We start from the raw sequence: 56,012 nt of genomic DNA, 5'->3' as shown, positions 1-56,012 counted from the left end.
GCGTGCCGATACGGCCCCAACGTTCGATGAGCACCGTGCCCATTGCCATCGACAGCGCAGCGGCCAGCGCCGCTGCCACGCCAATCGCATCCAGCTTGGCCGCCGGCCCAAGAATCAGCAGCCCCACCCCCACCGAGCCGGCCAGCGCCGCCGCCAGTTGTGCCGGACGCGGCTTACGTGCGAGCAGCGGCCACGCCAGCAACGCCACCACCAGGGGCTGCGCAGACATGATCGTCGCCGCCACGCCACCCGGCAGGCGCTGCGCCGCTACGAACAGCAGCGCGAAAAACACCCCGATGTTGGCCAGCCCGAGAAACAGCAGCGGCAGCAGCTTGTTGCGCGGTGGTAGGCCAGGGCCGAGCAGCATCAGCAGCACGCCAGCCGGCAGCGCACGCAGCGCGCCCACCAGCAGCGGATGGTCAACCGGCAGCGTCTGCGTGAAGACGAGGTAGGTCGTGCCCCACAACATGGGGGCCACAGCGGTGGCCAGCATTGCGGTCAAGCGGTTGAACGGCATGATAAATCTCCACGTCGCGTAATTTGATATCGAATTAAATGAGCCAAAACAAGTCAACCTGGAAAGCGCCCACTGAACGCCAGTTCGCTGATCGGCTTGCGTGGTGTGGGGCCTTCTACCGACTGCAGCGGTGTCGGCAGTGACGCCACATAGCCGCGGCGGCCAACGGCCACCGCAATCTCGATACGGAAGCGCTCCGGCACGTGCAGCACGGCACGCGCCCGGTCGTAGTCCACGCCCGCCATGCCGCGTGCGTGGTAGCCGAGGCTGACTGCCTGCAGCCCCAACTGCGCCCATGCGGCACCGGCATCGAAGCTGTGCGTATGCGACGGCACAGCACTGGCCGGGTCGTCTCGGTGGATGCGCGTGTCAGACAGCACAAAGATCAGCGCCGAGGCGTGTTGCGCCCAATCACGGTTCATGGGTACGAGCAGGCTGACGAACTCGGTCCAGTGCGCATCGTCGCGGCGGGCGTAGAGAAAGCGCCACGGCTGGTAGTTGTAGGCCGATGGTGCCCAGCGTGCCGCCTCCAGAATGCGCAGCAGATCGGCCTCTGGCATGGACTGGCCATCGTAGGCACGCGGCGACCAGCGCGCCAGGAACAGCGGATCGATCGGATGATCGGCAAGTCGTTCGGTCATGAGGGGTCTCGTGAAAAGATGCGGCGGGATGCCCGATTGCCTCGCACCGGCAAACCCGATACGATCTCAAGCATCTTGACGTCAAGTAGTTTGACGTCGAAATACTAGAACGAGGTTTTCGATGGGTCAAGGTGATCCCACACCCACGCAAGGGGGACCGATGGACGGCATCCTCGCGCAATGGCGGCGCGAGCGCCCGGACGTCGACGCCAGCCCGATGGCCGTCTGCGGCGAGGTCTGGCGCGCCGGTGAACGCCTGCGCCAGGGCGTGATTGCCAATATCGCCAGCGCCGACCTGGACATGGCCGGCTTTGATGTGCTGCTCACGTTGCGCCGCAATGGCCGGGAGCAAGCGCTGTCGCCGTCCGCGCTGGCCAAGGACATGCTGCTGTCTACCTCCGCCATGACCAACCGGCTGGACCGGCTGGAAAAGCGCGGCCTGATCGCCCGCAAGACCGATCCAGATGACCGGCGCGGGCTGCAGATCGTGCTCACCGACAAGGGTTTCGCCTTGGTCGATGGCCTGGTCGCCTCGCATGTGGAAACGGAAGAGCGGATGCTCGCGGCGCTGAGCCAGGCCGAGCGGGCGATGTTGCGGGAGTTGCTGGGGAAGATTGGCGGGGCAGACTGACACGCCACTTTGTCCGACGAAATCCGAAAAGCGCGCCTATCCTTAGGACGCGCTTTTTTTGTATCTCAAAGAGCAATTGCATTCGTATACGTTTGTATGCGTTTGTACTATATTGGTTTGCAAGCGAGCTTGAGAGTGGGTCCTGTCATGCAAACCGTATCCGTACGCATCCCTGAAGACGACCTGGCGTGGTTGTCGAATCTTCAACTGGCCGGCGCCTCCAGCCCGAGCGACAAGATCCGCGCGTTGCTGTCCGAGGCCAAGCGGCGCGCCGGCGGAGAGAACGATTTTGCGAGCTGCGTCGCGCTGCTGCGCGAGCAGGTCCGCCCACTGCAAGACGCCGTCCAGATCCACGAACACACCTCGCACAGCCATTCCGAGATCGTGTCGCTGCTGGCCGCGCAGTTGCCGGAACTCATGGCGACCCTGATCACGTCAGCCCCGGAGGGCAAGCGGATGGCCGAGACGGCGGTAGAACTCGAAGCACGGCTGACCGCCAAGGCCATGCGCATCCTGCTGGGCCTGCTGCGCCTTGCCGTCACCCAGCGCCCACCGGTCTATCAGAGCACGGTACTCAATCCCTACGTGGCTGAAGTTCAGGAGCTGGCGCAGATCATTCAGCCTGCGCGCGAGCCCTCCTGAGCGAAGGTCCGCCATTTTCTACGCATTGCCACATCGCCCCGCCCCGCTGTTCTTGCCTGGAAAGGAGCCAAGCACCATGACAACCGATCGCCTGGGAACCCGCGTCAAGCGGCTGCTGAGCGCCAACGTGCACGCACTTGTCAGCTCGCTGGAAAGCCGCGCCCCACAAGCGGTGGCCGAGCAATACCTGCGCGAATTCGACGAGGTCATCGCACAGGCCCGCAACGAACTGGGCAAGCATGAGGCCGCGCGCTACCAAGCCGGCAAGGCCATCACGCGCATCAACAACGAAATCGAGCGGCTGACCGAATTGACCGCCACCGCGCTGGCCAAGGGCGACGATGCCGCTGCCCGCGCCGGCGCAGAACGGCAGATCGACCTGGAAGACCAGTTCGGCGCGCTGTACCAGACACTGCAGGAATCCAATGAGCGTGCCCAGACCGCCGAGTCTGACCTGCTCGGCCTGCGTGCCAAGCGTGCCGAAATGGAGGCCGCGCTCAACGAGATGATTGCGGCCCGTGCGGCGGTGCAAGGCATGTCGCAGACGGAATCGGCCGCGGGCTCCACGGTTGGCACCCGCGCCGAACAACTGGAGAGCGGCTTCAACCGCACCATGGCCGGCGCGACCGGTGCGCTGGGGCTTGGCACCGGCAAATCCTCTGCCGATCCGCTCCTGCTCAAGCGGCTGGAAGCCATTCACAAGGCCGAGCGCGTAAGCGAGCGGCTTGCCCGCCTGAAGAATGCTCGCACCGGCTCGGCCGATACCGCCGCCCCGTCGTCACTGGATCAATTTGGAGCCATCGACAGCCATGGGTGATCTGCTGCTGCCCGGCAATGCGCCCTTCGTCGTTGCCATCGGGTTGATGGTGGTAATCGGCGCGCTGGAGAGCCTCTCGTTGCTGCTCGGGATGAGCCTGACCGAGCACGCCGGCAATCTGCTGGTCACGCATTTCGGTCTGGACCACGGTGACACAGGCGCCGAACCGGGCGCGGTCGGCCAGTTCCTCGGCTGGTTGCATGTCGGCCGCATTCCGTTGCTGATGGTGCTGATCCTGTTCCTGCTCGGCTTTGCGGTGGTAGGGCTGTCGCTGCAGCAGGTGCTGCGCGCCCTCACTGGTTGGATGGCGCCGCCGGGCTTTGCAGCCATCCTGGCAGCTGCCGGCGCGTTGCCGTTCGTGCGCCAGATGGGCGGACTGATCTGCCGCTACCTGCCGCAGAACGAAACGACGGCGGTGTCAGAAGAGGCGTTCGTCGGCCGCACCGCGCAGATCGTCACCGGCACCGCATCGGAAGGGGTACCCGCCGAGGCCAAGCTCGTCGACGAATTCGGCCAGCCGCACTACGTGCGCGTTGAACCTGACGAGCCCGAGCAGTCGTTTGCACGCGGGACCACCGTCTTGCTGGTATCGCGCGTATCGGGCTCGCACTACCGTGTCATCGCCAACCCGCATCCTGATCTGCTGTAACCCGCATCACCTCGCCTCGATGGCGAAGCAAGCCTGAGACGTGCCGCTGTTCCTTTCTTCAAGGGAGTCAAAAAATCAATATGGACGCCATCATCTACTGGGGAGCCCTGGGGCTCGCCGTCATCATCGCGTTGAGTGTCATCGGCCTGATCTTTGCGCGGCTCTATGTGCGTGCCTCTGCCGAGCGCGCATTCGTGCGCACGGGCCTCGGCGGGCAGAAGGTCATCATGAGCGGCGGCGCCATCGTGCTGCCGGTGTTTCATGAAGTGATTCCGATCAACATGAACACGCTCAAGCTCGAAGTCAGCCGCGCCTCGCGTGACAGCCTGATCACCAAGGACCGCATGCGCGTTGACGTCGTGGTGGCGTTCTTCGTGCGCGTCAAGCCGACGGCGGAAGGCGTTTCAACGGCAGCGCAAACGCTCGGCCAGCGCACGCTCTCGCCCGAGAACCTGCGCGCGCTCGTGGACGACAAGTTTGTCGACGCGCTGCGCTCGACCGCTGCGCAGATGACCATGCAAGACCTGCAGGACGCGCGCGAAAAGTTCGTGCAGGGGGTGCAGAACACCGTGTCCGAAGATCTGACGAAGAACGGCCTGGAGCTGGAGAGCGTCTCGCTCACCAACTTCAACCAGACGTCGAAGGAGTTCTTCGACCCGAACAACGCATTCGACGCCGAAGGCTTGACCAAGCTCACGCAAGAAACCGAACGCCGCCGCCGCGAGCGCAACGAGGTCGAGCAGGATACGGAAGTCTCCGTGCGCGAGAAGAACCGCGATGCGCTGTCGAAGAAGCTCGAAATCGAGCAGCAGGAAGCGTTCATGAAGCTGGAGCAGGAGCAGCAGGTGAAGACGCGTGCCGCCGAGCAAGGCGCGCGGATTGCCGTGTTCGAAGCCCAGCGCCATCAGGAAGCCGAGCAAAGCCGCATTGCGGCGGAGCGCCAGGTGCAGGAGTCCGAGATCCAGCGCGAACAGGCTGTGCGCACACGCAAGGTTGAAGCCGAACGCGAAGTGCGCGTGAAGGAGATCGAGCAGACCAAGGTCACGCAAATGGCCGCCATCGAGCAGGCCAAGGTGACGGAGATCGCGCAACAGGACAAGGCGATCGTCATTGCGGAAAAGTCGGAAGCGCAATCGCAGGCACAGGCACGCGCCAACGAATCGCTGGCCGAGGCTGTCAAGGCCGAGCAGTTGGTCGAGACCACGCGCCGCACCGCAGAAGCCGACCGCTCCAAGCAGGTGGCGCTGATCGAAGCCGCGCAGGAAGCCGAAACGAAAGCAGTGCACATCACGACGCAAGCGCGCGCCGAGAAGGAAGCCGCACAGTTGCAGGCAACCGCCATCGTGGAACTGGCCGAAGCGGCCCGCAAGAAAGGCCTGGCTGAAGCCGAAGCCCAACGCGCACTGAACGACGCCATCAACGCGCTGTCGTCGGATCAGACCAGCCTGAAGTTCAAGCTCGCCTTGCTGCAGGCGCTGCCGGCGGTGATCCAGCAGACCGTTGAACCGATGAAGGCAATCGACGGCATCAAGATCATTCAGGTGGACGGGCTCAACCGTACCGGTGGCAGCGGCGCCGAGGGTGCCGGCCCCGCACATACGGGCAGCAACCTGGCCGAGCAGGCGATGTCTGCCGCGCTGTCGTATCGCGCCCACGCGCCGCTGATCGACTCGCTGCTCAATGAGATCGGGTTGAACGGCGGTTCGCTGCAAGGGCTGGTGCCGGGCGTCGCTGGCCAGGAAAAGGCGGCGACAGCCGATGCGGCAAAGATCGGGGTTTCGCCGCAACCGCATGCGGCACACAAGGTCGATGGCGCGCCCGTCCGTAATGGGCAGGACACCAGCAATCCGTCGGCCTGAACCGGCGTCAAAAGCACCCAGGAAGAACGCGCCTTCGGGCGCGTTTTTTTACGCCGATGCTGCACGTCATCCATCGCCCTCTCGCAGTAATTTCCCGCAACACAAACCTCAAACTCCCCATCCGCATCCAGCGCCACAATCCAGGCATCGATCCCGCCAGATTGCCGATCGCCCATGCAGCCCATGCTCCGCACCACCGTCCTCCCCCTAGCCTGCGCCGCCGCCCTTGTTGCGGCGCTGCCGCCACCAGCCGTTGCCCAGACAACCTCCGCGCCGGCCGACGACAACGAAGCCCTGCACAACATCCAGAGCAACTTCGCCCACATGACGCCACCGCCACGCTCGGTGGAGTCGATCAACAAAGACCTGCAGCAAGCCAAGGCGGCACCGGTCAACCGCCAGGGCGGTGGGCGCGGCGGCAAGGGCCGGATGCGTCAGCAACAACGGCAACAGCAGGACAACGCCAGCCCCGACGCCAAACCGCAAGCCGCGCAAGACATGCCCGCACCGTCAGCCAATCCGCAGCCTTCTGCCACACCGGCAACAACCCCGTAAGAAGACGGGTCGCATGACAGGCCATTCCTCTTTACGATGGCACCTCATGCACGCGCGGGCGTGCGCTGATGTGCCGGATGGGAGAAACGGGTGAGCCTGGCCGTACTGTGTGTGCTGGTGATCGTGGCAGCGGTGTGCGCAAAGCGCGCCCGGCGCCGGGCTGCGCGCACGCTGGCAGCCGTTGCCGTGGTGCTGGTCGTGGCGATCGGCTGCGGGCCGGTGCCTGCGTGGCTGCTCGACTCGCTGGAAAAGCCGTTCGAGAACGAGCCGCAGATCACCTGGGGCACGCGCAACGCCATCGTGCTGCTGGGCGCGGGCACCTTCCGCATTGGCAAGACGGTGGAGCCGGGCGTCTTCTCGTACGCACGCATCGTCGAGGCCGTGCAGCTGTACCAGACCTGCAAGAAGGCCAGCGGTGGCGGCACGGGTGACTGCAAGATCCTCGTGAGCGGCGGCGACGCACGCCACCATGGCGAGGCGGAAGCAGCGGTCTACCGCCGCGAAATCGTCGCGCTTGGCGTCAACGGCGGCGACGTGCTCATGGAGCCCAAGAGCATGAACACGTGGCAGAACGCGCAGTTCTCGCACGCGGCACTGGCCGACTACGCCCCAGACCGGACACTGCTGGTGTCCTCCGCCATCCACCTGCGACGCAGCCTGCTGTATTTCGCGCACTTCGGCATGACGCCGATTCCTGTGCGCGCCGACGATCTGCAGGCCACCGCATCGCCGCTGCCGATGGCGTACAACTTTGCGCTGACGGACTATGCGCTGCACGAGTGGATCGGCATCGCGCGCTATCACGTGTACAACGCGCTCGGCTGGAATCCGGAACGCGTCCAACCGGGCCAAGCCTGATCCCACTGCACCATTCGTGCATTTGAAGCACGGCTCTAGTGCTTCTGGTTAGGCAGCAAAATTCCGGCGCCGACCTATACTTTGTGCATCGCAACATCCGGGCTTTGCAATGCGCCACCTTGGTCGTATTGACGCTCACCTTCTCATCACCATTGGCAAGCTTGCTTGCCACCACCCGCCCACCGGGCGCGGCCATCCCTGACGGGAATCGCTGACGATTCCTGCGCCAGCAACGGGCATTTGCTTCGGCAAAACGCCCGCCCCGCCAGCCAACACCTCAGAAGCAAACCAACAAGCAAGGGGAACCCTCATGCCTCAAGTCACGGCAAGCAAGCTGCCGGTCAAACTGCTCGCGGTCGTCTTCGGCGCCCTCGCGGCGCTGGTGATCGCGCGGACTTTCCTGCTGAACTGGCAGATCATTCCGCCCGGCTACACGGGCATCAAGATCAACCGGCTGGTCGATCGCGGTATCTCGCGTGAGAACGTGGTCACCGGCTTCGTGTTCTACAACCCGGTGCAGACGGTCATCATCCAGTACCCCACCTTCGTGCAACGCGTGGTCTGGACGCAGGACGTGAACGAAGGCCGGCCGATGAACGAAGAGCTGACCTTCAACACCAAGGACGCCGTCCCCGTGAACGTGGACGTCGCCGTCTCGTACCAGCTCGACCGCGACAAGGTGCCGGCGTTCTACACCAACTTCCGCGCAGACCACATCGAGACCTTCACGCACGGCTACCTGCGCGACACCGCACGCAACGTGATCGTCGCCATCGGCTCGGAATACAGCTTTGACGACGTGAACGGCGCGAAGAAGGAGGAGTTTGTCGCGCGGCTGACCAACGAGCTCGACACGCGCCTTACGCCGCTGGGCGTGTCGATCAAGCAGTTCGGCATCGTCGGTTCATTGCGCCCGCCGCGCGCATTGCTTGACGCGGTGAGCGCCAAGACCAAGGCCATCCAGGACGCGATCCGCACCGAGAACGAAGTGCGCTCCGCCCAGGCCGAGGCCAAGAAGAAGGTGGCGATTGCCGAAGGTGAAGCCGCGGCCAACCACGCGCTGGCCTCATCGCTGGATGACCGCCTGCTGGCGTGGGAACGCCTGAAGCTGGAACGCGCCGCCATCGAGAAGTGGAACGGCGTGACGCCGAGTGTGATGGCGGGCGGCAATAGTGGCGGCATGCTGTTCAATATCCCGGCGACGGGACAGAGCCACTAACGCTCAAGCCAACGCACCAAAGAAAAACGCGCCCGAAGGCGCGTTTTTCGTATCAGCTCAACCGACGATCAGCTTGCGAAACCCGGAGCGGCCTCACGCACGGCGTGCTCAGCGCCTGCTGCGGGAATCGGCGCTTCCACGTGCAGGCTGGTCGCCTCATCCACGCCCAGGTGCACGTTCATGCACTGCACCGCCGCGCCGGCTGCGCCCTTGCCCAGGTTGTCCAGGCGGGCGGTGACGACCATGCGCTCGTCCGAGCCGAACACGAACAGGTCAGCACGATTGGTATCGTTCGCGCCCTGCACGTCGAAGAAGCCGTTGTCGAGCGTGGCCACATTGTCGGCCGGGGCCACGCGGATGAACTGCTCGCCCTGGTAGTAATCGGCCAGCACCTTGGCGACATCCGCCGGGCTCGCCTTGCGGGCCAGATGCTGCGGGTGCAGGCCGATCGTCACAGCCAGGCCCTTGAGGAAGTTGCCGACCACCGGCGTGAAGATCGGCGGGAGCGACAGCTTGCTCTGCACGCGCATCTCCGGCAGGTGCTTGTGCGCCAGCGCCAGCGCGTACGGGCGCGGGCTGTCGAGCTTCGGGTTATTGGCGGCAAGGTAGTCAGCAATCATCTGCTTACCGCCGCCGCTGTAACCGGTGAGCGAGAACGCGGTGACCGGATAGTCGGCCGGGACGATGCCCGCTTCCACCAGTGGGCGCATCAGCAGCACGAAGGCGCTGGCGTGGCAGCCCGGCACGGCGATGCGCTTGGTATTACGCAGGCGCTCGCGTTGGCCCTTGTTCAACTCGGGCAGGCCGTAGACCCAGCTATCGTCCGTGCGGAACGCAGTGCTGGCGTCGATGATGCAGGTGTTCGGGTTGTTGACCAGCGAGACGGCCTCGCGCGAAGCGACGTCCGGCAGGCAGAGGAATGCGACATCTGCGGCATTCAGGAATTTGGCGCGCTCGGCCGAATCCTTGCGCTTGTCTTCGGCGATGCGCAGCAACTCGATATCGTCGCGTTGCGACAGATAGTCGAGCAGGCGAAGGCCGGTGGTGCCTTCCTGACCGTCGACGAAAACCTTGAATGCCATGGCGATCTCGCTTGAAAACTGTGAGTTGAAACCACGCGCTAGCCCCTGCCGGCGCGTGAGTTTTGCATTGTAGCGGCTGACGCAGAAATTTCTGCGGCAGCGCAATAAAGTGCTTACCAGTGCACCTTGGTGTCGTAGTCGACCGTCAGCGGGGCGTGATCGCTGAACTTGATGTCTTTGAAAATCGACGTGCGGCGCGCCGTGGCGGCAATGCCCGGCGTGGCGATCTGGTAATCGATCCGCCACCCGACGTTCTTCGCGTACGCCTGGCCGCGGTTGCTCCACCACGTGTACTGCTCGGGGCGCGGGTCCAGCGTGCGGAACACGTCCACATAGCCGACCTCATCGAACAGCTTGGTTAGCCACGCGCGCTCTTCGGGCAGGCAGCCGGAGTTCTTCTGGTTGCCCTTCCAGTTCTTGATGTCGATTTCCTTGTGGACGATGTTGACGTCGCCGCACAGCACGACCTCGCGGCCTTTTTCGTGGCGCAAGTCCTTGAGGTGATCCATGAACAAGTCCATGAAACGGAACTTGGCCTGCTGGCGCTCTTCGCCGCTGGAGCCCGATGGCACGTAGACCGAGATGATCGACAGCTTGCCGTAGCGCGCCTCGACGTAGCGGCCTTCGGCGTCGAACTCGCCGTTATCAAAGCCGATGATGACTTCGTCCGGCTTGTGGCGCGTGTACAGGCCCGCGCCGCTGTAGCCCTTCTTCACTGCGTGCTGGAATACACCGTGGTAACCGTGCGGCGCCAGGAATTCGGGCGTCATGTCGTCTTGCGCGCATTTCAGTTCCTGCACGCAGACGAAATCGGCGTCCTGCTTGCCCATCCAATCGAAAAAGCCTTTGCTGGAGGCGGAGCGAACGCCGTTGAGGTTGGCGGAAATGATGCGTAACATGGCGGGACTTTTTTGCAGACCAGAGAAAAAAGATGAGCCAAAACAGCGAGTTGCGCCAATCCTTCATCCGCTTTGCGGTGGAAGCCGGCGTGCTGTCGTTCGGGGAATTCGTGACCAAGGCGGGGCGGACATCGCCCTACTTCTTCAACGCCGGCAAGTTCAGTGACGGCGCGCTGCTGGGCCAAGTCGCGCAATTCTATGCGAAAACCCTGTTGGACTCGGGCGTCGAGTTCGACATGCTGTTCGGGCCGGCGTACAAGGGCATCACGCTGGCATCGGCCACGGCCGTGGCGCTGGCGGGCATGGGGCGTGATGTGGGTTTTGCGTACAACCGCAAGGAAGCCAAGGACCATGGCGAAGGTGGCAGCTTGGTCGGCGCGAAGCTGCAGGGTCGCGTGGTGATCGTTGATGACGTGATTTCTGCTGGCACGTCGGTGCGCGAGTCGGTGGAGCTGATTCGTGCGGCGGGTGCCACGCCGGCTGCGGTGCTGATCCTGATGGATCGAATGGAGCGCAGCGGCAACGCTGTAGATATCGGCGAACGCTCGGCTGTGCAGGATGTGCAGGCTCAGTATGGGATGCCGGTTGTGTCGATTGCCAACCTGGATGACCTGCTTGGGTATTTGGATGGGGCCGGCGACCCGGCGCTGGCGGGCTATCGGGATAAGGCTGCGGCCTATCGCGATAAGTACGGCGTGAGCGCGATCTGACTCTGCGTGCGTTGCGATAAAAAACCCGGTGAAGGATCTCACCGGGTTTTTTCTTTCCAACCAGCTATTCGATCTTCAACCCCGCAACCTCGGGATTCCCCGCCGGATACTTCGGCTTCATCGCCTCCAGTGTCTGCAGCAGAATCTCCGCCACCATCAGGTTCCGGTGGGTCTTGGAATTGGCGGGAATCACGTACCACGGCGCATGGGGCGTGGCGGTGGCATTGATGGCGTCTTCATACGCGCTCTGGTAATCGTCCCAGAGTTCGCGCTCCGAAATATCGGACGGATCGAACTTCCAGTGCTTGTCGGGGTTATCGACGCGCCCCTGCAACCGTGCCCGCTGCTCGTCTTTCGAGATGTGCAGGAAGCATTTGATGATCGTCGTACCGGTGTCGGTCAGCATCTGCTCGAACGCGTTGATGTGGTCGTAGCGGCGCTTGCACTCGGCAGCGTTGATCATGCCGTGCACGCGCGTGATGAGCACGTCCTCGTAATGGCTGCGGTTGAAGATGACGATCTCACCGCTCCCGGGCGTTTGCGCGTGCACACGCCAAAGATAATCGTGCGCCAGCTCCTGCGGCGTCGGCGCCTTGAAGCCGACCACGCGCAGGCCGAGTGGATCCATCTCGCGGAACACACTGCGCACGGTGCCGTCCTTGCCGGAGGTGTCCATGCCCTGCAGGATCACCAGCACCTTGCGGCGGTGCTCGGCGTAGAGAACGTCCTGCAGCGTGTCGAGCCGGGGCCCAATCTCGGCGAGCCGCTCCAAGTCGCCAGCCTTGCTGCCGGTGGAAAACGGCTTGACGGCGGCATCCGACTTGGCAATCTTGAACTTACTGCTGCCGTCGTACCGCCAGTCGTCGATCAGGGTCTTGCCGTTCGATGCCATGGAGTCTCCTTATTGTTCTCGTGGATGCGTGTGTACGCCGCTCAATGCGCGGCGGTGAGCTTCAGTGCGTCCAAATCCAGCGTGCCTTCAAAGACAGTCGTGGCGGGGCCCGTCATCATCACCGGCTGTTCGACACCGGCCCAGGCGATGGTCAGATCACCGCCATGCGTGGCCACCTTCACAGGCGAATCGAGCAAGCCGCGCCGAATGCCAGCCACCACGGCCGCGCACGCACCGGTGCCGCAAGCCAGCGTCTCGCCCGCACCGCGCTCGTACACGCGCAGGCGCACGGAATGGCGATCGACGATCTGCATGAAGCCCGCATTCACGCGGCGCGGGAACACGCCATGCGATTCGATCAGCGGACCGTCTTCCAGCACCGGGAAGGCCTCGGTGTCGTCCACCACCTGCACGGCGTGCGGGTTGCCCATCGACACGGTCGACAGCCACTCGGTGCGCCCGTTGATCTGCAATGCGTGCTGCGTATCGTCACCCTCGATGCGCGTGGGCAGGCCTTCGGGCAGGAACGGCAGGCGCGCAGCCTCGAACACGGGCGCACCCATGTCGACGGTTACCTGGCCGTCGTCCTGCATCGTCAACGTAGCAATGCCGTTCATGACTTCCACGCGCACGGTGCGCTTGTCGGTCAAACCGCGGTCGGTGACGAACTTGACGAAGCAGCGCGCACCGTTGCCGCAATGCTCCACTTCGCCGCCGTCGTGGTTGAAGATGCGATAGCGGAAATCGACATCCGGGCGCGTCGAGCGCTCGACCAGCAGGAGCTGGTCCGCCCCCACGCCAAAGTGGCGATCAGCAATGGCGGCCCATTGCTCGGGGGTGAAGTCGATCGGGGTCTGGATGCCGTCGAGCACGACAAAGTCGTTGCCCGCGCCGTGCATCTTGGTGAAGTGCAGTTTCACGGTGGTAGGTCGCCCAAGGTGACATGGGCGGCAATGAGCGTTCGGAAAACGCCCATTCTAAAGCGAGCCGGCGCCGCTCGCCTCAGGCGTCAATAGATGCCGGGCATGCCCTCGGGGCGATGCTTGAAGCGCTTGTGCACCCAGTAGTACTCGGTGATGCGTGGGCGGATCGCGTCTTCAAAGAAGGCGTTCATGCGGCGCGTGTCGGCGGTCAGATCGCCGGTGGGGTAGTTCTCCCAGGCGGGCAGGATGCGCAGCGCGTAGCCTTCGTAGTTCGGCAGGATCTCGGTGTACATCGGGATGACCTTGGCACCGGTCATCGACGCCATGCGCGGGATGGCGTTGAGCGTGAGCGCGGGCACACCAAAGAACGGCACGAACTCCGAGTCGCGCTCGCCGAAATCCATGTCGGAGATCAGCTGCAGCGCCTCGCCGCGCTTGATGGTGCGCATGATCTGCCGGATGTTCTCGTTGCGCGACACCATGGTCGCGCCAAAGCGGCTGCGCAGCGCCTTGATGGCGTCATCGAGTGCTGGGTTCGCCATGCGGGTGTAGAGCGAGCAGCCCGCGTTACCGGTGTTCGTGCGCAGATACTCGGTCAGCGCCAGCGCGCCAATCTCCACACCCGACAGATGCAGCGTGACGAGAATGTGCGGTTGGCCGTGCAGCGCCGGCAGGTTGGCTTGGTCGTCGATCTTGACCACGCGCATCAGGCGCTTTTCCGATGCGAACCAGGCGAACGCGCGCTCGGCAAAGCTGCGGAACACCTTGCGGAAGACCTCGTGCGCCATGGCTTCACGCTCGGCGTCGGACTTCTCGGGAAAGCACGCCTTGAGGTTGGCCAGCACCACGCGGCGGCGGCCATTGGGAATGCGATACAGCAGCCCGCCCAGCCCCTCGCCAAAACGGGCGACGAAACTGTACGGGAAGAAGGACAACAGCCACAGAAAGCCGAGTCCGAGTTTGGCAGAGAAGCGTTCCATAAGTGCGGCAGCAATACAGGCAGCGTTAAGCGGCGGGCGGAGCGTCCGCGCCCTTCGGATGCTTGTAGCGGTTATAGCCCCAGAGATATTGCGTCGGTGCCACGGCAATCAACTGTTCAATCGCGGCATTGATGCGGGTGGCGGCTTGCGTCGCGTCTTCGGGCAGGTCCCCAATCTCATGCACGTGCAAGCGATAGCCTGCGCCGCGCGGCAGGCGCTCGGCAAACAATGCGACGACGGGCGCACCCGTCAGTCGGTGCAGGCGGTGCACCAGCGTCATCGTATAGGCGGGCTTGCCGAAGAACGGTGCCCACACTCCTTCACCGCCGGTGGGCGTCTGGTCGGGCAGGATGCCGACGGCCTCGCCGCGCTTGAGTGCGCGCACCAGCATGCGCACGCCGCGCGGGTCGGCCGGCGCCATGGACATGTTCGGTCCCGCGCGCATGGTCTCGATCCACCCGCGCAGGCTTGCCTTGCGCGGCGGCTTGAACAACGAGGTGACGGGATGCTCACGCGCGTAGGCCTGCGGCAGCACTTCAAAGCAGCCCAGATGCGGCGTCAGGAAGATCAGGCCGCGTCCATCCGCAAGCGCACGCTCGATGATCGTCCGGCAAACGTCGAACAGGTGCGGGGCGACATCCGCCCCGTTCTTGCGCACCCAGAAGTACGGCATCTCGAAGACCATGCGGCCGGCGGAGCGGCCCGCCTCCTTGAGCATGGCGGGCGTGGCATCGGGATACGCGTGGCGGAAGTTGGCGATGAGCCGGTCGTGATAGCGGCCGGGCACCTTGGCCGCCAGCGCTCCCAGCCAGCCGCCCAACGCCTGCAGCGCGGATAGGGGCAAGCGTGAAAACAGCCAGAACAGGAAGGTCATGCGTGCGGTCGCAGCAATGTGTTGGTCGCAGTCGACAGGGGAGCAGGGTCTTGGCAGGCCGTGCTGCGGCCCGAAAAAGTGCCGCGTATAATAGCGCGATTCGCCGAGTTAACTGACAACTTGCGGGGCGAATCCTTGTCGGGTCACAAACCTGGGCAAGGTTACTAAATACCGCTAAAGCGTCGCCGGCCGTGGCTCAAACGGATGGCGCGTAATAGCAAGTTCGCCATTCTGGAGCTTACAACCGTGTCAAACGACTTCCTCTTCACCTCGGAATCCGTTTCCGAGGGCCATCCCGACAAGGTCGCCGACCAGATTTCCGACGCCATCCTGGATGCCATCCTGGCCCAGGACAAATATGCGCGCGTCGCTGCTGAAACGCTGTGCAACACCGGTCTGGTAGTGCTGGCGGGTGAAATCACCACGTCGGCCAACGTCGACTACATCCACGTTGCACGCGAGACCATCAAGCGCATCGGTTACGACAACACCGACTACGGCATCGACTACAAGGGTTGTGCCGTGCTCGTCGCTTACGACAAGCAATCGCCGGACATCGCTCAGGGCGTCGACCGCGCATCGGACGACTACCTGAACCAGGGCGCTGGCGACCAGGGCCTGATGTTCGGCTACGCGTGCGATGAAACGCCCGAGCTGATGCCCTTCCCGATCTACTACGCACACCGCCTGGTCGAGCGCCAGTCGCAACTGCGCCGTGATGGCCGCCTGCCCTGGCTGCGTCCGGACGCCAAGTCGCAGGTGACGGTGCGCTATGTGGACGGCAAGCCGCACAGCGTGGACACCGTGGTGCTGTCGACCCAGCACGCGCCGGAGATGTCGCAAGAGGCCATCCGCGAAGCCGTGATCGAAGAGATCATCAAGCCGGTGCTGCCCTCGCACATGCTGGCCGACACCAAGTATCTGGTGAACCCGACCGGCCGCTTCGTCATCGGCGGCCCGCAAGGCGACTGCGGCCTGACCGGCCGCAAGATCATCGTCGATACGTACGGCGGTGCTGCCCCGCACGGCGGCGGCGCGTTCTCGGGCAAAGACCCGTCGAAGGTCGACCGCTCGGCTGCGTACGCGGCGCGCTATGTGGCCAAGAACGTGGTGGCTGCCGGTCTGGCACGCCAATGCCAGGTGCAGGTGAGCTACGCGATTGGCGTGGCGCGTCCGATCAACATCACCGTGTACACGGAAGGCACGGGCGTGATTCCGGATGAGCAGATTGCCAAGCTCGTGCACGAGCACTTCGACCTGCGTCCGAAGGGCATCGTGCAGATGCTGGACCTGCTGCGCCCGGTCTACGAGAAGACGGCCGCCTACGGCCACTTCGGCCGCGAAGAGCCGGAGTTCAGCTGGGAAGCCACCGACAAGGCCCTGCTGCTGCGCGAAGCCGCCGGCCTGAAGGGCGAGCCGGCCAAGGCGTTTGCCTGAGCCTGCGTTGCTGCAAAAACGAAACCGCCCCTCGGGGCGGTTTTTTATTGCGCATGCAACGACGCTACGCTTACGGGATTTTGCTGAGAATGCCGTTCATCTCATCGGCGGAAAACGCCCGCAGCGTCTGGGAACGGACATTGCCAGCCGAAGCCAGTGCCAGCCCGAACGCCGTCATGGCGGCGTCGTCCGGTCCTTCGCAAATCACCACGAGATCGTACTGGCCCAGCGTCCAGTAGGTTTCCCTCATATCGATGCCGGCCGACTTGGCCAGCTCACGGGCCGCGGCGGCCCGCTTGGTGGTGTCCTTGATGGTGCGGATGCCCTGGTCGGTGAAATTGAGCAGGGCGAGATATGTGGGCATGACGTGCCTCCTGATCGGCGGGAGTCCGGGGGATCGCGTGCCGCCGAAACGCGCGGAAGGAAATACCCTGCAATGAACGCGCCATGTGACACAACGCCGCCCATCGCGGGCACCTGCCTCCAATCACCACCCGATCACACAGGCGCGCACAAGCAAAACGGTTTCGGACGCGATACATCGGCGTGCCCGAAACGGAGCATCCCCGAGGGACATCAGATGCAGGCTTCCCCTGTTCCCCTGCCATTGGCGCTACGCGTGGCAGCGCGCCCTCAGGGCCACGGCAATCTGCCGCTTCAGGTCATCCAGTGCTTGATGGAACGCCAGTTGGATCTCAGCTTCTCCGGTTGTCCAGTTGAGGCTGTTGTCTACGCCACGGTAGATCTTCGACCAGCCCGGCTCACCGTTGACACCGGGCTCCTGCACACGCACAACGAGATGGGCCGTCTTCAGCGTGCTCAGACCGTAGACATACGCCTTGAGCACCGTCACACGCACGTGCCTGGCAGCGGCACCCTCGGTAGCAGACGCGGGGCCTGACACCCCCTTCAGGCCATCGGCCAGCCAGCGCATGAAACCTTCGTCGATCACGTGCGTTGGACCAAGGCGCCCCAGATCGGCCGCATCACGCCGATCATCCACACCGTCGATGACAAACGGACAAGCCTGCGCGATCGGCTCCGGCGCCGTACCCGGTATGCGCAAGCCCGGCGCGGGCACACCGGCCACGCGCTCTGCAGCGCAGCCGGCGATCAGCGCCGTCAGTATCAGTACGGCAGCGCAAAGAACCGCCGCCCCACGGCGACCCGAACTCACTGGGCAGCCTTGTCCGCAGCCGGCGCAGCAGGTGCGGTTGATACGGCAGGTGCAGCCACTTGCGCCGATGCCACGGCAGTGCCCGCTTGGCGTGCGGCATCGAAGCTCGCCACCACCACATTGAGGTCGGCATTGAACTGCAAGGACCCATTGGGATAGCGCAGCAGCGAGCCCGTGTCCCCCTTCGAGATCTGGCTCACAAGAACGCCGTTGTCACCCTTGACCTGGGTGGCGTTTGCGTTTGCGTTGGCCTCGTACTTGCGCTGCAGGTTGTCGGCCATCAGGCGGCCCATCTGTGCAATGCCGTCGTTGAGCGCGGCGCGCAGCAAACGGCCGTTGTCTTGATTCCAGGCTGCGACGTTCTGCGCCGCATCCTTGCCCGGCGTCGCGAGCTTCGCGTTGTAGGTGATGTTGGCCCGGTACACCGAATTCCTCGGAGCAACCGCCAATTCATTGTTGGCCGACTTTGCCTCGACCGTCTGTGGCTGCTTGGCTGCAACGCGGGCCTTGGCGCTACGCGGGAACAGCAGGCTGCGCGTCGACAGCACCAGGGTGGAGAAGTCCGGCGACAGGTGATAGTCGACGTTCACGAACATCACGGAGCCGGATTGCGAGGCCATGAACGACTCGTTGTAGGCCTTGTCGGTCACGTCCTTGGTCAGCTCGACGTGCTCGACCTGCATGTCGGGCACCCCCTGGAGCGCAACCGATACCGTCTCACGCATCTGCTGATTGACGTTCACCTCTGCCAGTTGGTCCTTGAGCGGGCGTACGGTTTCTTCGGCAGTCTTCGCGAGCGAAGCATTGATGCCCGCATCCACGGCACCCAGCGCACCACCGCAGGCGGCGGCCAGCAGGATACCGATGCCAGGAATCGCGCCGCAGGTGGCGGCGGCAACCTGCCCGCTGTTCGACGGCACGAAGGCCGCATACAGCTCCGGCTGCTTGATACCGACCCGGACGTCGACCGGCTGCATGGCGGTCAGCGTCTCGCGCTCCACCGGCTGCATGAGCGACATGGGCGCACACCCGGCGAGCACGGCAAGACCCGTGAACATGGCGACAAGACGCACATTCTTCAAAACGAAGGCGCCACTCGCAAATTTGCTGTTGTTGTTTTGCATACCCTGATTCTTCTTATGTGAGGTCGACTCGAATATGTCGGCGCGGGCGGTCTGCAACCCCACGCATCCGCCCGGCAAACGTTGCCCCCCCTGGGGCCCAGGGATGCTATCAAAGGCACCCTGCACCCCACGCCCCTTTGAAGAGGGGTGTTGCAGCCGCACAATTGAGCAATCGAGCAATTGCGGTCAGGCACGCATGATGGCGCCCGGTTACCGTATCGCCACCCAGGAGCCACACCATTGACCACCGCCACCGACCGCTACCTCACCCGCATGCGCGTCGTGCTCGCACACATCGACGTGCATCTCGAGGACGCGCTGGACGTGGACCAACTGGCCAACGTGGCAGCGTTCTCGAAGTACCACTTCCACCGCCAGTTCACGCTGCTGTTCGGCATGAACGTCGGGCGCTATGTGCAGTTGCTGCGCCTCAAGCGTGCCGCGCACCGGCTCGCCTATCGCGACGCGGCGCGCATCACCGACATCGCGCTGGCATGCGGATACGAGGCGCCGGAAGCCTTTGCGCGCGCGTTCCGCAAGCAGACAGGGCAATCGCCGTCGGATTTTCGGGCGGCGCCGCAATGGGGCACCTGGGCCACCGATCTACAGGCGCTACGAGCCCTCAGGAGCGAACACATGCCCGCACAACCGCAATCCCATTTCGTCGAGATCGTTGAACGCGAAGACGTGCCCGTCGCCGCCATCGAGCACCACGGCAGCCCGGCACGCCTGGGCGAGACCATTCGCACGTTCATCGCCTGGCGCCGCGAGCACCGGCTGCACCCGTCCGTCTCGGCCACCTACAACATCGTCTACAACAGCCCCGACGACGTGCCGCCCGAAGACTTCCGCATGGACATCTGCGCTGCCACGCCGGCACCGGTCGCACCCAACACCGCCGGCGTCATCGCCAAAACACTCGCGGGTGGCCGCTACGCCGTGCTGCGCCACGCGGGCTCGGATGACACGCTTGGGCAGACCGTCGCCTACCTCTACGCGGAGTGGCTGCCTGCCAGCGGCGAAGAACCGCGCGACGCGCCGTTGCTGTTCCAGCGCGAGCGCTTCTACCCCGACGTGCCCGAACACGAAGCTGTGACGGACGTACTGCTGCCGCTCAAGTGAGCGGTTGTTCAGCTTAGGTGTCCAGGTGGATCTGGATGCCGGTGGCCGTGTAGATTGCCGTGGCCTTGAAGCCGTCCACGGTCACCGTCGAGAACTGACGGTTGCTGCCGGCGCCATCGACCACGGCGATGGTGTCGCCCACCTTGGGCGCGTAGCCGCTCACGAACGACACGTGCAGCGTGCCGCCGGCAATCGTGGTGGGCCCAGCCACGCTCAGCTTGCCCTGGCCGTTCGGGCCGATGGCCAGGTTGAGCGTGGTGCCTTGCAATTGCGTGAACCGGCCTGCGATGGCAACGGCCGCCGGCGCGTTGACGGCCAGCGTGCCGGCGCCCAGATACACATCCCCCGTGCCGAACGCCGTGGCCGAGTCCGCCTCCAGCACGCCGCCCGCGACCTGCGTGCCGCCGGTGTAGGTGTTGGCGCCGGCCAGGCGCAGCGTGCCGGTGCCCTGCAGCGTCAGCTTGCCCGCGCCGGAGATGGCATTGCGCCACGTATCCGCCGCGTTGAAGCCGCCCTGCGTCGCATCCATCGACACGATCACGTTGCCGTTGAACACGCCATAGCCGTCAGCCGCGGCAAACAGGTTCAGACGGCCCCAGCCTTCCGCATCGTCCAGCACGGGGTAGCCCGAGGCCAGCTCCGTGGTCTTGAGCACCACGCGGCGCTGGTCAGCACTCAGGTACGGGAAGCGCGTTTCCAGCAGCACCTCGGCACCCTTGGGCACCACCGGCGCCAGCGTCGTCGCGCCAATCTGCGTGAAGCCAAACGTCATGCGGCGCGTGAAGTTGGTCTGGTTGGTGGCGTAGTCGGCAAAGCGATCCGTCGCCAGCGTGCCGGACTGTGCAAGCGCGGGGAACGTGGTGGCGGTCGTGCCCGTCTGTGCCATCAGCGCGGTATGCGCCTGCGCGAAGGCGGCGGCCTTGAGCGTGGCGTTGGCCGGATCGTTGAGGTTGGCGGCCACCGCGGCAATGCCGAGCATGCGACCGGACATCACATCCAGCGGTGAATGCATGCCCGCCAGGATGCGGTTCTCGCCCAGCTCCGTGCCGCGCGCCAGCATCTGCTGAAAGCGCTCGGGCACCAGATAGGCCATCGCCACGGCATCGCGCGCGGCTTCGGCCGAGTGGCCGCTGATGAAGCCGCCGTCAGTGCCGGGCGTCGCGCTTTCTGCCGGCACCAGTGCGGGCACGACGACCACGCTGCTGCTCCAGCGATAGGGGCGCGCGTACTTGTAGAAGCGCTTGGCCGGTTCGGTAGACGCGTTGTTGCCCACCGTGTTGATGAGATCGACCACCTTGCCGAAGCTGGTGTTGCCGCCCGACGTGCCGACGCCCGTGTTGTTGCCGCTGTCGTTGTAAAGCACAGTGGCCGCATCGGCCGGCACGGTGGTGATGGAGGTGGTCTGCTGCGCGAGCGTGCGCCACGCGGTGGTGAGCGGCCCCATGCCGTCGGTCACGCTGTAGCCCTTGCTGCGGCGGTCATCAAAGTACGCCGCATCGGCCTGGGCCTGGGTGCGGTTGGTGGTGGCGTCGACCACGTAGGAAACGTTTGCGTTCAACACCGGCAGATTGAGCTGCGTGCCTCCGGCCGTGCCGTCGTTGGGCAGGCCCGTCCACGTGGAGGCCACCACCGCCGGGAAGGACCCATTGGCCGGCGCGGACGCACCCGCATCGACGATCTCCGTGAGCGGCTGCCACAAGTCCAGAAAGCGCGTGAACAGGCGCACACCGGCATTGGTGCCCAACGTGGCGTAGCGTGCGTCACCGCGCTGGTTGGTGGCGATGTTGTCCACAAAGGCCGGTACACCGCTGGGTGCGGCTGCGGTATCGACAAAGCCCGGATCCGCCGGCGGCGCGGGAACAGCCTGCGTGGTGGCGACGGGCGTGCTGGTGGTGTCGTCACCGCCACCGCAGGCGGTCAGGGCAAGCGCGCCAAACAGCGCGACCAGACTGACATTCAGACGCGGGCGGGAAAAAACGGAGCGGGCAGACATGGGCATGGTGCGGGCGGGCCGAAACCCGGAGAGAGCGCTGGGAAAGCCCGGCAGTGTTAGCGCGCCCCATGAAATGGACGTGACGGTTCGTTGACAAATTCAAATGCTCTGCGCACCACACTGGGGAATGCGCCAGCCCAGGCCCAACACCCGGCCGTTATGTCACAACATGATAAAATTTGCGGCACATCTTTTGACTTGGTGAGGCCTGTCCGGGCAATCGCCCTGCTGCCCGTGCCTACCCCGTCCCGCCCCGCCTTCTCCCGCTGGCTCCACAGCTTCGTCCCCGCGCCCGTGACGGTGCGGTGGCGCGAGCGTGTGCGCTCGGCCGTAGGCGCGCTGGTCGGCATTCTCTTTACCGGCACGATGATGAAGCTCGTGCCCGGTGCCGCCACGCTCATCCCGCTGCTGGTCGCACCGATGGGCGCCTCGGCCGTGCTGCTGTTTGCGGTGCCGGCCAGCCCGCTGGCGCAGCCGTGGTCGATCATCGGCGGCAACCTGGTGGCAGCCACCGTGGGCGTGACGTGCGCACTGCTGGTGAAAGACCCGGTGGTGGCCTCTGCGCTGGCGGTGTCGATTGCCATTGCCGGCATGTTTGCGCTGCGCTGCGTGCACCCGCCCTCGGGCGCGGTGGCATTGACCGCCGTGATTGGCGGGCCGGCCGTGCACGCGCTGGGGTATGAATTCGTGCTGGAGCCGATCCTGATCCAGTCTGCGCTGCTGCTCGTGGGTGCGCTGGTGTACCACGCCGTTACCGGCCACCGGTATCCGCACGCGCAACGCCTGCCCGCCGCTGAACGCGCCCCCACCGCCGGCGGCTTCACCCGCGCCGACATCGTCGCCGCGCTGCGCCGCCAGAGCGAGCTGCTCGACATCGACCCGGAAGACATCGAGGCCGTGCTGCGCGAGATGCAGCTGCAGGCCCAAGAAGAGAAACTGCGGCGCACCTTCCACGCGCTTACCTGCGCCGACATCATGTCGCAGCCGGTGATTGCCGCCACGCCGGGCACGTCGATCCCGCGTGCGCTGCAGTTGCTGCGCCAGCACAGCTTCAAGGCCCTGCCGGTGGTAGACGAAGGTCAGCGCGTGATCGGCATCGTCACCCGTGCCGACCTGCTGGGCCTCACGCCGCGCAGTCCGGGCAAAACGCTGCGCCAGACGCTGCGCCACTGGTTCAGCATCGGCGCGCCCACGCCGCCGCGCGTGGCCCACCACATGAAGACGCACGTGCAGACCATCGCGGCCACCGCGCCCATGTCGGAGCTGGTACCGCTGTTTGCCAGCGCCGGGCACCACCACATTCCGGTGACGGATGCCGAAGGGCGGCTGGCGGGCATCATCACCGAATCGGATCTGGTGGGCGGGCTGTACCGTCAGGCGACGATCCAGCCGCAGGCCGCCTGAGCGGCCCACTGATTCACGCGCTCCATCACTCGGCGTCGATCGGCCACGCGCGAAACACCTCCAACTGCTCCGCTGCGGCCGACAACGCCGCCACGCGCGGGTAGCTTGCCGCCGGCACGCGGTCCGGCAGCATCAGCTGGACAAAGCCCCAGGCCACGGCGGTCGTCACGCCGGCTTGCGTCAGCGCGCTCGCATCCGCAGGCAGCGGCGCATCCTTCCACTCCGCTTCCAGCGCATCCAGCGCGGCGTGCAACTGACCGTGCACGCGGTCCACCCACGGCGCGTGCACCTTCTCGGTCGGGCGCAGGTTGTGCTCGTAGACGATCTGCACCGCCTTCTCACACGCGGCCAATGCCAGACCGATGACACGCAGCGCGTGCTGGCGCGCAGGCAGCGCGGCGGGCATCAGGCTGCGGCCGGCCAGCGTCTCGGCATAGTCGATGATGAGTGTGGAATCGATCAGCACCGTGCCGTCATCACACACCAGCGTGGGCGCCTTCACCACCGGGTTGATCTCGTGAAACCGGTCGAAATGCCGGAACACCGATACCGACGCATGCTCGAACGACAGGCCGAGCAGCTTGAGCGAAATGGCGGTACGGCGGACGTAGGGCGAGTCGAGCATGCCGATCAGCTTCATGGGGTCTCCTGGGGGGTGGGCTGCGTGGATGACAGAATGTCCATGATAAGCAGCCGCACTGGCGCGTCTAAGCGGTTTCCATCCAAAATCAGGACTCCTCGCCGATGATTCATCGGTCACATCCCTCGCCAACCGCGCCCGCCATGCCCCTGGACAAGAAAGACTGGCTGATCCTCGAAGCCCTGCAGACCGACGCCCGCCAGAGCCTGGCCGCGCTCGGCAAGCGCATCGGCCTATCACAGCCGGCCATGAGCGAGCGCGTGCGCAAGCTGGAAGACGCGGACGTGATCGAGGGCTACAGCGCACGCGTCAACCTGCGCCGTGTCGGCATCGGGCTGCAGGCCTACATCCACATCGAGACCACCCACGCGCACATCCGCCAGTACATCAAGCTGTTCGAAGAGATGCCGGAGGTACTGGACGCCAGCCGCGTCACCGGGCAGCACTGCTTTATCGTGCGCTGTGCGATTGCCGAGCCTGGAGATCTGGAGCGCGTGGTCGACAGCCTGGCCAGGTATGGTTCAGTGACAACCTCGCTGGTGCTGTCCACCCCGGTCGCCAAGGCGGTGACGGTGGGCGCGATGCGTGCGGCCAAGGACAAGGACAAGGCATGAGCGCGCGTTCGCCGGCACGAAGCCGATTCAACGTGAAGGGGTGGTTGCTGATCGCAGCCATCTTCACGCCGATGATTCTTGCGTATGTCGGCCTCTTGGCTTCCCGTGACAGCTTTATCCACACACGCATCCCGCGGATCGCGATCGCCTGCGTCGGTGCCGTCATCGTGGGCGTACTCTATGCGTTCTTGATTTCCGACGCTCGCAAGCCCCTGCAACCATTGCTGCCGCATATCGCCGGAGCCATGGTGAGCTTTGGCGCCGTCGGTTTCGCGTTGACGTTCGGATGGCTGACCGCCCTCCCGCGATTCACCAGCACGGAGGTCCGTACGTTTGATACCGCCTACGCGCGCACCAGTGGTTGGAAAAACTGCCGCTTTGGCGCTCGGTTTCCAGATTCAGCCATCGCGGGCAGCATCAAAATCTGCGGCGAGGGGAAGGGACTGTCGGACACCGCCGCACAGGGCCACCTCCGCGTGACAGAGGCCGTCAGCCCCTACGGCGTGCAGTTGCTGAAGATCGAACCCATCCCTGCCCCCACATAGTCGAAACAAAAAAATGCCGGCACGCTGTCACAAACCCCATGCCTGCTCCGTCTAGGGAATAGATCCCTAGACGACACCGCCCAGACCATGCCCCCCTCCAAGCGCACTCAGATCGGCACCGACAGCGAAGACACCGCCTTCACCGCGGCCCGCCCGCGCCTGTTTGCCATTGCCTACCGCATGCTCGGCACGCGCGCCGATGCGGAGGACGTGCTGCAGGACGCGTGGATGCGCTGGCATCAGGCAGACCAATCCGCATTGCAATCAGCCGAGGCGTGGCTGGTGACCGTTGTCACGCGCCTCTCGATCGACCGCCTGCGCGCCGCCAAGGCTGAGCGTGAGGCCTACGTGGGCTGGTGGTTGCCCGAGCCGCTGGTGGAGGTGGAATCCAACGCCCCCACGCCCGAGAGCGCCGTGGAGCTGGCGGGCGATCTGTCGATGGCGTTGCTGTGGGTGCTGGAGCGCCTGTCGCCCGAAGAGCGCGCGGCCTTTCTGATGCGCCAGGTGTTCGACCAGGACTATGCGGAGATTGCCGCCCTGCTGGGCAAGAGCGAAGCCGCCTGCCGGCAGATGGTGCATCGCGCATCGGACCGTGTGCAGCAGGACCGCCCGCGCTTTGATGTGTCGGCCGACACGCACCGCGACCTGCTGGAGCGCTTTGCCGAAGCCTCGCGCAGCGGCCAGCGTGACGCCATCCGCGCCCTGCTGGCAGATGACGCGCACCTGGTGGGCGACGGCGGCGGCAAGGTGCCTTCGTTCACGCGCATCATTCAAGACGCCGAGCAGATCACCAAGATCTACTGCGAGCTCGTGCGCGCAATGGGCAACGTCCGCTACCAGCACGCCCGCGTCAATGGCGCGCCGGGCCTGCTGCGCTATGTGGATGGCAAGCTCGAATCGGCGCAGTCGTTCGTCATCGAGAACGGCCGCATTGTCGCTATCTACGTGGTGCGCAACCCAGACAAGCTGGCGCACATCGGCACCGGCGCATAAAAAGCAAAAGATTTTCGGCCGGGCTGTCACAACCCGGCCGCGCGAGGCGTCTTAAGGGTATGGAGCGACGCAACACACCGGCGTGCGAACGCTCCAGGTATCCAATCCAAACCCCAGGAGCCTCTCATGTCGCAAGCACCCCGCGTTGTCTACTACCAACTCGCACCGAAAGCCTTCAACAACCTGCTGAACCTGTCGAATGGCCTGCGCCGCGACCTGCTGGGCGCGAAGCTGGTCGACCTCGTCCTGCTGCGCGTGTCGCAGATCAACGGCTGCGCCTTCTGCATCGACATGCACTGGAGCGACCTCATCAAGATGGGCGAAGACCCGCGCCACCTGAACGCCGTGGCCGGCTGGCGCGAAGCGCCGTTCTTTACCGAGCGTGAGCGCGCCGCGCTGCGCTGGGCCGAGCTGGTCACCAACACGCCGCACAGCGATGCCAGCGATGACGAGTTCGCCAAGCTGCGCGAGCATTTCAGCGACGAGGAGATTGCCGAGTTGAGCTTCGTGATCGTCACCATCAACAGCTGGAACCTGCTGAACGTGAGCCTGCGCAACCCCGTGCCGGTCAAGCCGTACGTCGCGGCCGCGTAAGACGGTTGGTGACAAGTCTGCAAGGCGGCGCCCGTGTGCCCACATGGGCGCCGGGCTTACACCTGCAGGAAGCGCACCATCAGCACTTCATCTGCGTAGCCGGCGGCCGACTTGAGCGCGCGCGGCTCGACGCCATAGGTCTCAAACCCACAGCGCTGGTATAGCGCCAGCGCAGCTGCGTTGGTGTGCACCACCGACAGCGTGAGCTGCTCCACCTGCCCCGTGGCCGCCGCTACGATGCCGTCCACCAGTGCTGTGCCTACCCCGCGCCCTCGCACCTCGGGCGCCACGTAGAAGCCCCAGATGAACCCTTTGTGCGCGAGCTTGGCAATGGTCTGCTGCTTGAAGCCGACCATGCCTGCGATCTGCGTGCCGTCGTAGGCGCCCAGCACGATCGTCGTCGCAAGCCGCTCGGCAAACGCCTCCAGCGGGAGCCCGGCCTCGGCGTCATACGTCGAGCCGAATGCCTCGGGCGAATCCCGGAGCGCGGTCAGGCGGATGGCGCGGTAGTCCGCAACATCGGCGGCAGCCGCCGGCGTGAGTTGGCGAAGGATGATGGCGTTGATGGACATGGCTGTGACTGACAGGGCAAGCAACGAACGGCCACCAGTATCGCGCCAAACATAGGCACGCGGCGTGTACCGCATGTCTGCGTCCATGCGGCCGAGGGCTCAGTCAGTCAATTGGCCTATGTCGGCATGTGGCCCCAGGTTTCTATCCTTCGGGAAAACGCGAGTCCACACTCGCGCATCAAAACCCGGGGGGAGCCATGGCCAAGCCTGTCATCGCCAATGCGGAACGCATCAGCAACGCAACAACGCAGCCGATGCCCGCACCGGTTCCTCCGGCACCGCACCGACACCCGTATGGCACGCATGGCGCCGCCCTGGTGATGGCTGCCGCGCTGTCGCTCAATCTCACCGCGTGCGGTGGCGGCGACGATTCCGGCAGCGATACCGGCGCGACCCCGCCAACGAACAACGCTACGCCTGCACCGACGCCCACGCCCACGCCAGCACCGACTCCGTCGCCAGCACCGACTCCGTCGCCAACACCGTCGCCTGCGCCGACGCCGACACCAACACCGTCTCCGACGCCTGCGCCAACTCCGGCTCCAACGCCGTCTCCGACGCCCGCGCCAACACCGGCACCAACGCCTTCTCCGACGCCTACGCCAACACCGGCACCAACGCCGTCTCCGACGCCCGCGCCCACGCCGAGCCCAACACCTGCGCCGTCGCCCGCACCTTCGCCCACGCCCGCTCCGGCACCGGCACCGACGTACTCGGTGGGCGGCACGGTCAGCGGCTTGAGCGCAGGCAAATCCGTCACGCTGCTGGACAACGGCGGCGACGCGGTAACGGTCAGCGCCAACGGCAACTTCAGCTTCCCGACCAAGCTCACGCAGGGCAAACCGTATGCCGCCACGGTGGGCACGCGACCTTCGGGTGAGAACTGCACCGTCACCAACGGCAGCGGCAACGTGGGCATGGCCAACGTGACCGGCATCATGGTGACCTGTTCGGCGCGGCCGCTGTTCGGCTACGCGGTCAACTCGAATGACGGCACCGTCTCTGCCTTCACGCTGGATGCCACCACCGGCATGCCCACGGCGATCGGCACTTCGGTACCGGTCGGCTCCGGTCCGCTGTCGCTCACCATCGACCCGGCGGGCAAGTTTGTCTACGTGGCCAATGCCTACGACAGCACCATCACCACACTCGCCATCGACCCGAACACCGGTCTGCTGACGGTGGTGGGCTCACCCACGGCCACTGGCATACAGCCGTACAGCATCGCGCGCACGCCCAACGGCAGCTTTGCGTACACGGCCAACTATGGGGACAACACGCTCAGCGCGTTCTCGGTCAACACGGGCACCGGGGCGCTCACGGCGCTGTCGGCCATCACGGCCGGTGCCAACCCGTACACCATCACCATCAACAACGCGGGCACCTTCGCCTACGTAGTGAACGCCAACAGCGGCGGCACCGCCGGCACGGCCATGGCGTTTGCCATCAACAACAGCACGGGTGCCTTCACGCAGGTGGGCACCACGGTCAACACCGGCAACACGCCGCAGTTCATTGCCGTCACCCCTGCGGGCAGCTATGCGTATGTCGCCAACTCGGCAGACAACACCATCGGCATCTACAGCATCGGTAACACGGGGGCGCTGACCATCTCGGGCACGCCCGTGACGGCCGGCACCAACCCGTTCTACATGGCGATCTCGCCATCGGGTGGCTTCATGTACGTGGCCAACGTGCTCAGCAACAACGTGAGCGTGTTCTCGATCAACCCGGCCAATGGTGCGCTCACGCTGGTGGACACCACGCCCACCGGCAACGCCCCCGTGACAGTGCTGGTGAACCCGGCGGGCACCTTTGCCTATGTGGTCTGCGGCATCGACAACACCGTGACGGCGTACAGCATTAACGGCACCACCGGCAAGCTGACGGCGGTAGCGAATGGGGCAGCCAATACCGGCGGCAACATCCCACGTGGGATGGCGATTGTGGCGGTGCCTTGAGCGTGATCCAGTGGGTCAGGGAGTGAAGGCGGCTGCCCGGAGCCCCTTGCGTTTGCGAGGGGCTTCGTTTTTGGCGAGCGCTAGCGTGTGCTCAGTACGGCCACCGCACGTGCAGCGGCTCCGGCATCCAACCAAACTTGATGACCGTGAAAGACAGTGGAAACATGTTGAGCAGCACGTCGTACGGGCGCTTTTCCACCTCCAGCCGCCAGCTCCCATTCTGGTACGTCAGTAGTCCGTCGCGCATGAGGAAGCTTCCGCGCAGGCCATCGACGGAGCTGCCGTGCAGTTGGTCCCAATTCTGTATGACAGCCGTCAGCAGCGAGTGACACAGATCGCGTTCGTTCTCGGTTGGCGCATCGTCCGCTGCCATGAGCGGCGCGAATACTTCGATACCGCACATGACCTTGGCCAGCGGCAACAGGACTTCGTCTTCCACCCACTGCCCGCTTGCCAGCAGATGCGCCAGGCGCACCGCGCGATGATTGGCCACCGCATCGACAAACTGCCCGTCGCGCATCAAGCCACATCTTTCGAAATAGAGCGGCAGATACGCCTGGAGCAGCACCAAGCCAGCGTTGGTGACCCTGATGGGCGCAGCGCCTTGGTTGTGGGTGGCCTTAGCAAAATGGTCTGTTGTCATGGATGGCCTTCGTCAGGTGTTGCCCATCTTTTGCTGGAACGTCATCACGATGAACTCGGCCGGACGCACCAGTGCCACCCTGACCGCCACCCGCATCCAGCCATTCAGCACATCTTCGGCCGTCATGGTCCTGCCCAGGCCGACGTCCACAGAGAATGCTCCGTCGGCGCTGGCCCCCTGGAGCGCCCCTTCCTGCCATTGCTGGTTGAGAAACACGGTGATGGCCGAACTGACCGATAACCACGTCGTCGCATCGTTGGGCGAGAAGGCATACGGCAGCACACCCGCCTTGATCGACTGCTCCAGCATGATGAGCGTGCGGCGTACGTTGATGTACCGGAAGTCCTGGGAGTTGCCATCCAGCGTGCGTGCGCCCCAGACCACCGTGCCGTAGTTGGGAAACGTGCGGATGGCGTTGACGGCCTTGCCGTCCAGCGGCGTGTTCAGGTCTTGCTGATCCGCGTCTGACAACGCAACCGTGAGTGAGGCCACACCGGACGGACTGACGTTCGCGGGGGCCTTGGACACACCGTACGCCTGATCAACCCTGCAGTAGATGCCCGCCATGGCACCGCTGGGCGGCAGCAGGTTCACGCGGGCCAGGATGTCGGCCACGACCGTGCGGTAGAGATCGAGCGACGTGGACAGCAACTGATCTGCCGCCTTGGCCTGTGCATCCGGCATGTCGTGTGCGAGGCTGGCAATGGTGTGCGTGAGCGCCTGGAGCTGAGTGGCCTGAGCGGGCGTGCTGAAGAACACCTCGGCGTCGCGCTGCAACGCCGCCTGGAAAGCCGGCATCGCGCCCGGCGCAATCGCCCGGAAATCCACCCCCGCCCGCACCGTGGTGTTGAGCCAAGGGTAGTAGGCCGCCCCGTAGCTGAGTGCATCCGCGCCGACCGACGCGCGGAAGGGTGCGATGGGATCACCCGCGCCCGAGGCAGGCCGTTGATCGCCCCTGGGCACATCGAGAATGGCAATGCGGCTCTGCTTCTTGCCGCAATGCGCGAGCGCCAGCGCCGGATACGCCGCGGCCACCTCAGGCGTCAGGCTCACGACATCGGGCGCGACGACAAGCGTGACATCGAGCTCGTTCTCCAGCAAAGCCAACGCAGCCGAAAAATCCGCCACCGCTGGCGTGGCCGCATACGACCCCACTGACATGACGAAGCATGGCCCGCCACCATTGAGGAAGTAGAGCTGCACGCTGGCGTGCAACACAAACAGGTGCGGATGCGCCAGCGTGTAGCGGCCCTGCGCAACGTCCGACGTTTCTGCATACGTGAACGCAAGCGGCGGCGGCCCACCGAACAGCGCTTCGTAGTCCGCCATGGACACAATGCGCTGGGGCACCTGCGTGAGCAACCGCCCAGCACTGTCAGCCCGTTCCGTATAGCCGATGAAGACCGGTACCGCCGTCTGCACGGCCACGATGTTGCCGGGCGGCAGCGCCGGTTCAACGACGTACGCGCCGGGGACTTTGTATTGCGCCATAGGGGTGCCTTCGTGGGCGTTGGAGAGAGGGATTGCCTGGCCAGCCGCTACGGCTATCCGCCAATCAAGACCGTCATGCAACCCAGCACGATGGTGCCGCCGTGGGCTGTGGCGTCCCCCATGCGCGCGGCAGGCCGGCCGCCGATCAAGACGGTGGACGAGCCTTGGACAATGCTGTCTGGCGGGCCAATGCAGACGGCCATGTCGCCCACCACCGCCGCCGGCAAACCGCCGATGAGGACCGTGGGCTGGCACGGCCCATTGATGGGCCCGCCGACATGCGGGATGGGCGCCGGATACGACGGCGTCTGCATCGGACACTGATGGAAATCGGTCAGGCGTGCGGCAGCGGGCATGGTGGGCTCCGGTGACAACGAATGACTTCAGTTGATCCTGACCAGCGCGCCACGCACGGTGGTCTCCATGCCGCTGCTCAGCTCGGCGCTGGCCCCCCCGGTGGCCTTGAGTTCAGTGTCCGCATGGACAGTCACGCTCATCCCCTCGATGGACACATCGCCCGCCCGCGACCGGATCGACACGCCCTGCGCGCCATCCAGCGTGAGCACACCGTCGGTCTTGATGGTGAGGTTGCCGTTGCTGTGCAACGTCATGCCCTCGGGTGACAGGGTGATCAGATCATCGTTGTTGTTCTGCAAGGTCACGCTGCGCTTCGGGTCATCCAGAGTGACGAACTGCCCGCCGGCCGTGCGGATGCGGAGGACCTGCGCCTCCTCATCAAACTCGATGCCCAACCGCGAGCGCGTGACGATGGCCTTCCGGTTGTTGTTGTTGTAAACATCCGCAGCGAACGGCGGCGGCCGCTTGGCGCTGTACAGGCTACCCAGGATGACCGGCGATGTGGTGTCGCCACCCAGCAGGCCAAGCACCACCTCATCACCAATCTCGGGCATGAAGATCATGCCCACGCTATTGCCGCTGGCGTAACCATTGGCCATGCGCGCCCACAGGCCCTCGCCCGCCGGGCCCAGCGCCGGCACGTTTACCTGCACGCGCCACTGTCCCTCTGGGTCTGCCAGGCCGACCACCGTACCGGTCAGCATGCCTTGCACGCCCTGTTGCACTCCGTTTGCTTCTGCGTCTGCCATGCCAGTGGCTCCTGAGGTCAAACCGTTGCGTGATGGAATCAATCGAGAATGAAATCGCGCCCCGCGTTGCTGCCGGCCAGGCTGGGCTCGCCCGCCATATCGCGCACGGCGTCTTCAATCATGGCGGACATGGCGTTGAGCGCGAGGTCGTTGTCTTCGGTGCCGAAGGGCTCTTCGATTTGCGAGGCGATGGCCTCGTGTGCCATGAAGGTGTACGCCACAAACACCGCAAACACCGGCGTGAAATTGCCGATGCTCTCCACCAGCCCGAACGGCAGCGCCGCGCAGAAGAAGTACACCGTGCGGTGGATCATGACCGAGTACGCAAACGGCAGCGGCGTGCCGACAATGCGCTCGCACCCGCCGATGGCGGCGGTCAGCTCGTTGAGATTGCGGTCAAACGCCAGCGCGGCATAGGCATTCAACGCACCGGTTTGGGTCCGACGCTGCACCCACTCACCCAACCACAGCGTGAGGATGGCGGGCCGGTAGCGCGCGGCCATCACGCGATCGAGCAGCGGCGCGGGCAGACGGGCGGCCAGGTCTTCACGCGGGTCTGTACGGCGCAACTGATGGCGCAGCGCATGCGGCAGCGCGCTCAGCACCCGCGTGAACTCGCGCACATCGTCTGCAGACACCGCACCCTGCGGCAACAGCGATGGCAACGTCAGCGCCTGCCGCGTGAGCGAGCGCGCGCAGTTGAGCAACTGTCCCCAGAGCTTGCGCGCCTCCCAATAGCGGTCGTAACTGGCGTTGTTGCGAAAGCCCAGAAACACCGCCAGCGCAATGCCAACGAGTGAGAACGGCGTCGTGCTCAGGTGAATGTCTAGCGGCAGCCAATGCGCATGCACCACCAGGGCCACCAGCGAGATACAGAAGATCAGGAACAGGCGCGGCAGCAGCTGCGGCAGCACAGACCCGCGCCACGCGAGCAGCATGCGGAACCAGTGCAAGTGTGGGCGGACGACCATGGTGGGGAGAGAGAGGCCGGAGTGCGGAGGATTATGGCAGATGGCCAATCGCGCACGGGCCCGACGCCGAGGGGTGGCATGGCACCCGTTGGATGGTATCTCCGCCCCGCCACGGGCGCCGTCTTGCTGGGGTGGCTAGTGTGGGCGCAGGGTGCGCGGGCTCATTGCACCGCGCCAATGAACGCCGCCAGCTCCGCCGTCCTGGGGTTGGCAAACACGTCCTTGGCGGGGCCGCTTTCATGGATCAACCCCTGGTGCATGAACACAAGCTGATCGCCCACGTCGCGCGCGAAGCGCATCTCGTGCGTGACCATGATCAGCGTCATGCCCTCGGCGGCCAGTTGCTTGACCACGGCCAGCACCTCGTTGACGAGCTCCGGGTCCAGCGCGGAGGTGATCTCGTCGCACAGCAGCACCTTCGGCTGCATGGCGAGTGCACGCGCAATGGCCACGCGCTGCTGCTGGCCGCCGCTGAGCTGATCGGGGTAGGCATCGTATTTGTCGCCCAGCCCTACCTTAGCCAGCATCTGGCGCGCGAGGTCATGCGCTTCCGACTTCTTCATGCCCTTGACCACCACGGGCGACAGCGCCACGTTCTCGCCCGTCGTGAGGTGCGGAAACAGATTGAACTGCTGGAACACCATGCCCACGTTCAGCCGCAGCGCGCGCAACTGCGCGGGCGTGGCCTGCGAGCCCTGGAGCACCGCGTTGTCCACAACGATCTGGCCGTCGTCGATGGCTTCCAGCCCGTTGATGGACCGCAGCAGCGTGCTCTTGCCCGAGCCGCTGCGCCCGATGATGGCGACCACCTGGCCGCTTTCCACGCGCAGGTCCACGCCCTTGAGCACATGGTTGTTGCCGTAATGCTTGTGTACGGCGCACAGATCAACGAGCGGCATAGAGCTTCTTTTCCAGATGAGAGGCACAGAGCGACAGCGGCCAGCACAGCGCGAAGTACGCCAGCGCCACCAGCCCATAGATAAGGAATGGCTGGAACGTGGCATTGGCCAGCACCGAGCCCAGCTTGGACAGATCTTCAAACCCGATGATGGAGGCCACCGCCGTGCCCTTGACGATCTGCACGGAGAACCCCACGGTGGGCGCAATGGAAAGCCGCACCGCCTGCGGCAGCACCACATGCCGCATCTGCTGGAAGTAGCCCATCGCCAGGCTGGAGGATGCTTCCCACTGCCCGCGCGGAATGGCTTCCACACAGCCGCGCCACACCTCGGCCAGATACGCGCTGGTGTACAGCGTCAGGCCGATGGCGGCAGCCGTCCACGGTGACATCTCAAACCCCGCCATGGAGGCACCAAAGAACACCAGGAACATCTGCATCAGCAGCGGCGTGTTCTGGAAGAGTTGGATATAAGCCTTGCTCACGCGTTGCAGACCGGCGTTGCGCCCCACGCGGGCAAACAGCACCACCAGGCCCGCCGTGCCGCCCAGCACAAAGGCCATGAGCGACAGCATGAGCGTGGCGAGCAGCCCTTCCCCCAGCTTGAGGAGAATCGGCAACAGAGGGATGTCGGCGATCATGCGGCAGTCTCCGCAGGGGTGGTGGTGACGGTGCGCGCAGCAACCGGCCCGGCCGGCACCCGGCGCACCACGACAAAGCGCTGCCCCACCCACGCCAGCAACTGACGCAGCAGCAACGCCAGCGCAAAGTACAACGCGGTGACGATCAGATAGGTTTCAAACGCGCGGAAGTTGCGCGACTGGATGAAGTTGGCGGCAAAGGTCAGATCCTGCGCGGCAATCTGCGAGACGACCGACGTGCCCAGCATGACGATCACGATCTGGCTGCTCAGCGCGGGCCACACCTTCTGCAACGCGGGCCGCAGCACCACGTGCCGGAAGATCGCCCAGCGGCTCATCGCCAGCGCATTGGCCGCTTCCAGCTGGCCGCGCGGTGTTTCCTGTATGCCTGCGCGCACGATCTCGGTGATGTACGCGCCCAGGTTGACCACCACGGTGAGCAACGACGCCTGCCATTCGTTGATCTGCACACCCAGCGAAGGCAGGCCGAAGAACACGAACATCAGCTGGACGAGGAACGGCGTATTGCGGATGGCCTCCACATACACCTTGAACAGGACGTTGAAAGGCTTGATACGCCAGGCACGGCACACGCCCCCGGCCACGCCGATTGCGCCGCCGAGCACCGCGCCCGCCGCCGTGAGCGCCAGCGTAAAACCCACGCCCTGCGCCAGTTGGCCGCTGTAATTGAAGACAGCGCCAAAGTCGAATTGATAAGCCATAGAGGTGTTCCGTGGCCCGGCGTGCGGGCCAGTGCGAAGGCGTGGTTTACAGCTTGGCGGGCAGCGGCATCTTGATCCAGCGCTGCGACAAGTCGTTCAGGCGCCCATCCGTCTTGAGCTTGGTGATGGCCGCGTTCACTTTGTCGAGCAGCGCGGGCTCACCCTTGGCCACGCCCACATAGCAAGGCGTGTCTTCCACGGGGAACTTCATGTCGAGCTGGCGCAGCTTCGTGCGCTCGTTCACCGCATTGGCCACGATGTTGCCCACCGTCACCAGCTGCACCTGGCCGATCAGGTAGCTCTGCGCAGTGGCGTTGTTGTCTTCATAGCGCTTGATGGTGGCCGAAGCCGGCGCCACGGCCGAGAGGGCCAGGTCTTCCGTCGAGCCGCGCGTCACGCCGATCGTCTTGCCGGCCAAGTCCGCCGGCACCTTGATCGACACATCCTTCGGGCCATACACGCTCTTCGGGAACGGCGCATACGCCTGCGTGAAGTCGATCACCTTGGCGCGCTCGGCGTTCTTCCCCAGGCTGGAGATGACGACATCCACCTTGCCCGTGGTCAGGAACGGAATGCGGTTGGTGCTGGTGACGGGCACCAGCTCGGCCTTCACGCCGAGTTCCTTGGCGACGAGGTTGGCCATGTCGATGTCATAGCCCTGCAGCTTGAGGTCCGGACCCAGCGAGCCGAACGGCGGGAAGTCGTTCGGAATGGCCACGCGGATCACGCCCGCTTTCTGGATGTTGGCCAGCACATCGGCATGGGCCGGGCGGCCCGGCAACAGCGCGACGACAGCGCTGGCGGCCATGACGGCGTAGAGAAACGTGCGGCGCGAGGTGTGGGCCGAAGTGGGGGCCGAGGTGCGGCCAATCAGCATGCGGGTCATTCAAGAACTCCTTCAGAAGGTGCAGCAAGGCGAAACGAGACAGGATCGGGAAACGGCTGGTCTGGCGCGGGCGCCGATGCGGTGAGGTCAATCCCGCTGCGGCGCGCGGCCGACAGCAGATGGGCGCGCATGGCCTCTGCACTGGCGGCGGCATCGCCCGCGGCAATGGCCTGCACGATGGCGTCGTGCTCGTGCGCGGGGTGGTCGTCGGCGCCATTCCTGGCGAAGGGCAGACGCAGGCTGTGGCCGATGGCGTGCTCCAACTGGCCGGCCATCGCCATCAGGCCCGGGTTGCCCGACAACTGCGCCAGCAGCATGTGGAAGTGCAAGTCCGCCTCTGCCGCGCTCAGCAGGTCATTGCGCGCCAGCGCATGCGCCAACTGCTGCTGCAGCCATTGCAGGTGGCGCAGGCCAGCGGCCTGCATGCGCGCGGCGGCCAGCGCCGTCCAGCCGGGCTCCAGCACCAGGCGCAGCTCAATCAACTGACGCGGCGACAGCGTGCCCAGCGCGGGCGTGGCAAACGGGCGATGCAGGCGCTCTGCACTTGCCTGCGGCCCGCGCACCAGCACGCCCCGGCTGGGGAGGATGTCGACTAAGCCCAGCGTCTCCAGCACCGTGAGCGCCTCGCGCAACGACGCGCGGCTCACGCCCAGGCTTTCTGCCAGCTCACGCTGCGGCGGCAGACGGCTGCCACTGGGGTAAGCGCCGCTGAGGATGCCTTGCTGGAGTGCTTGCGCAACGGAAGATGGGATGCTGTGCATGGGCCGGAATGGGGGAAAGACACGGTCGTGGTCTGACCGGTCGCCCACGGCTTATGCGAGTTTTGTGCCATGCAGCAATGCGCGGCGTGTTGGACGTTATTGGGGGCGGTACTGCGGGTGGTTGATTGCCTGGGCTGTGCCCATGCGTGAGGCAAGCGCTGCCGGATGGGGCTGCGGTGGCTTGGAGTTGGTGCGTGATGGCACCGATTTGGAACGCCGTGGCGTGCCCGGGTGTTGAGGCACCCCGCCCGTCTCGGGGGACCGTCTTGCTGTGGTTATTGGCTTTCGCCAGCCCGCTCTATGGCGGTGAGCACTTCCCACGTATCAGGGTTGATCTGACAGCCCTCCAGCACCATCGATACGAAGGCGCCGATTCCATCCAGAAAGCCCGCGCGATATTCCAGTGGGCGCGACGCGGTTGGCGAGATGGCCGTTTTCTGAATCCCCCACTGTGGCAATTGGCGTTGGCCCTGGGGCCTGCGGCTTGCAGCACAATCTGACCGCACTCACCCAACAACCGCCGTGCAGCACGGCCACGCCATGCCCCATCTCACACTGGAATACTCCGCAAACCTCCGCGCCTTTGACGCCCAAGCGACCTTGCTGGCCATCAATACGGCCCTTGCCGCCACCGGGCATTTTGTTGAGGCGGACATCAAGAGCCGAAGCCACCGGTGCGACACGTTTGCTGTGGGCACCTCCAGCGAGCCGCGCGCATTCGTACACGCGGACCTCGCAATCTTGAGCGGGCGACCGCTCGAGACCCAGCGTGAACTGTCGGCAAGTGTGTTGGCCGTCTTGCAAGCGCAGTGCAGCGCGCCGGCGGGCGTGCACCTTCAGCTTTCTGTGCAAGTGCTTGAGATTGAGCGCGAGTCGTATGCGAAGGTGAGCATCGCGGCGCACGCTTGATGGACGGGCACCCCGCCCGTCTCGGGGGCCGTGTTGCTGTTGTTATTGGCTTTCGCCAGCCCGCTCTACGTGCAGCACATAAAAAAAAAGCACCCGAAGGTGCTTTTTTTGTTTAGTTGGAAAACGGAAGCCGCGCTCTTATCCAGTCAATTGTTGTCGGCGGCATAGCAATGGTGTGATCCGCCTGCTCTTTATCATCCTGATAGGTAATGCTGTTCTTTCCTATGGTCAGCGGCTCATGCCCCGGCTGACCTTCCCAAAAAACCTTGTAATGCCTTCTCGCCAGAACTTCGCCATGCTCATTTGTAACGGTGAGGACAACGGCATCCATACTGTCACCGAAGAAATGGCTATCGTTTGTGCCACTTCCACAAATTTTGATGGTGAATTTCTTACCATCAAACTCCTTCACACCGCCATTCAGCTTGTCACTGTAGTTGTAGCGTTGGCAATCGGTGTAGTCATGGTTCCCACGCAGGAACAAGAGTGCAGCACCAAACATCAGAAAAATAATCGCTGCGCCAATGATTAATCTCCGCTTCAGCGGCTTCTTCACATCGGCTCTGGTGGTCGGCATATCGTTTCCAGCTTGAATTGAATAGGTTTGCTCAGCTTGAGCAGCTGTGGCTTGCTATAGATCATGAAGTCGCCACCACGGTTGTGCTTCTGGCGCCATTCGTTGTAGCTTTTGTTGTAGACGGGATAATAAACGTTTCTCTCCAGAAGCTTTCTGAAGCCTGGCCGCTTATCGACTGGCTTATCCACTGGATCCCGTGGCAAGTAGGTTGTTTCTGTGATTTCTGAGTTGCCCATCTGAGTATGGAGCTTCTTTCCATCAACCAGATCGCTGATGGCTGCACGATAAGAAAGAATCATGTCCTTCTTATTCCAATGCCCAAGGTACTGGCTGTTCCCATCACCCTTGTCATTGAAAGAGTAGTTATCCTTCAAGTACACATAGATGTGGGTAATACTGGCCGTTGCATCAACACAATACGCCTTGGTTTGTGCTTTGCTATCGTACTGAAAGTACTTTTCAGCAGACACTTCGACTTTCCCAATCGCAGCATAAATATTGAAATTTCCCAGCGCCGCCGTGAGGTCCGTCAGGAGCAACCCATCAAGGGTGGCACTTGTTGGGATATCCTGAAACTGGAACTGCCAGTCAAGGTGGAACTGCCTTTCGTCATTAATAAAGGGAGTGACATCAAAGGAAAGGTCTACCGAACCTTTGTCAACGAAGATACTCCTTATCTGCCTAGCAACTTTCTTCTTGGCTTCTTTCGCAGCATTGGGCGAATAGATTTTCTTATAAACAAGCTCATCATATCTCTTCTGAACACTTCCGAATTTCAACGCCCAATTGAGGTTTACGGTTGTGTCGTCAATAGGCTGCACGGAGTTGGGATCATCGTTATAGATATGCTTGGGGCTGGCAAACCATTCCCTCGCAATTTTGGCAGCAATCGGCCAGCCAATGTTATCCATCGCTTTTGGGACATCTTGAAGATCGAACTCGGGAATCTTGTCACGGTCCTCCGCTTCGAGCTCCTTTGGCTCAGGCTTAGGTGGTTCCTTCGGCTGTTGTTTCTTGGCCTGTTCAGCAAGCAGTTTCTGGCGTGCGGCTTCCGCTTGCTGAGCCTTGATCTGCTCCGCTGTAGGCTTGGGTGGTTTGGGAGGCGGAGCTTTGCCTGGCGCTGGCCGCTCATATGAGATGGTTTGGAGGGTATTGATGGGAATGGCACCACTCACCCCATCGCGCTTGCTCCATACCTTCCCACGAAAGAATGAAGGCTCCATTGTGTAATACGGAACCTTCTTCACCTTTACGCCCATAGACGCCTGCTGTCAGATTGAAGAGCCCGAAGAAATATCATGGACGTGATAAATGAGCAACGCGAGACACACTGATTTTTCCGAGATTAAGATTTGGAAATAGACAGCCGCTCTTTCCTTAATCATTCGCCTCTACAGTTCTGTCAGACCTCAGGCTATATCTGCAGGCAAAGTATTTTCCCCGTCCTCATTCATTTTGCCGAAGCGAGAGAAATTGTCGTGATGGGCTCTTAGCTCATTGGATGCGGCACCTCCGGCCCGTCTCCGGAGATACGTCTTGCTGTTGTTATTGGCTTTCGCCAGCCCGCTCTAGGGCGGTGAGCACTTCCCACGTTTCAGGGTTGATCTGACAGCCCTCCAACACCATCGACACGAAGGCGCCGATGCCATCCAGGAACCCTGCTCGATATTCCGGCGCGTGGATGCTGGTGTGGGCCAGCGCCAAGCGCAGGGTGTCGGGGCGGAGTTCACGATGGATACGCAGATCGGCTTGCGTGCGGCAGAGGTAGTCGCGCGCGGCCAGGGCGCCGGTTAGGTAGGTTCGGCGTTGGGTGGGGGTCATTGGTGCTCCCCTGATGCGCGGGCAGGTGGGGGATGCTGGGGTGGGGATGGATATGAAGCGATTGGCATGAAGCCTCCGTGAGTTTCGATCGGAGGTCCGCCATCTCGTCGCCAGACGGGGGTGGCGGGCCTGACGGCGGGGCTGGCGAACCGGTACTCACGGCAACCGGCAGACCTTGCGGTCTCCCCACCCGGCCCGCCTTGGTAGACGATGCGCGAGCGCGCCCGAGCGTTACCGCGAGGCGGCAGCTCGTTGTGAGTACTCTAGGTCGCCAGACCCGGCTGCCGTTGGTGCGGCAGCGGGGCAATTATAGCGATGAGGGTTGGCGCCGGAGTCTGATTCTTCAGCGTTGTGCTCCTGGGGGCTGAGCGTTGAACTCGACTCATCAGCCTCCGCGACTCACCCGTCCTCCGTTACCCGAAAGCGGCTTCGGCGGCCAGCGTGCGCTTCTCGACACAGCTTGTGTGGCTTTGAATCTGCGCACAATCCGACAACCTATAATGCCGAGTTGTGCCTTGTTGCGAAGGGAGATACCACCATGGGCGTCAATAGCAAGATCGAATGGACCCATCACACGTTTAATCCGTGGTGGGGATGCTCACGTGTATCGCCCGCTTGTAAACATTGCTATGCAGAGACGTGGGCAAAGCGAGTCGGACAGAATGGTCTTTGGGGCAACAAGTCAGAACGTCGGTTCTTCTCGGACAGCCACTGGAAAGAACCTCTCAAATGGAATAGGGATGCCGAGACCGCCGGCGAACGCCGCCGTGTTTTCTGTGCCTCGATGGCGGATGTGTTCGAGAATCGAAGGGATCTGGATGAATCCAGAGATCGATTGTGGCAACTGATCGAAGACACTCCGAATTTGGACTGGTTATTGCTAACCAAACGCATTCAGCACGTGGAAAAATTGGCCCCGTGGTCTGACGAGTGGCCGAAAAACGTGTGGCTTGGTACAACCGCAGAAACTCAAAAATGGCTAGAAAAGCGAGTTGAGCATCTGCTCAAACATGCCGTTAGCGTTCGATTCATTTCGGCCGAGCCTCTACTTGGGGCACTCACTCTGTCTCAATGGCTACAGCCCCCGGGAAGCAATGAACCTGGAATCAACTGGGTAATTGCTGGAGGGGAAAGTGGGCCAGAGTCACGCCATATGCACCCCGCTTGGGCCGAGGACCTGAGGGATCAGTGCCTGCAAGCCGGAGTCCCCTTTCATTTCAAACAGTGGGGACACTGGGCTCCGGAAGAGCTTATTCAAGAAACCATTTCCGCACGAGCACAGCGCATAGAGCTTGTCGGAAAATCTGGCGAGTTGATTCGCATGGTAAAAGTGGGTAAAAATAAAGGCGGCCGCGTACTCGGAGGCCAGCATTGGGACCAAATACCATAAAAATCGACGGATGGCGGTGGAGGCGGATGGGAAATAATCACTACGACTGGGCCATCGGAGGCCGACTTCCGGAGCTGAAGCGACACAGTCAAGCCAAGCATGAAATCCTCCGCAGCTACTTGGTACGGTACATTCAAACGCTCGTCTCCACTCCTCATCAGGATGTACTAAGCCTAACTATCGTTGATGGTTTTGCGGGTGGAGGCTTGTACCGGGATGCAATTAGTGGATTAACTGTCCCAGGCTCGCCGCTGATTGCGCTGGAAGCCTGTGAAGAAGCAAAAGCGCTGATTATGGAGAGGCAACAGCGTAGGAAGGATTTGCTTCTAGATGTCGACTACTTCTTTGTCGAAAAAGATCCTGCGGCGCATGCCCACCTGGAGCACGTTCTAACAGAGCGAGGGATTCGCATTAACTCCCTGTTCGGCGGAAATGTACACGTCCAGCAAGGCATCTTCACCGATCATTTAGACGGCATCCTGCGCTACATTCGAAGTAAGTCGCGGACCGCTGGGAAATCCATATTCATTCTCGATCAGTACAGCTATGACGACGTGTCACTAGAGGTACTGAACCGTATCCTGGATAGCACCCCGAAAGCCGAAATCATCCTGACCTTCAACGTCGGCGCGTTGCTGACGTTCCTGAACCCGGAAAACGCGGCCCAATTCTCTGTCAGGACAGGGATGCCCAATCCGCTGAATGGCATCGAGGATCTGAGCATCCTGAAGGCAGATCGGAATTGGCGCTACATCGTCGAAAGAAACTTCATCGGCCGGTTGCAATCGCTGGCCCATGCAAAGTTCTTTACCCCCTTCTTCCTTCGACCGGAGCGAGGCCATGGTGACCTATGGCTCGTCCACCTCTCGCGTCATGCAAAAGCCAATGACGTCATGAAGCAAACTCACTGGGAGGGGAAGAACTACATCCACTATGGCGGCTCCGGCCTAGACATGCTCGGCTACCACGGCGGCCGTGCAATGGAGGAACAGATCTCGCTGCTTGGTGATGAGTACGAGTTCGACAACATTGCCGCTGCACGAACGCACTCGGCTTTGCTTGAGGGTATTCCCAGCACGCTTAGTCACGGGCAGACGACGACCTTCGGTGAGTTTGTGGCTGCGCACTGTAACGGTACCCCTGGCACCAAAGACATGATTGCCGCCGCAGCGTTTGAGCTCGCTACAAGCGGGGAGATCGTGATAGCAAGCGAGAAAGGGCGCGCCCGCCGTATAAGTACGGCGATCAAGGACACCGACACGATCCAACTCCCTCGGCAAATTCGACTTCTCTGATTGATTGGAAATAGCCGTAAGCGCTCACGCCTACGATTTTCTAATCCGTGCGCCCTTTTCTAGCCCTTCATTGCTTTATATGGATATAAGCCCATCAATATCCTTGACCTTGCGGTACACAGCTGGGTTTTCACCAACAGCCAACGCATCGAAGTGAGCGGCCCCACATTTGATCTTGCCGCCCTCACGATCGCGCAAGTCCTCTTCAAACAGACTGCTTTTGGTTTCCACCACAAAATACAGTCGCTCCTGGCCGTCACGCTCAATCAACACCGCCCAGTCGGGGTTATAGGTGCCCAAGGGGGTTGGCACCTTGAACCAGCCAGGCAACTTCGCATAGACCTTCACGGCCTCATTTGTCTCCAGGGCTTGTGCGAAATCGCGCTCGACGGCTGAGTCATAAGCAACGTGCTCGTAGACCGACTTCTGAGTGTTCTCCACGAGGTTCTTCAGATAGCCGGTTAACTCTTGCGTCTCGAACAGCTCTTGCGCGTAGTAGTGATCATCACCAAGTCGCTGGTACTTGATGCCATCCACCAAGGCCAGCCGTTTGCACCGGTTGATTGCCTCCGCCGACAGCTCAATGAACTGCTGTGGGTTGCGCTTAAAGTCATTGAGACGCGTGCTCTCGGTAAGAACGCGTGCAATCGTCTTGCGTGTGAGCTGGGTTCGGTCCTGCAGCTCGGTCAACAGATCCGGAAGTTCAATATCGTTCTCGTACAAAGCAACCGGTTCTGCGACCGCAAGTACCGACGCGCTCACTCCCGCTTTACTGATCGCCATCCCTGCCCTCCTCCACTGAAGACGCGTCTTCGCAACCGGTGGCATGTCGTTTAGGGCTTGGATGGCCTTCTCGATCAGCTTGCTATTGTCGAAGTGCACGCGGTACGTAGTCTTGTGCTTGATGCGATCCCATAACGCCTTGAACTCGGGGCTCACTAGCACAGACTTGCGAACTGGAATTCGCCTGCGGTCGTCCGCATTCTTGATTTCCAGCTTACCCGCCAATTTTTTGAGCGCCGCCGCGATCTGATCCTTCAGGTCATGAAACTGCTCGGGCAAAGCTAGCTCGCCACCCTTCAGCGCGGCACGCAGCGTGTCTTGCACTTTGCCTTTGCTATCGATATAGCCCTGCGACTTGAGATGAGCCCAAAGTGTTTTGGACGCTTCGAAGCCAAGTGGTACAACTTCGCCATTCGGCAGATCAATGGCGATGCCAGCGAACTCATGGTCATGCACGATCCCGAATTGAATGCCGGTGTCCTGCTCGATGTCGCGTTGCAGGTTTTCCGCAAACTGCTCGTAGCTCTCGGTCGCGATCACCGTAAGCGTATTGACCTCAAAGCCGCGAAGACGCTCGCCGTTTTGGTTCACGCACAGGCGCAGGCCACGACCAATCGTCTGTCGGCGCCACCGCTCTGTCTCACGGGTGGAGAAATTGCAGATTTGAAAGACGTTGGGGTTGTCCCACCCCTCCTTGAGCGCAGAGTGCGAGAAGATGAATTTCAGCGGAGAAGAAAAACTCAGCAGCTTCTCCTTGTCGCGCATGATCAGGTTATAGGTGTCGTCATCGGCAGCCGTACTTCCACTGGTGTCTTTCACCACTTCGACGTTCTTGCCACCAATCTTCTTTTTATCGATGGAGAAGTACCCGTTGTGGACCTCGCTTGCAGATGCAGACAGATCCACTTCCGCGAACATGCTTTGGTAGTCCGGATGCTTCGCCAAACGCTTGTACTCTTCCTCGAACATCAGAGCGTATTCGCCCTTGAGCGGATTGCCTTGTTCGTCGTACTGACGGTACTTGGCCACCTCATCGATAAAGAACAGGCTGAGCACCTTCACGCCAAGCGGACGCAAATGCTTCTCCTTGTCTAGGTGCTCTTTGATAGTTCGAGCAATCATGGCGCGCTGTACTGCACCAGCATCCACATCCCCCCAGGCCTCGCCCACGCGTAGGAATTCTTCATGGCCAGGCACTTTCAGTTCAATGAACTGATCCGCCTTGGCCGCACGAATCTCTCCGATGCGAACGTTGGCATATAGCGGGCGACCGGTCTCTTGCTCAAGATCGAAACCATCTTGCACAGTGATTGGCTCGCGGCGCACCGCGCCCGCTGCATTCTGACGATCTACCTCGATGCTCGCCGTAATCACACCCTTCTTGTTCGTCACAGCCAGCAACTTCACATAGGGCTTGTTATTGCCGCCTTGTACCGTGGCGGCTGCCACTTCGATCTGTTTGACCAGCCTTTGCTCGTAAGCATCCACTGCGTCCAGCCGGTACACCATGTTGTGTTTGTCGACATGCGTGGCCGAATAGCGCAGCGTGCATAGCGGATCCATGTGCGCCAGAGCCCTCCTGCCTTTGCCGTCGATACCGCCATCGACGCTTTGCGGTTCATCGACGATCAGGATAGGACGCGTGTTGCGAATCAAATCGATGGGGCGTTCACCACCTGTCTTTTCGCTGGCGCGGTACATCTTGTTCTTGGACTTCTCGCGTCGCTTTGCCTCATCAGACTCCTCAGCTGCAGCAGCGGCTTCATCACCAAACTTATTGATCGCGCCCACCGTGATGACCATGATCTGAATGTTCGCGCTGGTTGCAAAGTTGCGCACCTCGCCCAGACGGTCCGAGTCGTACTGAAAAAACTCATAGCCCTTCGCGCTTGGGTAAAGGCTCTCGAAATGCTCACGAGTGATCTGCAGCGTCTTGTTCACCCCCTCCTTGATGGCGACGGAGGGAACCACCACGACGAACTTGGTGAAGCCATAGCGCTGGTTCAACTCGAAGGCGGTACGCAAGTACACATAGGTCTTGCCGGTACCAGTTTCCATTTCCACGGTGAAGTCCAGCGGCTGCTTAGGCTTCAGTGGATCGGAGGGCGGCACGCCATTGCGCAATTGCACCTTCTGCAGGTTCTCGCTCAACTCCTCATCCACCAGCAACTGCAATGCATTACCGATACCGCCTTCGGCTGTGAACTGCTTGCCTTCAAAACTCTGCTGCCCGGCGTCGGCCTGTGTCTGTGCCGTCACGGTAAACACAGAGCGGCAGACCTCCTGCCCGCGAAACAGGTCGCAAACCGCTTCGACGGCGGCGGCTTGGTAGGGAAGATCAGATTCGAAATGGAGTTTCATCCTGCGTTCCTCACAGGCTACGCACGTGCTTGATGCCGTGCTGCTCCAAGATCGCGGCGAGATTGCTCTTGGCCACATCGTTCTCGAAAGCACTGTCGCGGAAGACGGCGGTAGTTTCGGTGGCGGTGCCCTGCTCCTCACGCCACTGAGCCATACCTAAGGCCAGGGCTTCGGCATCCGCCACACCGATGTGCTCGTCCATACAGGCCAGCAGTGTGCCAGCGCCAACGCTGTGCACAGTCTTACCTGCGATCTGCACTTGCTCCATGGGCACGCACAGGTCAAGGCCGAGCTTCAGTAACACCTCATACAACACGTCGTCATTGGTGCGACCGGGCTCGATATGCTCAAGGTTTGAGAGCAGCGAAGCCCGCAGATCTGCGGGGTTGGGATTCCAAGCGCGAATGTTGGAGGTGTCGAGTTTGAATGCTCTAAATCCTGTATCAAGAGACTTCGCACGCTCCCTATTTTCATGGCGCGCGCCAGCTCTCCGAACCCTGTCACGAGTAATGTCCGCAATAGTCTTAAACCCCCTTGGCGACGTCTCGGACAAAGGTTCCGGCAACTGAACAAGAATGCATCGTCGATTCCCATCGTCCTCTGCATTCAAATCATATGTGGCATGCAACGTCGTGCCAGATCCCGCGAAGAAATCCAGTACCAGAGCATCTTTCGGCGCCCCAATCTGGAGCACGCGCTTTAGCAATCGAACGGGTTTCGGAGTAATGAAGAGATCCTCTCCCGCATCCGCTTCCATCAACTGGGAAAGTTCTTGTTTAGCATGCCGAGTACTGCCGACATCCTTCCACGGCCAGTATGTCTGAGGAACCACGCCATCCTTGACCTCTGAAAGAAAGCGTTTGATACCTGGGCGGTTGTCCTTTGCTTCACCCCACCAAATGCGCCCATCTTCGTCGAGTTCTTTGAACTTCTCTTCGCTGATTCGCCAGTAACTGCCGGCCGGAGGCCCCGGAATTACCCGCCCGGCAGGGGTTGTAATGGGGTATCGCCCCTGCGCGTAATAGTTTCGCGCCGCCAGGTCGCCCAGAAGCCAAGGCCCGCGAGAATCATTGTCGGGGTTCTTGTACCTAGCAATCATCTCCTGAGTTCGAGGAAGCGGGCATGGTCGCCAAACTTCGCCCTTTTTCGCATAGATAACGACATAGTCATGATCTTCACTTAAGTGAACAGCCGAGTTCTTAGGGCTGTCCATTTTGTGCCAGATGACAGTCGCAACAAAGTTCTCCGCGCCCAGGACTTCATCCATCACATGCCGCAGATTGTGGATTTCATGATCTGCGATGCTGACAAATATTGCGCCATCTTCAGCCAACAACGATTGCGCAAGTTTGAGACGTGGGTACATCATGTTCAGCCAATCGGTGTGAAACCGTCCGCTAGCTTCTGTGTTACTAGTGAGCTTCGTGCCGCCCTCGGTTTGGTTCGTCAGTTCCAGGTAGTTCTTGATGTTGTCCTGGAAGTTGTCCGGGTAAACAAAGTCTTTGCCGGTGTTGTACGGCGGGTCGATATAGATCAACTTCACCTTTCCCGCATAGCTCTTTTGCAGAAGCTTCAGCACTTCAAGGTTGTCGCCTTCGATCATCAAGTTCTGCGTTTTGTCCCACGCCACGCTCTCTTCTGGGCATGGGCGCAGCGTGCCGGTGCTGGGTGTCAAAGCAATCTGCCGAGCCTTGCGCTTGCCGTGCCAATTCAGGCCGTACTTCTCGTCGGCATCAGTCGCAGTAGCGTCGCCAATCAACGCTTTTAGAACATCGACATTTAACGCTGCAACGGTCTCGCCATCAGTCGCCTTCTCCGTCACCAGTTCAGGAAACAACCCCTTTAGTTTGGTGATGTTGTCAGCGATCAGGTCAGCACTCTGCGCCAAGGGTGAATGCGCTTCGATTTTCTGGATGGTCATTCAGATATTCTCTCAATACTTTGAATTCGGCATTGGCCTGCCAAGGCTTACGCGTCTTGCGGGCCGCCCATCTGGCAGTCGAAAGACTGACGAATCAGGCCCATTGCATAGGGCAGTTCACTCATGCTGCATAAGCCGACTTCGACATCCCCGATACCCCAATGACCAACATTGGAGATGTCACGGCACAACCCCTTGGGGTCTTCAATGTCGGCAATGTTCAAGTTCAGTACCAGCAGCAGACGCTTAGCTTGCGGCACCACATCAACAAAGTTTGTTTCCGCCTTGTAAGCCACGCGGACCTTCAAAAACTCCTCGGTCACACATGCGTCCAGTCCCAAAATCGCTTTGCGCAACTCATCAAACAACTCACGCAAGGGGCCGACAGTCAAATGGGCATGATCAGCCAAGCTGTACTGTTGGCCCGACTTCGCCGCAGTTGGTCGATAGACGCTAAGTATGTCCTCGGCCAACTGCGGAGCGCCCCATACTTTGGTGGCATCCGCAGCCAAACGCTCTGCGCGGGCCTTGATTGCAGCCTCATCCCATCGCTTAACTTTGCCAAGCCCCAAATTAAGTTTCAGCGGGCTGTGAGCAAACCCTACGGGGTTGCCGTTCTTGTCAGTGATCTGATCCCGTTTGTCAGTAAACGAATGATCGCTGTACTCGCTGTTGTACCCAGTCAGGGTCAGGTTTCCCAAGGTATGCAGCCATTCCTGCTGAACACGCTGCCAGTCCGCCCCCAACTCCGCCTGCCACTCTTTGGACAAAGCCTCGTTTTGCGGAAGAATGTGTTCGATGGTGTAGTCCTCAACCACCACACGCTCTTTACGGTCGTGGTTTTCGAGGCGACGTAACCAGTAGCTACGGCTGCGGAAGTTGTATAGGTCACGCACCTTGATGTCGCGTTGGAACTCTTCCCCGCTGGGGAAGCGCCGATAGGACGGCAGCAACAAAAACGCGGCTTGAACGCTTTCAAGATAGCGGTCTTTTTTCAGCGTTCGGCTCAAGCCAGCAAACGTCTTGTTCAGCGAGTTGGTCGGAATAGCGCAGATGGCGCGACGGAACACGTAGCTCTCAACCAGACGGACGATGTGTAGCACTTCCTCACTGGTCAAGCGGCCCTGCTTGTAGTCGTGATAGACGTCCAGCAAGAACGGGTACGCCACATCTACCTTCAGTTCGCGCAGATCGTGAAAGGCTTGCTTGAGTGCGGCGTCGCTTTCCGTACCCAGCGCCATAGCGCAGTAGTAAGACGCGTAGGCATAGATGTCCGCAACCAAATCACGGATATCACCTTTGAACCCACGTGCAAAGCCCTTGAACGCGACGTAGACCTCGCGCACGTTCGGAATTTCGCCAGTTTTTGCGGTCAGGTAGTGACGCATGAAAGCGTCGAAATGCAGCACATACGCGGCTTGACCAAAATCCCGCTCCATCGGTCGCCAGTAGCTCTTGTACAGATCGGTCTGCAGCTTGGGCTCGAGCCCCATCAGGATGTAATTGCGAATCAGATCTGCCTGGCTGAGCTCCAGCCCTGTGGAGTTCATGCTCTCGAAGATCAACTGCGGGTTGTCTTGAGAACGGTCCAGCGACACGTCTACGATCACCAGCTTGGCAAGGCCTTGGCAGATGGCTTCCAGCTCAGCCTGATTTGCCGAAATGAGTTCTTGGAACAAGGCGTAGTTTTCGGTGATGCGGGTACTCGCCTCGGCTGGTTTTGGTGTGCCTTGGAGGATCGCAAGCAGCGTGTCTTTGTCTGTTTCTGACAAGATCAGCTTGAAGTGGCGCTCACCGTCTTCGTCTGGGTTCAGCAAATAGTAGTTGCGCAGCTTCTTGGCAGAGAAAGCTTCCAGCAACTCCCCCACACCCTGGGCCTCAAAGTGCTTCGCCAACGCTGCAATAAGTAGCGTGCTGGTAGTCAAGCGCTGTTGACCGTCGATCACCAACAGAGCTTCTTGCGCTGTGACGGAGGACAACCCTCGCTCGACATAAACGATAGAACCGATGAAGTGGGCATTAACTGCTTGATCGCGACCTGCGCGCATCAAGTCGGCCCACAGTTGGCGGCACTGGTCGGCCGTCCAGGAGTAGTTGCGTTGATAGATCGGAATGACAAACTGCGGAGACTTGCGCAGAAACTTAAGCAGGTTCGCTTCGGTGGCTTTCACTTCGATCCTTTATAGGCTTTGTGCGATCAGCTGACGCTCGGCCAGCAGTCCCTTAATTTCTAGATTGGCGGCAACCTGCCGTGCCAACTGCTTTTCTTTGCTCGCCGCGCTACGCGCTGCCGTAATTCGGGCATCCAACTCTTGACAGGTGCGCAGGGCTGCACGGCGTTCGGAGGCTTGCTCGGGGCTCTCACTCAACCTGAACTGCCCGGTTAGCTCAACAACCTGCCATGCAGATAGCACGTCAAACCAGCCTTGGTACAGCGCCAAAAAGTGCGTGCGAGGCTGTCTACTCAGCGCTAGTGAACTGAGGAGCGCGTTAAGTGCCGTGTTTGTCTTGTCATCCGACACCACGGTATTGAAGGCTGCGACGATCGAATCGCCATCTAGCACTATCTTTTCCGCTTCACGTTGCGCCCAGCGGACATGAACCATGGAAACAAACAATTGCCGGCCCTCTTCCAAGAGGAGCACTGTAGGGTACGGAACCGCACGATGAATCAATTCGGCCGCACGCTTAACGGCGGTGCTAATTCTTAAGGCTTGCTGGTGAGGCTGGTCGTAAGCGGTTTCCTCAGCTCGTAGCCTGACGCTCAAGATTGCCACTTCCAGGTAGCTGCGAACCTCATCCTCATAGGCTGCGATACCGACGTTGGAAGGCTTGAGAGCGGCACACCAAGTCAGCTCTTCGATACGGTCTTGCACCAACCTCCGATCCGCCAGGGTTGCCGCACCGTGCTCGGCTAGCATCTTCTTGGGAATACGCTGCTGCACCATCGCAGCAGTTGGAAGTGTCATCGCGATCAATACATCACTCCCGCATATCTTCGCGGAGCTCATGCGGCTGACGCCTCTACACCGTTTGGCAATACGATAAGGAATGCCACGACCTCAAAATCGTTAGCGCCAGCGAATTCACCTTTCATCGCATGCGTGCCACCCGGGGAAAACAAGCTGGCGACAGCGCGCTCTTCAGATTTCCCGACAATAGAGGACACCGCAGCGGCCAAAAGTTTTTGCGCTTGCCGCATGTCTTCACCGTGTCGAGTGCCTCGATCGAACCGAGCGCAAGCCGTGGCATCGGGAATATCGCGGCCTACACACAGTCGCTTTAGACGATCAAGAATGCGTTTGGCTTGGGTGTACGGCAAGAGCACAGCACCATCGTCACCCACGTGGACCAGGTAGTGCGGGGCTAGCGGATAGTTGGGGTCAATCACCTTTCCTGCAGCAGCCCCATCAACGCGAAGACAAAATAGAACGCCGGAAGAAATATCCGCGTCGATGCTCGTTGTGACCGCAAAGCACCCCAACGGCATGCTTTCCAGCTTGGTGGGATGCTCGCGTGAGTATTCGGCTAGGTCGATACGGAAGTCGGTTAGCGTGAGATCGGTAATAGCAACACCGCTAGATAGGTCCTCCAGATCAATCACCGTCTCTTGCAGTTTCAATAGTTGGTTGCGCCGATACTCCAGGTCATTCATCTGGTTGCCAGACTGTTGCTCGATGATGTTCTCTTCACCAGTCGCAGAGATGTCCAGCAACACCATGCGCCCACTCACCCGCTGCTCCAGGTTGATGTACTCCTCAAGCTCCATGTTGGGCCAGAAGTTCACCAGTTGAATGCAGTTGTTGGTGGACCCGATACGGTCGATCCGACCAAACCGCTGAATGATGCGAACCGGGTTCCAATGGATGTCGTAGTTGATAAGCCAATCGCAGTCCTGCAGATTCTGACCCTCGCTGATGCAATCGGTGGCGATGAGCAAATTCAGCTCACCTTCGTGGGCCAGCTCTTCCGGGCGCTCTTTAGAGCGCGGCGAGAATGCCGTCAGAATGCTGGTTAGGTCGCGGTGCAAATGTGGCAGCGTGGTTTGGTTGCGACCCGCACCGGTCACTAGAGCTGATTCGATACCCAGCTCCCCCTTGGACCAAGGTGCTAGATGCTCATATAAGTAGGCGGCGGTATCGGCAAATGCGGTGAACACGATCACCTTGCGATTGCCGGGATTGGTAGGCTGCCGGCACTTGTCAGCGATAAGGCCTCGCAGTTTTTGCAGCTTGTCGTCGCGTGTCGCGCTCACCTGCTCGGCGGCGGCATAGAGCGTGGCCAAGCGGTTGCGATCTTCAATCAGATCTTGCTTCCAACGCAGAAGGTCAACATCGCTAAGCAGGACCTTAACCTTGCGGCCAACGAGAAGCGACTCAAAGGCGGGATCGTCGATGTCCACGTCGGCTATGTCCGGCTCTTCGATCTCCTCTTCATGCGCGTCGATTCGAGCCAGCAAGCCCTCTACATCCTTCAGTTGGCGTTGAACCGTCAAAGCAAACGATGACACTGCGCTCTCCATTCTCTTGAGAACGTTGACGCGCAGCAGATGGATCAGGCTTTCTTCACGGTCTACCTGTCGGAAGAAACTTTCGCCACCGCGAATCTGGGTGCTGTACTTCTGATCGTAGGCTTCTTGCTTGTGCGGAAGCACATAGCGAAGTGGCGCGTAGGCCGAGAGATTGAGGCGCCTGATCTCAAGATTGATGTCGCGAATCGAGCGGAATTCGCCCGCACGGTCCACGTCGGCCTTGATGTTGATCGGTGGCAGTCGGTCAGGGAACCGGCCTGTTTCAGCCGTGCCGTAGTACTTCTCGATGTGTCGCCGTGAGCGAGCGATCGTCAGGTGATCAAGCAAGGCGAAGTAATCGAAGCCCAGCATCTCCACCAGTAAAGCTGGCGTCTTTTCCTCTGCCGGCAAGTCCAGCCACCGATTGAATGCCTTTTGAGCGCGTCGCGTGGTGCTATCAATGCTGGCGATGCCATGGTCAAACAACGCCGTGTCGTCACCCTCTGTCACGAAGGCAATCTGATTGCGAAGGTCAGCCAGTCGGTTGTTCACAGGCGTGGCTGAGAGCATCAGCACCCGCGTCTTAACGCCTTCACGAATGATTTTCCGCATCAAGCGGTCATAGCGCGTTTCGCGACCTTTGTTGGCAGCCTTATTGCGAAAGTTGTGGGACTCGTCAATTACGACGAGGTCGTAGTTGCCCCAATTCACGTGGGACAAGTCGATGTCACCTGAGTGACCACTATCGCGAGTGAGGTCCGTGTGGTTGAGAACGTCGTAGTTAAGGCGATCCGGGGCCAAGATATTGCGCCGGTCGTTGGCCTTGTAGAGCGTCCAATTGTCACGCAAGCGTTTGGGGCATAGCACCAGAACACGATCGTTGCGCAGTTCGTGATACTTGATGATGGCCAAGGCCTCGAAAGTTTTACCCAGGCCAACGCTGTCAGCAATAATGCAGCCCCCAAAGCGCTCAAGCTTCTCGATAGCACCCACAACACCATCACGTTGAAACTTGTAGAGCTTCTTCCAGACCACCGTGTTACGAATGCCTGTTGCCGATTTGACAACCTTTTCTTCGTCTAAGCCCTCTGTTGCGAATAGCTGTTGAAGCACCAGGGCATAAATGCTGGCGGCATCGCGGTGCGTAGCAAGCTCTTTGACTGCAGACATCAGGGACGTGTTGGCCACCGGGTTGCCTTCGAGCTGCGCCCATTGCACGTCGAACCATTGGCTCAACATACGTGCCTCAACCACGCTTTCCGACGCCTGAATCAAATTCAGTGGGTTGCCAGGGGTGATGCCCAGACCTTCCGTGCCGAAACCGAACGAACCTAACACGGCTTGCTGGGCATCGCCTGCGTTGTCGCGCAAGACGAGGGTGCCTTGAGGAATGGCTCCCTTCGCACTACGCACTTCTGCCCCGCCTTCTAACCATTGCAAGAGCTGGCGCGCAAGCCAATGCGCTTGCAGTCTGTTGCGAAAGTTGCGGTCAGCAGATGTACCAAGTAGTCCGAGGTGATCTAGCTGAGGCGTAGGCGTCGGCGCTTTTGGGAGAGGAGGGACGACGATTCGCGCTCGATCCAACAACGGCAACTCGCTCAGCAGCTCGGCAAACGCGAACAAGGAAAAGGACTCAGACACCATGTCCAATTTGTGGCTGCGCTTCAGCCACGGACGAATCATGTCCAATACCCTGTCTGTGCCGACATTGCTGACGAACTTCATCGCTCTGTTCCCCCCGGAGTGATAGCTGCCTTTCTCACCATTATTGGGATACTGCGATCGTGTTCCTGCTCATAGCAAATGAAAATGGTGCAAGAGCGGCAACACAGCAGGTGAATACCCAAAACAGATATTCATACACCAGTCAGGATGAAAATCAAAAGCCCCCATGTTAGGGGGCTCCTGACGTGAAATAAATTTCACCTACTTACTAATTCGAAACCCCGCCTACCTCAGCAAGGGCTCCGTGTTCGGTGGCGTTTGACATGAATGATCAAACATCAATATTCCGCGCCACCAACGCATTGCTCTCAATGAAGTTCCGGCGCGGTTCCACGTCGTCGCCCATCAGCGTCGTAAAGATCTGGTCCGCCGCAATGGCGTCTTCAATCTGCACGCGCAGCAAGCGGCGCTGGGTGACGTCCATGGTGGTTTCCCACAGCTGCTCGGGGTTCATTTCGCCCAGGCCCTTGTAGCGCTGGCGGCTCACGCCGCGCTCGGCTTCGCTCAGCAGCCACGTCATGGCGGCGTGGAAGTCGGCAACGTTCTGCTCGCGCATCTTGTCGCCGGTGCCACGGCGCACCTTGGCGCCGTCGCCAATCAGGCCCTGGAAGGTGGCGGCGGTGCTCGACAGTGCGGCGTAGTCGGCGCCGGCCACGAAGTCGGCGTCGATGTGGCTGAGGCGCTGGTTGCCGTGCTGGCGGCGCACCACCATCACGCGGTACTTCTCGCTCTTCTCGTCGTACTGCATGAAGGCGTCTGCGGTGGCGCCGCCGTTGGCGCTGCTGGCGTTACCTTGCATTTCCAGCAGGCGGGCCTTGAGCGTGCGGGCGCTGGCTTCGGCGGCGGCTTCGCTGCTCAGGTCCAGGGCCACGCCTTCGGCAATGGCGCGCAGGGCGTCGGCGTCAATCACGCGCGACAGGCGCTCGATCACGCCGCGGCTGAGCTGGTACTGGCGTGCGAGTTCGGCCAGGGCGTCGCCGGCAATCTCGGTGCCGTCGGCACGCACCAGCACGGCGGTGTCCAGCGCCTGGCGCACGAGGTAGGCGGCCATCTCGACGTCGTCTTTGATGTAGCGCTCTTCCTTGCCGTGCTTGATCTTGTAGAGCGGCGGCTGGGCGATGTACACGTGGCCGCGCTCGATGATCTCGGGCATCTGGCGGTAGAAGAACGTGAGCAGCAGCGTGCGGATGTGCGAGCCGTCCACGTCAGCATCGGTCATGATGATGATGCGGTGGTAGCGCAGCTTGTCGAGGTTGTAGTCGTCCTTGCCAATGCCGGTGCCCATGGCGGTGATGAGCGTGAGCACTTCCTGGCTGGAGAGCATCTTGTCAAAGCGCGCGCGCTCGACGTTCAGGATCTTGCCCTTGAGCGGCAGGATCGCCTGGAACTTGCGGTCGCGGCCCTGCTTGGCGGAGCCGCCTGCGGAGTCACCCTCGACGATGAAGAGTTCTGACAGCGCGGGGTCTTTCTCCTGGCAGTCGGCCAGCTTGCCGGGCAGGCCCATGCCGTCGAGCACGCCCTTGCGGCGCGTCATTTCGCGGGCCTTGCGGGCGGCTTCACGCGCGCGGGCGGCTTCCACGATCTTGCCGCAGATGATCTTGGCGTCCACCGGCGTTTCCAGCAGGAAATCCGCCAGCGCCTTGGCCACGACTTCTTCCACCGGCAGGCGCACTTCGG

Annotated in this window: 53 protein-coding genes and 1 pseudogene (2 of these 54 running past the window's edge); 20 read left to right on the top strand and 34 right to left on the bottom strand. The window is 61.9% G+C overall.

Annotated features, from left to right (window positions below; all coding sequences use genetic code 11):
* Positions 1–517, bottom strand: the 5' portion of a protein-coding gene (locus ACS13N_RS08605) for an EamA family transporter (protein WP_438931267.1). 407 nt of this gene lie to the left of the window's left edge; only the first 517 of its 924 coding nucleotides appear in the window; its start codon is at positions 515–517; its stop codon lies beyond the left edge, outside the window.
* A 53-nt stretch (positions 518–570) separates the two neighbouring features.
* Positions 571–1,158 carry a nitroreductase family protein gene (locus ACS13N_RS08600; RefSeq protein WP_438931266.1) on the bottom strand — a complete coding sequence of 196 codons (588 nt, stop codon included), beginning with the start codon at positions 1,156–1,158 and terminating at the stop codon, positions 571–573.
* 121 nt (positions 1,159–1,279) lie between these two features.
* On the opposite strand from ACS13N_RS08600, the gene ACS13N_RS08595 reads away from it, so the two are divergent.
* The 8 genes from ACS13N_RS08595 (at position 1,280) to ACS13N_RS08560 (ending at position 8,388) form a co-directional block, all read left to right on the top strand.
* Positions 1,280–1,789 (top strand): MarR family winged helix-turn-helix transcriptional regulator, encoded by a 510-nt coding sequence (locus ACS13N_RS08595; RefSeq protein ID WP_438931265.1) that lies wholly within the window; start codon positions 1,280–1,282, stop codon positions 1,787–1,789.
* 147 nt (positions 1,790–1,936) lie between these two features.
* Entirely contained in the window at positions 1,937–2,431 is a 495-nt protein-coding gene (locus ACS13N_RS08590; protein WP_438931264.1) for a hypothetical protein, read from the top strand.
* 76 nt (positions 2,432–2,507) lie between these two features.
* A complete protein-coding gene (locus tag ACS13N_RS08585) occupies positions 2,508–3,248 on the top strand; it encodes a PspA/IM30 family protein (protein ID WP_438931263.1) in 741 nt (246 codons plus the stop codon).
* A complete protein-coding gene (locus tag ACS13N_RS08580; protein WP_438931262.1) occupies positions 3,241–3,897 on the top strand; it encodes an OB-fold-containig protein in 657 nt (218 codons plus the stop codon). Before ACS13N_RS08585 ends, ACS13N_RS08580 begins: the two co-directional genes overlap by 8 nt.
* An 80-nt stretch (positions 3,898–3,977) precedes the next feature.
* Positions 3,978–5,756, top strand: coding sequence for a flotillin family protein (locus ACS13N_RS08575; protein WP_438931261.1), 1,779 nt, complete (start codon positions 3,978–3,980; stop codon positions 5,754–5,756).
* Positions 5,757–5,930: 174 nt separating this feature from the next.
* Positions 5,931–6,311 carry a signal peptidase gene (locus ACS13N_RS08570; protein WP_438931260.1) on the top strand — a complete coding sequence of 127 codons (381 nt, stop codon included), beginning with the start codon at positions 5,931–5,933 and terminating at the stop codon, positions 6,309–6,311.
* A 90-nt stretch (positions 6,312–6,401) separates the two neighbouring features.
* Positions 6,402–7,169: a YdcF family protein gene (locus ACS13N_RS08565; protein ID WP_438931259.1), complete on the top strand. Its 768-nt coding sequence runs from the start codon at positions 6,402–6,404 to the stop codon at positions 7,167–7,169.
* A gap of 310 nt (positions 7,170–7,479) precedes the next feature.
* Positions 7,480–8,388, top strand: a complete 909-nt coding sequence (locus ACS13N_RS08560; protein WP_438931258.1) for a prohibitin family protein — start codon at positions 7,480–7,482, stop codon at positions 8,386–8,388.
* Between the two features lie 68 nt (positions 8,389–8,456).
* Here the strand turns inward: ACS13N_RS08560 and argC are convergent, their stop codons facing one another.
* Together argC and ACS13N_RS08550 are read right to left on the bottom strand one after the other, a co-directional pair.
* Positions 8,457–9,470: an N-acetyl-gamma-glutamyl-phosphate reductase gene (gene argC, locus ACS13N_RS08555; protein WP_438931257.1), complete on the bottom strand. Its 1,014-nt coding sequence runs from the start codon at positions 9,468–9,470 to the stop codon at positions 8,457–8,459.
* 113 nt (positions 9,471–9,583) lie between these two features.
* The gene (locus ACS13N_RS08550; RefSeq protein WP_438931256.1) at positions 9,584–10,369 is read right to left on the bottom strand and encodes an exodeoxyribonuclease III; all 786 of its coding nucleotides are present in this window, start codon (positions 10,367–10,369) and stop codon (positions 9,584–9,586) included.
* Between the two features lie 32 nt (positions 10,370–10,401).
* Here ACS13N_RS08550 and pyrE point away from each other — a divergent pair, with 32 nt between their 5' ends.
* Positions 10,402–11,079: an orotate phosphoribosyltransferase gene (gene pyrE, locus ACS13N_RS08545; protein WP_438931255.1), complete on the top strand. Its 678-nt coding sequence runs from the start codon at positions 10,402–10,404 to the stop codon at positions 11,077–11,079.
* Between the two features lie 64 nt (positions 11,080–11,143).
* On the opposite strand, the gene ACS13N_RS08540 is transcribed toward pyrE, so the two are convergent.
* The 4 genes from ACS13N_RS08540 to ACS13N_RS08525 form a co-directional block, all read right to left on the bottom strand.
* A complete protein-coding gene (locus ACS13N_RS08540; protein WP_438931254.1) occupies positions 11,144–11,971 on the bottom strand; it encodes a polyphosphate kinase 2 family protein in 828 nt (275 codons plus the stop codon).
* Positions 11,972–12,012: 41 nt separating this feature from the next.
* Positions 12,013–12,891: a diaminopimelate epimerase gene (gene dapF, locus ACS13N_RS08535; RefSeq protein ID WP_438931253.1), complete on the bottom strand. Its 879-nt coding sequence runs from the start codon at positions 12,889–12,891 to the stop codon at positions 12,013–12,015.
* An 89-nt stretch (positions 12,892–12,980) separates the two neighbouring features.
* The gene (locus ACS13N_RS08530) at positions 12,981–13,874 is read right to left on the bottom strand and encodes a lipid A biosynthesis lauroyl acyltransferase (protein WP_438931252.1); all 894 of its coding nucleotides are present in this window, start codon (positions 13,872–13,874) and stop codon (positions 12,981–12,983) included.
* A 25-nt stretch (positions 13,875–13,899) separates the two neighbouring features.
* Entirely contained in the window at positions 13,900–14,748 is an 849-nt protein-coding gene (locus ACS13N_RS08525) for a lysophospholipid acyltransferase family protein (RefSeq protein ID WP_438931251.1), read from the bottom strand.
* Between the two features lie 246 nt (positions 14,749–14,994).
* On the opposite strand from ACS13N_RS08525, the gene metK reads away from it, so the two are divergent.
* Entirely contained in the window at positions 14,995–16,185 is a 1,191-nt protein-coding gene (gene metK, locus ACS13N_RS08520) for a methionine adenosyltransferase (protein WP_438931250.1), read from the top strand.
* Between the two features lie 70 nt (positions 16,186–16,255).
* Here the strand turns inward: metK and ACS13N_RS08515 are convergent, their stop codons facing one another.
* The 3 genes from ACS13N_RS08515 to ACS13N_RS08505 form a co-directional block, all read right to left on the bottom strand.
* Positions 16,256–16,549 (bottom strand): GYD domain-containing protein, encoded by a 294-nt coding sequence (locus tag ACS13N_RS08515; protein WP_438931249.1) that lies wholly within the window; start codon positions 16,547–16,549, stop codon positions 16,256–16,258.
* A gap of 249 nt (positions 16,550–16,798) precedes the next feature.
* Complete coding sequence (locus ACS13N_RS08510) at positions 16,799–17,362, bottom strand: hypothetical protein (RefSeq protein ID WP_438931248.1); 564 nt, start codon at positions 17,360–17,362, stop codon at positions 16,799–16,801.
* Complete coding sequence (locus tag ACS13N_RS08505) at positions 17,359–18,486, bottom strand: hypothetical protein (RefSeq protein WP_438931247.1); 1,128 nt, start codon at positions 18,484–18,486, stop codon at positions 17,359–17,361. The genes ACS13N_RS08510 and ACS13N_RS08505 overlap by 4 nt, the downstream gene beginning before the upstream one ends.
* A 240-nt stretch (positions 18,487–18,726) precedes the next feature.
* On the opposite strand from ACS13N_RS08505, the gene ACS13N_RS08500 reads away from it, so the two are divergent.
* The gene (locus ACS13N_RS08500) at positions 18,727–19,608 is read left to right on the top strand and encodes an AraC family transcriptional regulator (protein WP_438931246.1); all 882 of its coding nucleotides are present in this window, start codon (positions 18,727–18,729) and stop codon (positions 19,606–19,608) included.
* A 13-nt stretch (positions 19,609–19,621) separates the two neighbouring features.
* On the opposite strand, the gene ACS13N_RS08495 is transcribed toward ACS13N_RS08500, so the two are convergent.
* A complete protein-coding gene (locus tag ACS13N_RS08495) occupies positions 19,622–21,601 on the bottom strand; it encodes a phosphatase PAP2 family protein (RefSeq protein WP_438931245.1) in 1,980 nt (659 codons plus the stop codon).
* A 234-nt stretch (positions 21,602–21,835) separates the two neighbouring features.
* Here ACS13N_RS08495 and ACS13N_RS08490 point away from each other — a divergent pair, with 234 nt between their 5' ends.
* Positions 21,836–23,005 carry an HPP family protein gene (locus ACS13N_RS08490; protein WP_438931244.1) on the top strand — a complete coding sequence of 390 codons (1,170 nt, stop codon included), beginning with the start codon at positions 21,836–21,838 and terminating at the stop codon, positions 23,003–23,005.
* A 25-nt stretch (positions 23,006–23,030) separates the two neighbouring features.
* On the opposite strand, the gene ACS13N_RS08485 is transcribed toward ACS13N_RS08490, so the two are convergent.
* Entirely contained in the window at positions 23,031–23,645 is a 615-nt protein-coding gene (locus ACS13N_RS08485) for a glutathione S-transferase (RefSeq protein ID WP_438931243.1), read from the bottom strand.
* 143 nt (positions 23,646–23,788) lie between these two features.
* Here ACS13N_RS08485 and ACS13N_RS08480 point away from each other — a divergent pair, with 143 nt between their 5' ends.
* The 4 genes from ACS13N_RS08480 (at position 23,789) to ACS13N_RS08465 (ending at position 26,391) form a co-directional block, all read left to right on the top strand.
* Complete coding sequence (locus ACS13N_RS08480) at positions 23,789–24,259, top strand: Lrp/AsnC family transcriptional regulator (protein WP_438931242.1); 471 nt, start codon at positions 23,789–23,791, stop codon at positions 24,257–24,259.
* Positions 24,256–24,804, top strand: coding sequence for a hypothetical protein (locus ACS13N_RS08475; RefSeq protein ID WP_438931241.1), 549 nt, complete (start codon positions 24,256–24,258; stop codon positions 24,802–24,804). The genes ACS13N_RS08480 and ACS13N_RS08475 overlap by 4 nt, the downstream gene beginning before the upstream one ends.
* 87 nt (positions 24,805–24,891) lie before the next feature.
* Positions 24,892–25,797: an RNA polymerase sigma-70 factor gene (locus ACS13N_RS08470; protein ID WP_438931240.1), complete on the top strand. Its 906-nt coding sequence runs from the start codon at positions 24,892–24,894 to the stop codon at positions 25,795–25,797.
* 126 nt (positions 25,798–25,923) lie between these two features.
* Entirely contained in the window at positions 25,924–26,391 is a 468-nt protein-coding gene (locus ACS13N_RS08465) for a carboxymuconolactone decarboxylase family protein (protein WP_438931239.1), read from the top strand.
* Between the two features lie 56 nt (positions 26,392–26,447).
* Here the strand turns inward: ACS13N_RS08465 and ACS13N_RS08460 are convergent, their stop codons facing one another.
* Both ACS13N_RS08460 and ACS13N_RS08455 read right to left on the bottom strand, forming a co-directional pair.
* Entirely contained in the window at positions 26,448–26,963 is a 516-nt protein-coding gene (locus tag ACS13N_RS08460; protein WP_438932815.1) for a GNAT family N-acetyltransferase, read from the bottom strand.
* Positions 26,964–27,374: 411 nt separating this feature from the next.
* On the bottom strand, positions 27,375–27,542 hold the full coding sequence (locus ACS13N_RS08455) for a hypothetical protein (protein ID WP_438932885.1): 168 nt from the start codon (positions 27,540–27,542) through the stop codon (positions 27,375–27,377).
* Here ACS13N_RS08455 and ACS13N_RS08450 point away from each other — a divergent pair.
* A pseudogene (locus tag ACS13N_RS08450) lies at positions 27,542–28,924 on the top strand (lactonase family protein); the annotation flags it as partial. The gene ACS13N_RS08455 and the pseudogene ACS13N_RS08450 overlap by 1 nt on opposite strands.
* A gap of 91 nt (positions 28,925–29,015) precedes the next feature.
* Here ACS13N_RS08450 and ACS13N_RS08445 read toward each other — a convergent pair.
* From ACS13N_RS08445 to ACS13N_RS08400, 10 genes are all read right to left on the bottom strand, one after another.
* On the bottom strand, positions 29,016–29,567 hold the full coding sequence (locus ACS13N_RS08445) for a contractile injection system tape measure protein (RefSeq protein ID WP_438931238.1): 552 nt from the start codon (positions 29,565–29,567) through the stop codon (positions 29,016–29,018).
* Between the two features lie 12 nt (positions 29,568–29,579).
* A complete protein-coding gene (locus tag ACS13N_RS08440) occupies positions 29,580–31,058 on the bottom strand; it encodes a phage tail sheath family protein (protein ID WP_438931237.1) in 1,479 nt (492 codons plus the stop codon).
* Positions 31,059–31,111: 53 nt separating this feature from the next.
* Positions 31,112–31,414, bottom strand: a complete 303-nt coding sequence (locus ACS13N_RS08435; RefSeq protein WP_438931236.1) for a PAAR domain-containing protein — start codon at positions 31,412–31,414, stop codon at positions 31,112–31,114.
* Between the two features lie 27 nt (positions 31,415–31,441).
* Complete coding sequence (locus tag ACS13N_RS08430) at positions 31,442–32,164, bottom strand: phage baseplate assembly protein V (RefSeq protein WP_438931235.1); 723 nt, start codon at positions 32,162–32,164, stop codon at positions 31,442–31,444.
* Positions 32,165–32,202: 38 nt separating this feature from the next.
* Complete coding sequence (locus ACS13N_RS08425) at positions 32,203–33,135, bottom strand: bestrophin family protein (RefSeq protein ID WP_438931234.1); 933 nt, start codon at positions 33,133–33,135, stop codon at positions 32,203–32,205.
* A gap of 161 nt (positions 33,136–33,296) precedes the next feature.
* Positions 33,297–34,034: an amino acid ABC transporter ATP-binding protein gene (locus ACS13N_RS08420; RefSeq protein ID WP_438931233.1), complete on the bottom strand. Its 738-nt coding sequence runs from the start codon at positions 34,032–34,034 to the stop codon at positions 33,297–33,299.
* The gene (locus tag ACS13N_RS08415) at positions 34,021–34,674 is read right to left on the bottom strand and encodes an amino acid ABC transporter permease (protein WP_438931232.1); all 654 of its coding nucleotides are present in this window, start codon (positions 34,672–34,674) and stop codon (positions 34,021–34,023) included. Before ACS13N_RS08415 ends, ACS13N_RS08420 begins: the two co-directional genes overlap by 14 nt.
* Positions 34,671–35,396, bottom strand: a complete 726-nt coding sequence (locus ACS13N_RS08410) for an amino acid ABC transporter permease (RefSeq protein ID WP_438931231.1) — start codon at positions 35,394–35,396, stop codon at positions 34,671–34,673. Before ACS13N_RS08410 ends, ACS13N_RS08415 begins: the two co-directional genes overlap by 4 nt.
* A gap of 46 nt (positions 35,397–35,442) precedes the next feature.
* A complete protein-coding gene (locus ACS13N_RS08405; protein WP_438932814.1) occupies positions 35,443–36,273 on the bottom strand; it encodes a transporter substrate-binding domain-containing protein in 831 nt (276 codons plus the stop codon).
* A gap of 5 nt (positions 36,274–36,278) precedes the next feature.
* Entirely contained in the window at positions 36,279–37,043 is a 765-nt protein-coding gene (locus ACS13N_RS08400) for a FadR/GntR family transcriptional regulator (protein ID WP_438931230.1), read from the bottom strand.
* Positions 37,044–37,565: 522 nt separating this feature from the next.
* Here ACS13N_RS08400 and ACS13N_RS08395 point away from each other — a divergent pair.
* Positions 37,566–37,952 carry a 5-carboxymethyl-2-hydroxymuconate Delta-isomerase gene (locus tag ACS13N_RS08395; protein ID WP_438931229.1) on the top strand — a complete coding sequence of 129 codons (387 nt, stop codon included), beginning with the start codon at positions 37,566–37,568 and terminating at the stop codon, positions 37,950–37,952.
* Positions 37,953–38,064: 112 nt separating this feature from the next.
* Here the strand turns inward: ACS13N_RS08395 and ACS13N_RS08390 are convergent, their stop codons facing one another.
* From ACS13N_RS08390 to ACS13N_RS08380, 3 genes are all read right to left on the bottom strand, one after another.
* Positions 38,065–38,529, bottom strand: coding sequence for a hypothetical protein (locus tag ACS13N_RS08390; protein WP_438931228.1), 465 nt, complete (start codon positions 38,527–38,529; stop codon positions 38,065–38,067).
* Positions 38,505–39,788, bottom strand: a complete 1,284-nt coding sequence (locus ACS13N_RS08385) for a DUF6402 family protein (RefSeq protein WP_438931227.1) — start codon at positions 39,786–39,788, stop codon at positions 38,505–38,507. The genes ACS13N_RS08390 and ACS13N_RS08385 overlap by 25 nt, the downstream gene beginning before the upstream one ends.
* 286 nt (positions 39,789–40,074) lie before the next feature.
* On the bottom strand, positions 40,075–40,350 hold the full coding sequence (locus tag ACS13N_RS08380) for a hypothetical protein (protein ID WP_438931226.1): 276 nt from the start codon (positions 40,348–40,350) through the stop codon (positions 40,075–40,077).
* 538 nt (positions 40,351–40,888) lie between these two features.
* On the opposite strand from ACS13N_RS08380, the gene ACS13N_RS08375 reads away from it, so the two are divergent.
* Together ACS13N_RS08375 and ACS13N_RS08370 are read left to right on the top strand one after the other, a co-directional pair.
* Positions 40,889–41,740 carry a DUF5131 family protein gene (locus ACS13N_RS08375; RefSeq protein ID WP_438931225.1) on the top strand — a complete coding sequence of 284 codons (852 nt, stop codon included), beginning with the start codon at positions 40,889–40,891 and terminating at the stop codon, positions 41,738–41,740.
* 26 nt (positions 41,741–41,766) lie between these two features.
* Entirely contained in the window at positions 41,767–43,035 is a 1,269-nt protein-coding gene (locus tag ACS13N_RS08370; RefSeq protein WP_438931224.1) for a three-Cys-motif partner protein TcmP, read from the top strand.
* Positions 43,036–43,110: 75 nt separating this feature from the next.
* Here the strand turns inward: ACS13N_RS08370 and ACS13N_RS08365 are convergent, their stop codons facing one another.
* From ACS13N_RS08365 to gyrB, 6 genes are all read right to left on the bottom strand, one after another.
* Positions 43,111–46,179, bottom strand: a complete 3,069-nt coding sequence (locus ACS13N_RS08365; protein ID WP_438931223.1) for a type III restriction-modification system endonuclease — start codon at positions 46,177–46,179, stop codon at positions 43,111–43,113.
* Between the two features lie 10 nt (positions 46,180–46,189).
* The gene (locus ACS13N_RS08360; RefSeq protein ID WP_438931222.1) at positions 46,190–48,100 is read right to left on the bottom strand and encodes a site-specific DNA-methyltransferase; all 1,911 of its coding nucleotides are present in this window, start codon (positions 48,098–48,100) and stop codon (positions 46,190–46,192) included.
* A 47-nt stretch (positions 48,101–48,147) separates the two neighbouring features.
* On the bottom strand, positions 48,148–50,271 hold the full coding sequence (locus ACS13N_RS08355; RefSeq protein ID WP_438931221.1) for a GmrSD restriction endonuclease domain-containing protein: 2,124 nt from the start codon (positions 50,269–50,271) through the stop codon (positions 48,148–48,150).
* A 9-nt stretch (positions 50,272–50,280) separates the two neighbouring features.
* On the bottom strand, positions 50,281–51,111 hold the full coding sequence (locus ACS13N_RS08350; protein WP_438931220.1) for a DUF4391 domain-containing protein: 831 nt from the start codon (positions 51,109–51,111) through the stop codon (positions 50,281–50,283).
* On the bottom strand, positions 51,108–54,335 hold the full coding sequence (locus ACS13N_RS08345) for a helicase-related protein (protein WP_438931219.1): 3,228 nt from the start codon (positions 54,333–54,335) through the stop codon (positions 51,108–51,110). Before ACS13N_RS08345 ends, ACS13N_RS08350 begins: the two co-directional genes overlap by 4 nt.
* A gap of 271 nt (positions 54,336–54,606) precedes the next feature.
* Positions 54,607–56,012, bottom strand: the 3' portion of a protein-coding gene (gyrB, locus tag ACS13N_RS08340) for a DNA topoisomerase (ATP-hydrolyzing) subunit B (protein WP_438931218.1). It continues 1,123 nt past the right edge of the window; the window shows 1,406 of its 2,529 coding nt (coding positions 1,124–2,529); its start codon lies beyond the right edge, outside the window; its stop codon occupies positions 54,607–54,609.

It is taken from the genome of Ralstonia sp. 24A2 (assembly GCF_051783885.1).
Lineage (GTDB): Bacteria > Pseudomonadota > Gammaproteobacteria > Burkholderiales > Burkholderiaceae > Ralstonia.
This window is presented reverse-complemented; position numbering and strand designations above follow the sequence as displayed.

What these genes read in the sequence shown, in the direction of transcription:
- ACS13N_RS08540 (WP_438931254.1), bottom strand. Translation starts at nt 11,971, where the DNA reads ATGGCATCGAACGGCAAGACCCTGATCGACGACTGGCGGTACGACGGC.
- ACS13N_RS08475 (WP_438931241.1), top strand. Translation starts at nt 24,256, where the DNA reads ATGAGCGCGCGTTCGCCGGCACGAAGCCGATTCAACGTGAAGGGGTGG.
- ACS13N_RS08460 (WP_438932815.1), bottom strand. Translation starts at nt 26,963, where the DNA reads ATGTCCATCAACGCCATCATCCTTCGCCAACTCACGCCGGCGGCTGCC.
- ACS13N_RS08380 (WP_438931226.1), bottom strand. Translation starts at nt 40,350, where the DNA reads ATGACCCCCACCCAACGCCGAACCTACCTAACCGGCGCCCTGGCCGCG.
- ACS13N_RS08375 (WP_438931225.1), top strand. Translation starts at nt 40,889, where the DNA reads ATGGGCGTCAATAGCAAGATCGAATGGACCCATCACACGTTTAATCCG.
- ACS13N_RS08580 (WP_438931262.1), top strand. Translation starts at nt 3,241, where the DNA reads ATGGGTGATCTGCTGCTGCCCGGCAATGCGCCCTTCGTCGTTGCCATC.
- ACS13N_RS08360 (WP_438931222.1), bottom strand. Translation starts at nt 48,100, where the DNA reads ATGACCATCCAGAAAATCGAAGCGCATTCACCCTTGGCGCAGAGTGCT.
- ACS13N_RS08425 (WP_438931234.1), bottom strand. Translation starts at nt 33,135, where the DNA reads ATGGTCGTCCGCCCACACTTGCACTGGTTCCGCATGCTGCTCGCGTGG.
- ACS13N_RS08385 (WP_438931227.1), bottom strand. Translation starts at nt 39,788, where the DNA reads ATGGGCGTAAAGGTGAAGAAGGTTCCGTATTACACAATGGAGCCTTCA.
- ACS13N_RS08505 (WP_438931247.1), bottom strand. Translation starts at nt 18,486, where the DNA reads ATGCAAAACAACAACAGCAAATTTGCGAGTGGCGCCTTCGTTTTGAAG.
- ACS13N_RS08560 (WP_438931258.1), top strand. Translation starts at nt 7,480, where the DNA reads ATGCCTCAAGTCACGGCAAGCAAGCTGCCGGTCAAACTGCTCGCGGTC.
- ACS13N_RS08345 (WP_438931219.1), bottom strand. Translation starts at nt 54,335, where the DNA reads ATGAAGTTCGTCAGCAATGTCGGCACAGACAGGGTATTGGACATGATT.
- ACS13N_RS08570 (WP_438931260.1), top strand. Translation starts at nt 5,931, where the DNA reads ATGCAGCCCATGCTCCGCACCACCGTCCTCCCCCTAGCCTGCGCCGCC.
- ACS13N_RS08410 (WP_438931231.1), bottom strand. Translation starts at nt 35,396, where the DNA reads ATGGCTTATCAATTCGACTTTGGCGCTGTCTTCAATTACAGCGGCCAA.
- ACS13N_RS08595 (WP_438931265.1), top strand. Translation starts at nt 1,280, where the DNA reads ATGGGTCAAGGTGATCCCACACCCACGCAAGGGGGACCGATGGACGGC.
- ACS13N_RS08550 (WP_438931256.1), bottom strand. Translation starts at nt 10,369, where the DNA reads ATGTTACGCATCATTTCCGCCAACCTCAACGGCGTTCGCTCCGCCTCC.
- ACS13N_RS08405 (WP_438932814.1), bottom strand. Translation starts at nt 36,273, where the DNA reads ATGCTGATTGGCCGCACCTCGGCCCCCACTTCGGCCCACACCTCGCGC.
- ACS13N_RS08445 (WP_438931238.1), bottom strand. Translation starts at nt 29,567, where the DNA reads ATGACAACAGACCATTTTGCTAAGGCCACCCACAACCAAGGCGCTGCG.
- ACS13N_RS08485 (WP_438931243.1), bottom strand. Translation starts at nt 23,645, where the DNA reads ATGAAGCTGATCGGCATGCTCGACTCGCCCTACGTCCGCCGTACCGCC.
- ACS13N_RS08600 (WP_438931266.1), bottom strand. Translation starts at nt 1,158, where the DNA reads ATGACCGAACGACTTGCCGATCATCCGATCGATCCGCTGTTCCTGGCG.
- ACS13N_RS08415 (WP_438931232.1), bottom strand. Translation starts at nt 34,674, where the DNA reads ATGATCGCCGACATCCCTCTGTTGCCGATTCTCCTCAAGCTGGGGGAA.
- ACS13N_RS08400 (WP_438931230.1), bottom strand. Translation starts at nt 37,043, where the DNA reads ATGCACAGCATCCCATCTTCCGTTGCGCAAGCACTCCAGCAAGGCATC.
- ACS13N_RS08430 (WP_438931235.1), bottom strand. Translation starts at nt 32,164, where the DNA reads ATGGCAGACGCAGAAGCAAACGGAGTGCAACAGGGCGTGCAAGGCATG.
- ACS13N_RS08390 (WP_438931228.1), bottom strand. Translation starts at nt 38,529, where the DNA reads ATGCCGACCACCAGAGCCGATGTGAAGAAGCCGCTGAAGCGGAGATTA.
- pyrE (WP_438931255.1), top strand. Translation starts at nt 10,402, where the DNA reads ATGAGCCAAAACAGCGAGTTGCGCCAATCCTTCATCCGCTTTGCGGTG.
- ACS13N_RS08585 (WP_438931263.1), top strand. Translation starts at nt 2,508, where the DNA reads ATGACAACCGATCGCCTGGGAACCCGCGTCAAGCGGCTGCTGAGCGCC.
- ACS13N_RS08470 (WP_438931240.1), top strand. Translation starts at nt 24,892, where the DNA reads ATGCCCCCCTCCAAGCGCACTCAGATCGGCACCGACAGCGAAGACACC.
- ACS13N_RS08350 (WP_438931220.1), bottom strand. Translation starts at nt 51,111, where the DNA reads ATGAGCTCCGCGAAGATATGCGGGAGTGATGTATTGATCGCGATGACA.
- ACS13N_RS08530 (WP_438931252.1), bottom strand. Translation starts at nt 13,874, where the DNA reads ATGGAACGCTTCTCTGCCAAACTCGGACTCGGCTTTCTGTGGCTGTTG.
- ACS13N_RS08440 (WP_438931237.1), bottom strand. Translation starts at nt 31,058, where the DNA reads ATGGCGCAATACAAAGTCCCCGGCGCGTACGTCGTTGAACCGGCGCTG.
- ACS13N_RS08435 (WP_438931236.1), bottom strand. Translation starts at nt 31,414, where the DNA reads ATGCCCGCTGCCGCACGCCTGACCGATTTCCATCAGTGTCCGATGCAG.
- ACS13N_RS08575 (WP_438931261.1), top strand. Translation starts at nt 3,978, where the DNA reads ATGGACGCCATCATCTACTGGGGAGCCCTGGGGCTCGCCGTCATCATC.
- ACS13N_RS08420 (WP_438931233.1), bottom strand. Translation starts at nt 34,034, where the DNA reads ATGCCGCTCGTTGATCTGTGCGCCGTACACAAGCATTACGGCAACAAC.
- ACS13N_RS08480 (WP_438931242.1), top strand. Translation starts at nt 23,789, where the DNA reads ATGCCCCTGGACAAGAAAGACTGGCTGATCCTCGAAGCCCTGCAGACC.
- ACS13N_RS08515 (WP_438931249.1), bottom strand. Translation starts at nt 16,549, where the DNA reads ATGCCCACATATCTCGCCCTGCTCAATTTCACCGACCAGGGCATCCGC.
- ACS13N_RS08495 (WP_438931245.1), bottom strand. Translation starts at nt 21,601, where the DNA reads ATGTCTGCCCGCTCCGTTTTTTCCCGCCCGCGTCTGAATGTCAGTCTG.
- ACS13N_RS08525 (WP_438931251.1), bottom strand. Translation starts at nt 14,748, where the DNA reads ATGACCTTCCTGTTCTGGCTGTTTTCACGCTTGCCCCTATCCGCGCTG.
- argC (WP_438931257.1), bottom strand. Translation starts at nt 9,470, where the DNA reads ATGGCATTCAAGGTTTTCGTCGACGGTCAGGAAGGCACCACCGGCCTT.
- ACS13N_RS08590 (WP_438931264.1), top strand. Translation starts at nt 1,937, where the DNA reads ATGCAAACCGTATCCGTACGCATCCCTGAAGACGACCTGGCGTGGTTG.
- ACS13N_RS08370 (WP_438931224.1), top strand. Translation starts at nt 41,767, where the DNA reads ATGGGAAATAATCACTACGACTGGGCCATCGGAGGCCGACTTCCGGAG.
- ACS13N_RS08365 (WP_438931223.1), bottom strand. Translation starts at nt 46,179, where the DNA reads ATGAAACTCCATTTCGAATCTGATCTTCCCTACCAAGCCGCCGCCGTC.
- ACS13N_RS08465 (WP_438931239.1), top strand. Translation starts at nt 25,924, where the DNA reads ATGTCGCAAGCACCCCGCGTTGTCTACTACCAACTCGCACCGAAAGCC.